Annotated in this window: 39 protein-coding genes; 16 read left to right on the forward strand and 23 right to left on the reverse strand. The window is 72.2% G+C overall.

All coding sequences use genetic code 11. The annotated features are described in order from the left end of the window. The coding region (locus MXD95_RS20985) for a helix-turn-helix domain-containing protein (RefSeq protein WP_250642395.1) at nt 1–295 on the reverse strand (295 nt) is incomplete at its 3' end. Nucleotides 296–890: 595 nt separating this feature from the next. Here MXD95_RS20985 and MXD95_RS20990 point away from each other — a divergent pair. Both MXD95_RS20990 and MXD95_RS20995 read left to right on the forward strand, forming a co-directional pair. Further along, nucleotides 891–1169, forward strand: a complete 279-nt coding sequence (locus MXD95_RS20990; RefSeq protein WP_250642396.1) for a hypothetical protein — start codon at nt 891–893, stop codon at nt 1167–1169. A 505-nt stretch (nt 1170–1674) separates the two neighbouring features. Beyond that, nucleotides 1675–2301 carry a choice-of-anchor C family protein gene (locus MXD95_RS20995; protein WP_250642397.1) on the forward strand — a complete coding sequence of 209 codons (627 nt, stop codon included), beginning with the start codon at nt 1675–1677 and terminating at the stop codon, nt 2299–2301. A 125-nt stretch (nt 2302–2426) separates the two neighbouring features. Here MXD95_RS20995 and MXD95_RS21000 read toward each other — a convergent pair whose 3' ends face one another. Both MXD95_RS21000 and MXD95_RS21005 read right to left on the reverse strand, forming a co-directional pair. Then, a complete protein-coding gene (locus tag MXD95_RS21000; RefSeq protein ID WP_250642398.1) occupies nt 2427–3689 on the reverse strand; it encodes a cytochrome P450 in 1263 nt (420 codons plus the stop codon). Between the two features lie 195 nt (nt 3690–3884). After that, nucleotides 3885–5036: a LysR family transcriptional regulator gene (locus MXD95_RS21005; RefSeq protein ID WP_285223700.1), complete on the reverse strand. Its 1152-nt coding sequence runs from the start codon at nt 5034–5036 to the stop codon at nt 3885–3887. A 118-nt stretch (nt 5037–5154) separates the two neighbouring features. Here MXD95_RS21005 and MXD95_RS21010 point away from each other — a divergent pair, with 118 nt between their 5' ends. Continuing rightward, on the forward strand, nt 5155–6099 hold the full coding sequence (locus tag MXD95_RS21010; RefSeq protein WP_250642399.1) for an NAD(P)H-binding protein: 945 nt from the start codon (nt 5155–5157) through the stop codon (nt 6097–6099). Between the two features lie 469 nt (nt 6100–6568). Here the strand turns inward: MXD95_RS21010 and MXD95_RS21015 are convergent, their stop codons facing one another. Continuing rightward, nucleotides 6569–7468, reverse strand: a complete 900-nt coding sequence (locus MXD95_RS21015) for a LysR family transcriptional regulator (protein ID WP_250642400.1) — start codon at nt 7466–7468, stop codon at nt 6569–6571. A gap of 73 nt (nt 7469–7541) precedes the next feature. Between MXD95_RS21015 and MXD95_RS21020 the strand changes: the two genes are divergently transcribed. Beyond that, the gene (locus MXD95_RS21020) at nt 7542–8204 is read left to right on the forward strand and encodes a type 1 glutamine amidotransferase domain-containing protein (protein ID WP_250642401.1); all 663 of its coding nucleotides are present in this window, start codon (nt 7542–7544) and stop codon (nt 8202–8204) included. A gap of 30 nt (nt 8205–8234) precedes the next feature. On the opposite strand, the gene MXD95_RS21025 is transcribed toward MXD95_RS21020, so the two are convergent. The 3 genes from MXD95_RS21025 to MXD95_RS21035 all read right to left on the reverse strand — a co-directional run bounded on the left by MXD95_RS21025 (nt 8235) and on the right by MXD95_RS21035 (nt 11857). Then, a complete protein-coding gene (locus MXD95_RS21025; protein ID WP_250642402.1) occupies nt 8235–9086 on the reverse strand; it encodes a TetR/AcrR family transcriptional regulator in 852 nt (283 codons plus the stop codon). Next, nucleotides 9064–10668, reverse strand: coding sequence for an MFS transporter (locus tag MXD95_RS21030; RefSeq protein ID WP_250642403.1), 1605 nt, complete (start codon nt 10666–10668; stop codon nt 9064–9066). Before MXD95_RS21030 ends, MXD95_RS21025 begins: the two co-directional genes overlap by 23 nt. A gap of 175 nt (nt 10669–10843) precedes the next feature. Further along, entirely contained in the window at nt 10844–11857 is a 1014-nt protein-coding gene (locus MXD95_RS21035; RefSeq protein ID WP_250642404.1) for a bile acid:sodium symporter, read from the reverse strand. A 168-nt stretch (nt 11858–12025) separates the two neighbouring features. Here MXD95_RS21035 and MXD95_RS21040 point away from each other — a divergent pair, with 168 nt between their 5' ends. After that, nucleotides 12026–12127 (forward strand): zinc-binding dehydrogenase, encoded by a 102-nt coding sequence (locus MXD95_RS21040; protein WP_308301542.1) that lies wholly within the window; start codon nt 12026–12028, stop codon nt 12125–12127. A gap of 163 nt (nt 12128–12290) precedes the next feature. Continuing rightward, on the forward strand, nt 12291–13832 hold the full coding sequence (locus MXD95_RS29015; RefSeq protein ID WP_250642405.1) for a PstS family phosphate ABC transporter substrate-binding protein: 1542 nt from the start codon (nt 12291–12293) through the stop codon (nt 13830–13832). On the opposite strand, the gene MXD95_RS21050 is transcribed toward MXD95_RS29015, so the two are convergent. The 3 genes from MXD95_RS21050 to htpG form a co-directional block, all read right to left on the reverse strand. Further along, a complete protein-coding gene (locus tag MXD95_RS21050; RefSeq protein ID WP_250642406.1) occupies nt 13790–14743 on the reverse strand; it encodes an alpha/beta hydrolase in 954 nt (317 codons plus the stop codon). The genes MXD95_RS29015 and MXD95_RS21050 overlap by 43 nt on opposite strands. Next, entirely contained in the window at nt 14730–16178 is a 1449-nt protein-coding gene (locus MXD95_RS21055; protein WP_250642407.1) for an aldehyde dehydrogenase, read from the reverse strand. The genes MXD95_RS21050 and MXD95_RS21055 overlap by 14 nt, the downstream gene beginning before the upstream one ends. Before the next feature lie 256 nt (nt 16179–16434). Continuing rightward, nucleotides 16435–18456, reverse strand: coding sequence for a molecular chaperone HtpG (gene htpG, locus MXD95_RS21060; protein ID WP_250642408.1), 2022 nt, complete (start codon nt 18454–18456; stop codon nt 16435–16437). Nucleotides 18457–19075: 619 nt separating this feature from the next. Here htpG and MXD95_RS21065 point away from each other — a divergent pair. From MXD95_RS21065 to MXD95_RS21080, 4 genes are all read left to right on the forward strand, one after another. After that, nucleotides 19076–20935 (forward strand): ABC-F family ATP-binding cassette domain-containing protein, encoded by a 1860-nt coding sequence (locus MXD95_RS21065; RefSeq protein ID WP_250642409.1) that lies wholly within the window; start codon nt 19076–19078, stop codon nt 20933–20935. Further along, nucleotides 20932–21507, forward strand: coding sequence for an AAA family ATPase (locus tag MXD95_RS21070; protein ID WP_250642410.1), 576 nt, complete (start codon nt 20932–20934; stop codon nt 21505–21507). Before MXD95_RS21065 ends, MXD95_RS21070 begins: the two co-directional genes overlap by 4 nt. 259 nt (nt 21508–21766) lie before the next feature. Then, a complete protein-coding gene (locus MXD95_RS21075; protein WP_250642411.1) occupies nt 21767–22942 on the forward strand; it encodes a terpene synthase family protein in 1176 nt (391 codons plus the stop codon). Between the two features lie 8 nt (nt 22943–22950). Next, the gene (locus MXD95_RS21080; protein WP_250642412.1) at nt 22951–24330 is read left to right on the forward strand and encodes a cytochrome P450; all 1380 of its coding nucleotides are present in this window, start codon (nt 22951–22953) and stop codon (nt 24328–24330) included. Between the two features lie 24 nt (nt 24331–24354). On the opposite strand, the gene MXD95_RS21085 is transcribed toward MXD95_RS21080, so the two are convergent. Continuing rightward, nucleotides 24355–24939, reverse strand: a complete 585-nt coding sequence (locus tag MXD95_RS21085; protein WP_250642413.1) for a TetR/AcrR family transcriptional regulator — start codon at nt 24937–24939, stop codon at nt 24355–24357. 137 nt (nt 24940–25076) lie between these two features. Here MXD95_RS21085 and MXD95_RS21090 point away from each other — a divergent pair, with 137 nt between their 5' ends. Continuing rightward, a complete protein-coding gene (locus MXD95_RS21090) occupies nt 25077–26054 on the forward strand; it encodes an SDR family NAD(P)-dependent oxidoreductase (protein WP_250642414.1) in 978 nt (325 codons plus the stop codon). A gap of 46 nt (nt 26055–26100) precedes the next feature. Here the strand turns inward: MXD95_RS21090 and MXD95_RS21095 are convergent, their stop codons facing one another. Both MXD95_RS21095 and MXD95_RS21100 read right to left on the reverse strand, forming a co-directional pair. Beyond that, nucleotides 26101–26592 carry a flavin reductase family protein gene (locus tag MXD95_RS21095; protein ID WP_250642415.1) on the reverse strand — a complete coding sequence of 164 codons (492 nt, stop codon included), beginning with the start codon at nt 26590–26592 and terminating at the stop codon, nt 26101–26103. Nucleotides 26593–26772: 180 nt separating this feature from the next. Further along, nucleotides 26773–28146, reverse strand: coding sequence for an LLM class flavin-dependent oxidoreductase (locus MXD95_RS21100; RefSeq protein ID WP_250642416.1), 1374 nt, complete (start codon nt 28144–28146; stop codon nt 26773–26775). Between the two features lie 334 nt (nt 28147–28480). On the opposite strand from MXD95_RS21100, the gene MXD95_RS21105 reads away from it, so the two are divergent. Together MXD95_RS21105 and MXD95_RS21110 are read left to right on the forward strand one after the other, a co-directional pair. Further along, nucleotides 28481–29386: a LysR substrate-binding domain-containing protein gene (locus MXD95_RS21105; RefSeq protein WP_308301540.1), complete on the forward strand. Its 906-nt coding sequence runs from the start codon at nt 28481–28483 to the stop codon at nt 29384–29386. A 5-nt stretch (nt 29387–29391) separates the two neighbouring features. Beyond that, nucleotides 29392–29943 carry a cupin domain-containing protein gene (locus MXD95_RS21110; RefSeq protein WP_250642417.1) on the forward strand — a complete coding sequence of 184 codons (552 nt, stop codon included), beginning with the start codon at nt 29392–29394 and terminating at the stop codon, nt 29941–29943. Between the two features lie 45 nt (nt 29944–29988). Here the strand turns inward: MXD95_RS21110 and MXD95_RS21115 are convergent, their stop codons facing one another. The 4 genes from MXD95_RS21115 to MXD95_RS21130 form a co-directional block, all read right to left on the reverse strand. Then, on the reverse strand, nt 29989–31116 hold the full coding sequence (locus MXD95_RS21115; RefSeq protein ID WP_250642418.1) for an epoxide hydrolase family protein: 1128 nt from the start codon (nt 31114–31116) through the stop codon (nt 29989–29991). A gap of 122 nt (nt 31117–31238) precedes the next feature. After that, nucleotides 31239–32072 carry an acyl-CoA thioesterase gene (locus tag MXD95_RS21120; protein ID WP_250642419.1) on the reverse strand — a complete coding sequence of 278 codons (834 nt, stop codon included), beginning with the start codon at nt 32070–32072 and terminating at the stop codon, nt 31239–31241. Nucleotides 32073–32167: 95 nt separating this feature from the next. Further along, on the reverse strand, nt 32168–32680 hold the full coding sequence (locus tag MXD95_RS21125) for a PH domain-containing protein (protein WP_250642420.1): 513 nt from the start codon (nt 32678–32680) through the stop codon (nt 32168–32170). 147 nt (nt 32681–32827) lie between these two features. Then, nucleotides 32828–33451: a TetR/AcrR family transcriptional regulator gene (locus MXD95_RS21130; protein WP_250642421.1), complete on the reverse strand. Its 624-nt coding sequence runs from the start codon at nt 33449–33451 to the stop codon at nt 32828–32830. A 135-nt stretch (nt 33452–33586) separates the two neighbouring features. On the opposite strand from MXD95_RS21130, the gene MXD95_RS21135 reads away from it, so the two are divergent. Next, nucleotides 33587–35173: an MFS transporter gene (locus tag MXD95_RS21135; RefSeq protein ID WP_308301541.1), complete on the forward strand. Its 1587-nt coding sequence runs from the start codon at nt 33587–33589 to the stop codon at nt 35171–35173. Between the two features lie 68 nt (nt 35174–35241). Here MXD95_RS21135 and MXD95_RS21140 read toward each other — a convergent pair whose 3' ends face one another. Further along, nucleotides 35242–35766 (reverse strand): enoyl-CoA hydratase-related protein, encoded by a 525-nt coding sequence (locus MXD95_RS21140; protein WP_250642422.1) that lies wholly within the window; start codon nt 35764–35766, stop codon nt 35242–35244. After that, nucleotides 35763–36737, reverse strand: a complete 975-nt coding sequence (locus MXD95_RS21145) for an alpha/beta hydrolase fold domain-containing protein (RefSeq protein ID WP_250642423.1) — start codon at nt 36735–36737, stop codon at nt 35763–35765. Before MXD95_RS21145 ends, MXD95_RS21140 begins: the two co-directional genes overlap by 4 nt. Before the next feature lie 286 nt (nt 36738–37023). Here MXD95_RS21145 and MXD95_RS21150 point away from each other — a divergent pair, with 286 nt between their 5' ends. Continuing rightward, entirely contained in the window at nt 37024–38004 is a 981-nt protein-coding gene (locus tag MXD95_RS21150; RefSeq protein ID WP_250642424.1) for a hypothetical protein, read from the forward strand. A 135-nt stretch (nt 38005–38139) separates the two neighbouring features. Continuing rightward, nucleotides 38140–38418 carry a hypothetical protein gene (locus tag MXD95_RS21155; RefSeq protein WP_250642425.1) on the forward strand — a complete coding sequence of 93 codons (279 nt, stop codon included), beginning with the start codon at nt 38140–38142 and terminating at the stop codon, nt 38416–38418. A 354-nt stretch (nt 38419–38772) separates the two neighbouring features. Here MXD95_RS21155 and MXD95_RS21160 read toward each other — a convergent pair whose 3' ends face one another. The 4 genes from MXD95_RS21160 to MXD95_RS21175 form a co-directional block, all read right to left on the reverse strand. Next, entirely contained in the window at nt 38773–39930 is a 1158-nt protein-coding gene (locus MXD95_RS21160; protein WP_250642426.1) for an acyl-CoA dehydrogenase family protein, read from the reverse strand. A gap of 10 nt (nt 39931–39940) precedes the next feature. Then, a complete protein-coding gene (locus MXD95_RS21165; protein WP_250642427.1) occupies nt 39941–40702 on the reverse strand; it encodes a 3-hydroxyacyl-CoA dehydrogenase in 762 nt (253 codons plus the stop codon). Further along, nucleotides 40699–41883, reverse strand: coding sequence for a CaiB/BaiF CoA transferase family protein (locus MXD95_RS21170; protein WP_250642428.1), 1185 nt, complete (start codon nt 41881–41883; stop codon nt 40699–40701). The genes MXD95_RS21165 and MXD95_RS21170 overlap by 4 nt, the downstream gene beginning before the upstream one ends. A 78-nt stretch (nt 41884–41961) precedes the next feature. Beyond that, on the reverse strand, nt 41962–43713 hold a 1752-nt coding region (locus MXD95_RS21175; protein ID WP_250642429.1), incomplete at its 5' end, for a DUF6537 domain-containing protein.

Raw genomic sequence — 43713 nt, forward strand, 5'->3', positions numbered from 1 at the left:
GTTTCCGGAAGCCGGGTTTCCGGTGGGAGCCACGGAAAAAGTTGGCCATGGCGGTGGAGAAATCACGGAGCGCCTGCCGCTGAACAATGATGCTACCCGCCGCAAGCCAGTCGAATGCGCGGCGCGCTTCGGTCAACTGCCGGTTCCGCTCCGCATAGCTCGGCGCCGGCCCACGGCGAGAACTCCACCACGACTGCTGTTCCACGGCCAGGTTCCACACATAGCGTGCATGCCCGCAATACTCGCCCATCACGGCCGCCTGATCGGCGGTCGGATAAAGCCGGTAGCGGGACATGGCATCTTTCTACCGAAAGGATCCGAGTATGTGTTCCAGCGTGGGGCGCCGTCTCCTCCCCGACCTAAAGGCCGGGGCATCCACGGCGCGAATCCGGTGACAGGGGTGAAGGCCGCCGCCGTCACCTGAAGGCGTCACCTGAAGGGATGTCCCGCGGAGCAGCGGGCGGGCTTCAAGCACAGCAAAGTCCGGAAGACCAGCCGGGCCGTCAGTATGGCCAGGAGGGTTCGGACGCGCGGCCCCGACAGATCGCAGAGTTCGGCCGGCCGGCCGGGTTGGACCACTTGGATGGACGGCTGAGGGCCCGCTACGAAGCAAGCCAACCCACCCGGCCGGCAGGGCGTTCTTTGAGCGAGCGGAAACTCGCTGCGTCGAGACGGCCCTGCGGGTGAAACCCGACCCCGACCCCGACTACTACTGCGTCGATCTGCACGGCGAGTCTTGCAGTAAGCACGCACAACAGGTCCACCGGTCGGATTCATGTGATGGCCGACGACATCATCCTCGGCCTTGCCGATCAGGACCGGAAACGATTGATGCGACTCGCGGAGATCCGTTAGGAGGAGGAGGTCTGGAGCCACGAACGGATAGCGAGATGGACCCGTCCACTTCCTTTGAGGGTTTTCTGCGCACCACGCGGATGCAGCCGGACGATCCGCGACGCCCGCTACTCGCTCGTCTGGTCGTCAACTGCCTGAAAGAAGACATGCCCGAGGTCGCCGACGCGATCCGGGCGCGGTTCACACCCGAGGAGACGCCGCTCCCGGCCGAGTCGCCGCCGGACGACGAGACTCGCGCCACCGGGATCGAAGAGGCGCCGGGCAGCGAAGGCCCATCTGATCGGGACGACGCCGATGACGATCGCCCGGTATAGCCGATCCGCTCACCCTTCAGCCAGGTCCACATGCAGGTGGACCTGATCGTGAATCTGGGCGGCTGGCGACCACCGTCGTCGCCCGGATCTGCCTGAAACGGCTGCGGCCCCGCCGTGCCCGGCCAGCGGATCCCGCCGGTGTGCGTCTGTCGCGCTGCCGACAGCGTTTCTCGCGGAAATTCGGTGATGTCCAGCCGGGTTCCGCTGCCGTCCGGGGGATTACCGCGCGCCGCCTTCCGGGACGGTGGCTGCCGCGGGTCCGATTGGTACTGAAACCGCCCGGGCTGGGCGACGACGGGTGCAGCGAGGATGACGGCGTGCATTCCGATTAACATTCGGGTCGGCAGAGACCGGAGATACCGGCAACCTTGAAAGACTGCCGGGCAGTCACCATGGACTCGTGCCGCGCACGGCTGCCTTCCCCATAGGTCCAGCGAAGCCTGGATCCAGAGATGACGTGCGCCGAGCCCAGCGGCGTCGGCCGTACGAGAAAGGAAGTATCGACGTGTCCATTTCGGAGAATGTGCCGACACTCACCACCGTCGAGGTACCTCCGTCCCGGCACCTGCGGCGCCGGACCGCCGCGGTGCTGACCGGCGCGGTGTCGTCCACGATGGCGGCACTGATGGTCCTAGCGGCGCCCGCGCAGGCGGCGACGGTGCTGTCCAGCAGCTTCGAGTACCCGAGGGTCCCGGGCGGGTCCTACGAGCAGCTCGATCACGGCGACTACGTGGACGGCTGGCGCGTCGACTCGGGTACGGTCGATCTGATCGGCCGTAACTACTGGCGGGCCGCGGACGGCCGGCAGTCCGTCGATCTCAATGGCACCAGCGCCGGCGCTCTTACCCGGCGGCTGCGGACCGACCCGAGGCAGCGGTACGAGCTTCAGTTCTCGCTGGCCGGGAACCCGCAGGGTGGACCCGCGATCAAACGCGTTCGGGTCACCGTCGGCGACGTGAGCCGCGTCTTCGGCTTCGACACCTCCGGTCGGACCGTCAATCGCCTGGGATGGGTGGAGCACACCCTCCGCTTCAACGCGCACGCGCGGAACACCGAGGTCACCTTCGAGAGCCTGACCCGGGGTTCGTATGGACCGGCGCTCGACGACATCCAGGTCGACTCGATTCACTGACGGCCCGGACACGTGTGAACGCGGAGCCCCGCACGGTCGGCCGGGAGGGCGGAGCCAGCCTGGCCGACCGTGCGGTGGCTGCCCGCGACGCCCGGCCCCGGATCGGCGCCGGTGAAACCCGGGTGTCAGGCAGTGAGACGGACCGGGAGCTGTTGCACTCCGCGGATGACAATTTGCCGCCGGAAAGCGACGTCACCGTTCAGCGAAAAGGAACCCACGCGATCCAGCAGTGCCCGGAACACAAGTTCGGCCTCAACCCGGGCCAACGGCGCGCCGAGGCAGTAGTGAATCCCCACCCCAAAACCCAGGTGGCGTCGGGCGCGCCCGCCACCGGCGAACCGGTCGACCTGGAACCGGTCGGGCTCGTCGAAGGCGGCGGGGTCACGGTTGACCGCGCCGACCATGACCAGCAGCCCCTCGCCGCGGGTCAGGGCCTGCCCACCGATCTCGGTATCGGTGAGCACCGTGCGGCCGATGACCTGGATCGGCGGATCGAAGCGCAGCATCTCCTCGACGGCCGGGCCGATCAGTGTCGGATCCGCCCGCAGCGCGGCGAGCGCGTCGGGGTTACGCACCAGCGCGAGAATGCCGGCGCCCAGCAGGTTCACCGTCGTCTCGTACCCGGCGACCAGCAGCAGAGTGCACAGCTCCAGCAGCTCGTCGGTGGACAGCGCGTCGCCGTCCTCGTCGTGGATCGCCACCAGCCGGCTGAGCAGGTCCTCGCGCGGTACGGCGCGCCGCTGCGCGAGCAGATCCCGGAAGTACGCCTCGAAGGCGATCGTGGCCTCGGCCCGCGCGGCGTTCTCCTGCGGGCTCAGCAGCGGGCGCGGATCGAGTCCCCGGGTCAGCGCGTCAGCCCAACCGCCGAACAGCGCCTCGTCCGCGTCGGGGACGCCGAGCAGCCGGCACATCACCCGCAGCGGCAACGGCCGGGTCAGCGCCGTGACCGCGTCGACCTCGCCGTGGCTGAGGGCCTCATCGATCAGGGTGTCCGCGGTCGCGGAGATCTCGGCGGCGAGCGTCGCGACGACCGACGGCGTGAACGCCCGGCCCACCAGCCGACGCAGCCGGCCGTGGTCGGGCGGATCGGCGCGCAGCAGCGACCCGAGGCCGTCGGTGACCTCGCCGCGAAAGGCGATGCCCTCGCGGTAGCCGTGCCCGATGGCCGGATGGGCGAGCACCGCGGAGGCCTCGGCATGCCGGGTGACCAACAGGATCCGCCCACCGACCAGCTCACCGGGAATGAAGGCGCTGATCTCCCGGACCTCGTGGTAGTGCGGGTACGGATCGGGGCGGCTGCTCACCGCCAACGCGGACAGGATTCCGGTGAATCGCCAGTCCGATGTTTCCGGCCCGGCCTGCTCAGCCTGCGCGGTCGTGGCGGTCATCAGCGCGTCTCCTTGACCTGAAGGGCGGTGCGGACCTGAAGGGCGGTGCGGACGGCCAGGGGGCTCGGCATACCGCAACCGCACCGACCGCGGCCCATTCTGACAGCACCGACGAAACAGACCGGCCAACGGGATGAACAGGTGGCGAAATTCAGGATTGGTGATGCACTAACCGGTAGGTTTCATTGTAAAGAACTATCGCCTGACGAGTCGCTCTCCGGGCGGCGGCGGTCCGGGCGGCGGCGGTCCAAGAGCGCCCGCGCAGGCTGCATCCGACGTGACGATCACCGATGTGACGCCATCCGAGCTGACGGGGACCGGTGCGCCGGCACCCGAGGCGACCGTCACCGCGGCGCGGGCGAAGGCCGCGACCGCCGGGGATCGGGACTCCTGGGGCCAGGCCACGCACAGAACGCTCGGCTTCAGGTCGCTCACGGCCCGGTAGGCGATGCCGGCCCGCGGATGCCGGCGGGCCACCGAGACCGGCGCGAACCAGACCATCGCCCCCAACTCGACCAGCGTGAAGATCTGCGCCAGGTCGCGGGGCCGCTGGGGGGACGTCGCGGCGTCAGGGACCTGGGCGCCGTACGCGGTGGCGGGTTCGATCCGCAGGCCGTCCGGCTCGATCCGCAGGCCGTCCGGCAGCAGCCGTCCATGCAGGTCGGCGAGGCAGAGATCATGCCGGGCCGCCAGGGGGTCACTCGCCGCGAGCGCCACCAACCGCGGCTCGGTCAGCAGCGGCTCGACGTCGAGGCCGCGGTGGTCGCCCGGTTCGGGCAGCATCGCGACGTCAGCCCGGCCCTCGCGCAGCGCCCGCTCCTGCTCGCCTCGCCCGCCGAGGGCCAGCTCCACCGGGACCGCCGCGGCGTCCTGGTGATACGCGGCAAGGACCGCCGGTAGCAGGCCCGCGTCATAGTCGGCCTTCAGCGCGAGCCGCAGTGGCGCGATGGGCTGGCCGGCGTGCCGCGCGCGCCGGGTCGCCGCGGTCACCGCGTCCAGGGCGATGCGGGCATCGCGCAGCAGCACCAAGCCCGCCGGGGTGAGCGCGACCCGCCGGGTGGTGCGTTCCAGCAACGGCACACCGAGCCGGCGCTCGAGCTCCCGGATCGCGCGGGACAGCGGGGGCTGCGCCATGCCGAGGCGTTCGGCCGCCCGTCCGAAGTGCAGCTCCTCGGCGACGGCCACGAAGTAGCGAAGCTCGCGGACCTCGACGTCGTCCCCCGCCGCCGAAGCCCCCACCGCCGATGGCCCGGCCGCCGCGGACCCCTCCGCCACAGGCCCGGCCGCCGCGGACCCCTCCGCCACAGGCCCGGCCGCCGCGAGCCCTGCCGCCACAGACTCACTCATACCTCCAGGGTATGAGTCCGGATCCGATCGGTCCTTCAGCTTCGCGGTCGCGGCGCCTTGACTGGCAGGTGCCCGGCGTGCTGATGCCGCCGCGTCCAAGACCTCTGGGGAGTATCTCGTGATCGTTGTCACCACACCGACCGGAAACATCGGCAGCCGGCTGCTCGAGATCCTTCTCAACGGTGCGGAGCCCGATGCCAGGGCTGGCATGGTGCCCACCGCGGCGCTCGGCGCACGGCCTGTGGCCGAGCCGGTCCGGGTGATCGCCCGCCGCCCCGAGGCGCTGCCAGAGGCGGTGCGCGAGCGCGTCGAGGTGGTGCCCGGCTCGCACGGCGACCCGGATGTCGTCGCCAAGGCGTTCGCCGGCGCCGACGCGGTGTTCTGGCTCGCGCCGCCGACTCCCGACGCTGCGAGCCTCGAGTCCGCCTATCTGGACTTCACCCGCCCGGCCTGTACCGCGATCCGCGAGCAGGGAGTACGCCACGTCGTCACCGTCTCGGCCCTGGGCCGCGGCACCCCGGCCGCCGGACGCGCCGGGCTGGTGACCGCCACACTCGCCATGGACGACCTGATCGCCGACACCGGCGTCGCGATGCGGGCGCTGGTACTGCCCGGGTTCATGGAGAACATGCTCCGCCAGGTCGCCGCCATCCGGGACCAGGGGGTCTTCTTCTCGATGGCGAGCCCCGACCTGCGCTCCCCCACCTGCGCCACCCGGGACATCGCCGCCGCCGCGGTCGGACTGCTGCGCGAGCGCACCTGGACCGGGCAGGGAAGTGTCGCCGTGCTCGGCCCGCAGGACCTCTCCTGCCCCGAGATGGCCGAGATCATGTCCGACGTGCTCGGCCGGCCCGTCCGTTACCAGCAGGTCTCCGCGGCGGCGCAGTACGAGAGCCTCACCGGCTTCGGCTGGTCGGCGACGATGGCCGCCGGCATGGTCGACATGATGACCGCCAAGAACGAGGGCCTCGACAACGCCGAGCCGCGCACCCCGCGCTCCTCCACCCCCACCAGCTTCCGCCAGTGGTGCGAGGACACGCTGCGCCCCGCCGTCCTGGCCTAGCGTTTTTGACCGACGCCCGACGCCCAACGCCCAACGCCCGACGCCCGACAGCCGATGGCCGATGGCCGACAGCCGGCTCCTGGTGGCGCAGGGCGCCCCTGCTATCACCGTCAGCTCCAAACACCACGACCGGCGAGCCCCCCTCCCCACCGCCGACCCGCCACCACCCTCCTCGCCACCGCGCGTGACGACGGATCGGCCCCGGAAAACCTTCGTGGCGCTTCTACCGGGTTACGAAGGTACAAATCGGACAGAAAACCGTTAGAAGCGCCATGCCCAATCACCAGCGCCGCCACCACCCCCGAAGCCCATCACCGACAGTGAGATTCACCGGGTGAACCCAGCCGCGAGCCGGAGATCCACGAGAAGCAAACCGGCCAGCCGACCTGACCTGGGCCGATCCGGCCTGACGCCGACATCGGAGGCGCACGCCGACATCGGAGGCGCACGCCGACGGGCGCGGCCGGACTCAGGCGGGATGGGCGGCGCTGGCGGTCTGGAAGTGGTCGAGCAGGCGGGCGTGCGCGAGCGCGACTCCGGACTGGCCGAGAGCCGCCGGGCGGTGGGCGAGGTAGAGGGTGTTCAGTGGCGGCACGGGTGGCTCGGCTAGGGTCCGAAGCCGGCCGTCGGCCAACGGCGGGCCGCACAGGTAGGCCGGCAGCACGCTGGCACCGGCACCGGCGAGAACCGCCGCGAGGACCCCGCGCAGGTCGGCCACGACGACCCCGGCCACACGGGTGAGCCGGGCATCGAACACGGTCCGCCAGTAGCGGCGCAGGATCGGTGCCTGCGGCCCGTAGGCGACCAGGGGCACGTCGTCGAGGTCCTCGGGCCGCTCGACCCGCCGAGCCCAGCGGGCGCCCGCGACGAGCAGGAACTCCTCGTCGTGCAGCGGCGTGACGGCGAGCCCGGCGCGGCGCGGTCGGGTGGAGGAGACCGCGAGGTCCAGCCTGCCGGCGAGCAGGGCCGCCACCAGGTCGTCGGGCATGCCGAAGGTGGTCCGCAGCCGCAGCCCGGCGCCGGTGAGCCCGGCCAGGGCCGGCAGCACCTGGTCGCACAGGAAGTCGGCCGGGCCGCCCAGATGGACCGTGCTGGAGGCCGCCGCGCCCGCCGGGGTCCGCGCGACCACGGCGGCCTCGAGCGCGTCGAGCGGTTCCGCGATCTGGCGGGCCAGATCGTCGCCGGCGACGGTGGGCACGACCCCGCGGGGGCGGCGCTCGAACAGCGGGCGTCCGAGCCCCGCCTCCAGCGCCTTGATCTGGGCGGTGACGGTCGGCTGGGCGAGCGCCAGCAGCTCGGCAGCGGCCGTGATGGAGCCGGTGCGGTGCACGGCGAGGAAGCTGCGCAGCAGGTCCAGCGACGGTTTCACATCAGAAATCCTATGGCACACCGGGGACTTCCATATTGGTCGTCTATGGGTCCGGTCGGCCACGATGGTCGCCATGACGCAGGTACTGATTGCTCTGACCAGCCATAGCGAGCTCGGCGACACCGGCCGGACGACCGGCTTCTACGCCGGCGAGGCGGCCGAGCCCTGGGCGGTGTTCACCGCCGCCGGCATCACGGTCGACGTCGTGTCCGTCGCGGGCGGGCGCCCGCCGGTCGACGGGCGCGACGAGGCCGACGCTGACCAGAACGCCTTCTTCGCCGCGGTGGAGCTCGCGGCGACCCCAAAGCCCTCCGAGGTGAAGGCCGCCGACTACGACGCAATCTTCTTCGCCGGCGGCCACGGCACCATGTGGGACTTCCCGGACGATGCCGATCTGAGCCATCTCGCGGCCGACGTCTACGAGCGCGGTGGCGTGGTCGCGGCCGTCTGCCACGGGCCGGCCGCCCTGGTCAACCTGCGGCTGTCCGACGGGAGCCACCTCGTCGACGGCCGGCGGGTGGCCGCGTTCACGAACGCCGAGGAGCAGGCCACCGGTCTCGCCGGGGTCGTCCCGTTCCTGCTCGCCGACGCGCTGAGCGCCCGCGGCGCCGTCCACGTTCCGGCGCCCGAATTCACCGCGCAGGTCATCGTGGACGGACGGCTGGTGACCGGCCAGAACCCGGCCTCGGCCCGCGGCGTGGCCGAGCAGGTCGTCGCGCTGCTCGCCGGACGGTGAGAGCCGGCGGACGGTGCGGGGCGCGCGGCCTCAGGCTGGCGGGGTCGGGTCGGGCCGGTCGAGGACGCCCAGCGCCGCCGTGAGGGCCGCGACCAGCGGCCCGGTGAGCTCGCCCGCGCCGGCACCGGACAGGCGGCTCAGCGTCCCGGCGTCACGGGCGACCCCGACCCCGAACAGCAGGGCCACGGCGATCTCGGCGGCGAGCCCGGGCTCCGACGCGCCCGCCGAGACGGCCACGGCGTGCAGTGAGCCCAGGACGGGCTCGAACCGTTCCCGGGTCGCCGCGCGGACGGCGTCCTCGATCTCGCGGCGGAACACGTTCTGGGCGGCGACGCTGGTCCCCGTCGTGATCCAGCGATCGAGGGCCCGGCCCACCAGGGCCTCGATCTCCGCTCGCGGCCCGTCGGGCAACGAGCGGTCCGGCTCCGAGCCGGCCAGCCCCGAGCCGGCCGACGACGAGCCGGCCGCCTCCGACGACGCCACGCCGGTCGCCGACGCCCGCGCAGTGCCCGACGCCCGCGCCGCGCTGGTGGTGGACGCCGAGGACTCCGATCGGGCCGAGGAGGCGGACGGCGCCGGGGATACCGGGGGTGCCGAGCCCGGTGCCGTCGGGGACACCTGGACCTCGCCCGGCTCGTGGCCGTCGGGTGCCGTCCCCTGCCCGTGGACCGACTCGATCAGAGGATCCGCGGCCAGCACGGCCCGGTAGAGGCCCTCCTTGCCGCCGAAGTAACGGGCGATCAGAGCTGGGTCGACCCCGGCGCGGTCCCCGACCGAACGGATCGCCGTACCCGCGTAGCCGCGCTCGGCGAACAGGCCCGCCGCCGCAGTCAGCAGGGCCTGGCGGCTGCGGGCGGCGTCACGCCGACGCCCGTCGCTCATGACCGCAATCCTCCACCAGGACGACATCCGCGACGGCGGCGGCTGTCGATTCCTCCGCGCGTGTCGTCAGATCCGGTTCCGCCTGTGGGCCGGTCCGCGGCTGCCGCGCTGTCGGGAGCGATGCCGTGGACCCGGCCGCGGACGCCGTCCCGCCCGCGGTACCGGCCGCCGAGCCCGAGCCGCGCAGTGCCAGAGCCGACAGACCGGCAAGGACGCTCACCGCGCCGGCCACGACGAAGGCGACGGTGTACCCGTGATTGGTGGGCAACGCCGAACCGGCCGGGACGTGGGCGGCCAGCAGCGCCGCGCCCAGCGCGCTGCCCAGTGCCCCGCCCGCCGTGCGCAGCACCTGGTTGAAGCTGGTCGCGCTGCCGGTCTCGTGCCGGGGGACGGCGGAGATGATGAGCGCGGGCATCGCGGCGAAGGCGAAGCCGATCCCGAATCCGAACAGGAACGTCGCGCAGCCGAGCTCCACCAGATGGTCGTGGCTCGCGGCCAGGCCGAACAGGCCGGCGCCCACGGCGAGCTGGCCGGACAGCATCAGCCCCCAGGCGCCGATGCGCGGCGCGAGCGAGCGCGCCCAGCGGCCGGCCAGCGCCGTCCCGATCGACAGCGGGACGATGACCAGGCCGAGCACCGCCGGCGAGGCGCCGAAGCCGTAGCCACTGGACGTCGGTGTCTGCGCCAGCCGGTTGATCAGGGTCATCGCGTTGTACAGGCCGAAGCCGGCCAGCACGGCGCACACGTCGGCGATCAGCACCGGTCGCGCCGCGAGATACTTCAGCTCGATCAACGGGTGTTCCGTGCGCAGTTCGAGGCGGGTCCAGGCCACCGCGCAGACGACCCCGGCCCCCAGCAGCCCGAGCACCCCCGGTGACGTCCAGCCCCAGGTCTCCGCCTCGCTGACCCCGAGCAGGAACGGTCCGAGCGCGGCGGCGAACAGCAACACACCCCACAGGTCGAGGCGACCGCGCCGGGCCGTGGCGCTTCCCCCCGCGGGCACGATCACCAGCACGGCCACCACCGCCGCGGCGGCCAGGATCGCCGCGACCCAGAAGCCCGCGTGGTAGTCCCAGGCGTCGGCGAGCAGGCCGGTCAGCGGATAGCCCAGACCCGCCCCGGTCGCGGTCGTGATCGAGAGTCCCGCGACGGCGGGCCCCAGCCGGGCGGGCGGCATCAGGTCGCGGGCGATCGCCAGGGCGAGCGGCATCAGGCCCATCCCGACGCCCATCAGCCCACGGCCGACCAGCAGTTGCGGGAAGGTACCGGCGGTGGCGGCCAGCACGGAGCCGACGGCGACGGTGCCCAGCCCCGCGACCAGCACGGTCCGCCGGTGCGCCCCGTCCCCCAGGCGCCCGAACAGGGGTGTGGTGACGGCGCCGGTGAGCAGCGTGAGGGTGAGGATCCACTGCGCGCTGGTCAGCGAGACGTGCTGGGCCCGCGCGATCGTGGGAATGAGCGGCGTTCCCAGCGTGCCGATGACCGAGACCACGAGCCCGCAGTAGACGAGCACGGCCAGCAGCAGCCCCGGTCGCGGATGCCAGCCGCCCTCCCCCACGGTGACGCGCCGTTGTACCCGCACGTCCCACCCCCATCCTTGATGTTCTCGCCGGACGCCACGACCGATGTCTTCACCTGATGACATCGTATGATGACATAGCTGGACGCCACGCGGCAGGCGCTGGGTGGCGGGGCCCGTGCGGTGTTCCGCGGAACACCCGGGCCCGCGGAACACCCTGGCCCGCGGAACACCGTGACTATCGCGACGGACGTCGGGCGGGAGCGGTTGGGAGAAGGCGGGGCACGACGCGGACGTAGGCGACCATGCCGAGGATCTCCACGAGTGTCTGGGTGACGACGGCGGCCGCCGCGAGGGCACGCTCGGCGCCGGGCAGGGCCAGCGCGAGCGGCAGGACGACCAGGGAGTTGCGCGCGGCCCCGCTGAACAGCACCCCGCGCGCCGCCGGCACGTCGAGCCGGAAAAGCCGGCTCAGCGCGACCCCGGCAAGCGCCATCACCACCAGGAACAGCACGTAGCACGGCGCGACGCGAGCGAGCGCCCCGACGTTGGCGCGCACCCGTGGCACCTGCGAGGCCACCACGGCGATGAGGGTCGCGGCCAGCAGCGGCACCATCGCGAGATCTGCCATCACCGCGGCGCCGGCCAACCGGCCGCGACGCCCAGGCGCCGCCCAGGCCTGCGCCGCCCAGGCCTGCGCCGCCCAGGCCAGCGCCAGGGGCAGGACGATCAGCAGGCCGAACGCCCGCAGGAACGGGCCGACCTGGACGACGTCGGCCAGCCCCGAGCCCAGAAACACGACGAGATACCCCGGCAGCAGCACCATCTGCGCGACGAGCAGCAGCGGCGTCACGGCCAGCAGTTGCGCCCGACGTGCCCCGGCCAGCCCACCGAACACCACCACCCAGTCGACGCACGGGCACAGCAGCACCAGCAGCACCCCGAGCCGCAGCGCCCGGTCGCCCGGCAGCAGTGGCAGCATCGCCGCCACCACCGCGGGCACCACGACGAAGTTCACCACCAGCACGGCCCCCACGAATCGCCCCGCCCGCAGCGAGCGCATCAGCTCCGCCGCGGGCACCTGTCGGAAGGTGACGAACAGCAGCGCCGCGAGCAACGGGTTCACCGCGTGCTCGAACCCCGCCCCGGCACCCGGCGCGATCCGCCCGAGCACCAGCCCGACCATCATCGCCGCGAGGTATACCGGGACCTGCCACCGTTCCAGCACCGCCCCGACCCGCACCAACGCCACCGCCCGTCCCGCTTCCGCCTGGCCTTGCCCCGAGCCGCGACCGGGCCGCGGGTGGTCGTGGAGTCCAGGAGGCCATGATCGCACCTGTCCGGTCACGCTAAGGCGTAGGTCAACCGGCACACATCAGATCGTCGATCATGGCCAGAGAGGTTACCCGGCCGGCTGCGCATCCACGTCCGGGCCGTCTTTCCCCTGGCGCAGGTCGTCCAGGCACACCACGAGATCGAGCGCGGGCACGGCCGCGGCAAGGTGGTCGTGACGATGCCCTGACCGGTGTCATGTGAACGGCCCGAGAACTGCCGGCGAAGATTCGGTGATCGACTCGGGCCCGACGGCCCATCCCTGCCTTTTCCCCATACCTTCGCGGAACACGTACCGATCTGGCTGTGTCCGGGTGGTTTTCGCCGCGCGGACGCCGGTTCTGAGGTGGGCTGTGGGGGACTGGTGGAGCACCGGCAACGCGATCGCGGTGCTCACGACGATGCTGGGGATCGGCGCGTCGATCGCAACGGTCTGGTACGAGCGGCGTCCACGCCGCCGGCTGGTCGGCTACCGAGTGCAGATGGCCATCCGGGCCGGCGGGGGCAGCCGCGGCGGGCGTGACCAGGCGGTCTTCGGGTCGCTGACGAACCTGCCAGGCATCTCCGACGCCACCCTGGTCCTGCTGCGCATCGAGAACCACGGCCGGCAGAGCATCGCCGAGTCGGACTACACCAACAACGGCCCGTACGGCCTGACCGTCGACGTCTCGGACCTGAGCGTCCAGAGCGTCGCCGTCATCCCCGATCCGGACGAGCTGCACCTGCTCGGCCATTTCGCCGATCCGGGCAGCATCCGCTACACCGACAACATCATCTATCTGCCCCGCGTACCGCTCAACCCGGACCAGCACTACAAGCTGCTGATCCTGCTGAGCGGCAGCGGCGACGGCAATGATCTGCGCGTGCGCGGCGGCATCCGCGCCGGCACCATCGTGAAGACCGAAAGCGTGTCGGTCGACGACCGGCCGCAGCGGTTCAGCCGGCCCGCCCGCCTGATCACCGTCATGCTCACGGCGTGCGTCGTGGCACTCGCCGCCATCATCCTCCTCCCGGACACCGACCGCGGGCCGATGGGATGCCTGCGGGGGAACCTCCACGTGGAGGGATCCACGTCCATCGGCTCCCTGCTCCAGGGGGCCGCGAAGCAGTACGAGTCGGACTGCCCGGGCGCCCACGTCACCGTCACCCCGGAGGGCAGCCGCGGGGCGCTGTTCAGCCTGGCCTCGTCCAGGGACCGCGACACCATCGCCTTCAGCGACGGTCGCTCGCCGGTGGGTTCGGACCCCGCCATCCGGGCACAGGCCGTCGCCGTCACCCTGTTCGGCATCGTGGTCAACACGTCCACCGGGGTGTCGAACCTGACCAGCGACCAGATCCGGGGGATCTTCAGCGGCCGGTACACCGACTGGAGCCAGATCGACCCCAGCTACCACGGGCCGGTGCAGGTCATGAGCCGCACCTCCCAGTCGGGCAGCCGCGGCGGCCTGGACTCGATCTTCGGGATCACCGAGCCGGGCGACAACGCGCCGAGCTGCCCGAGCGGACTGCCGGTCGACCCGCGGGCGGCCACCTACTGCCAGCTCCCCGGAGCACCCGACGTCGTGCGCACGGTGGCATCGCTGCCGGGCGCGGTCGGGTTCGCCGACCTGCGCGGCATCCACGGCTCGAAGAACGCCGCCCAGCTGCGGGTCGTCACCATCGACGGCCACCAGCCGGACTTTCACGACCGCGGCTACCCGTTCACCGAGATCGAGTACGCCTACAGCTACGGCTGGCCGAAGCCCGGCGGTCTCGCCGCCGCGTTCACCACCTACCTGCAGTTCGGACGGGGCGCCGACTACTTCAAGTCCGACTACAACCAGACGTGCTCCACCCCGGGCAACTCCCCGGATCAGCCGCCGACGCGCACCTTCTCCCCGCTCTGCCGCGGCTGAGCGGCACCGCCGGCCAGGCGGGCACGCAGTAGGCAGCGTTCGGCGAAGGCCAGCGCCGCCAGGTGATAGGGCCGGGCCGCCCAGCCGAGGCTGACGTTGTGGCTGGCGTCCGGGAGCAGGCAGGTCTCGACGAGCGGCGCCGCGGTGAACAGCGCCCCCAGGGCGGCCAGCTCATCCTCGTCGACGACCCACCACTGCTCGTGCGCGGCGAGCGTCGCCCGCACCGGGATCCGGATCCGGCTCGCGAGTCCCGGAAACGCGGGCGACCAGGCCGCCAGTTGTGCCGCCTCGCCCTTGGCCGAGATCGAGATGAACGCGCGGCGGCCACGCAGGGTGTCCGGTGGATACAGGTCGGCCGGCCCCCAGAACACCTCGAACACCTGGGCCACCGTCGCGGGCGGCGGCACGTCCGGGTCGATGCCGTAGCGGCGCGGAAGGTACCGCAGGCCGACCCCGGAGCCGTCCAGCCCGAGCAGCTCCACACCGCGGGGAAGTGCCGCGACCTGGATCGCGAGTTTGAACCCGTTGGAATGACCGACCAGGACGAATCCCGCGCCGACGTCGTGGGTGGCGGCGAAGCCGTCCAGGGCGGCGAGGACGATCTCGGCCTGGGCGGACAGGAGCCGGTCGGCCTCCGCCAGCTCCGCGCTCGCCCCGTAGCCGGGCCGGTCCAGCGCCAGCACGTTCCATCCGGCGGCGGCGCCGATCGCCAACAGCGACAGCTCCGGCGCCGCCCCGCCGTGGAAGTAGCCGGCGTTCACCCCGCCGCCGTGCAGCGCGACGACCGTTCCCCGCGGCGCGTCCACCTGCGCCAGCAGCCCCGACAGCGAGTACCGCCCGGCCTCGACCAGCACCCGCCGCACCGTTGCCGGTGATGCGTCGCCAGGCGGCGGCGCCTCAGCCTCCGGCACGGGCGGGAGTCGTGATCGTCTTGGGTTCCAGGTAGGCGTGCAGGCCCTCCGGGCCCAGCTCACGGCCAAGACCGGACTGTTTCACGCCACCGAAGGGCGCCGCCGGGTCCAACGAGATGCCGTTGACCCCGAACGTGCCGGTGCGGATGCGTCGCCCGACCTCGACGCCACGGTCGATGTCCGGGGTCCACACCGTGCCGTACAGGCCGAACTCGGTGGAGTTCGCGATCGCCACCGCCTCGTCCACGTCCTGGTACGGGAGGAAGGTGACCACCGGGCCGAAGATCTCCTCCTGGGCGATCCGCATGTCCGGGGCGACATCGCGGAACACCGTCGGCTCGACGTACCAGCCGCGATCGAGACCGGCCGGCCGGCCACCGCCGGTGACCACGGTCGCACCCTCCTTGCGGCCGATGTCGATGTAGCCGAGCACCCGCTCGCGCTGGCGGGCGCTGATCACCGGGCCGAGGAACGTGCCCGGGTCGGCCGGGTCGCCGATCGGCAGGCCGCGCACGGTCTCGGCGAAGGACTCCACCGCCTCGTCGTAGCGGTCGGCGGAGATCAGCACACGCGACTGGGCGATGCAGAACTGCCCGCTCTGGAACAGGCTGAGCATGACCAGGTTGCCCAGCGTCGCGGGCAGGTCCGCGTCCGGCAGCACGATCGCCGCCGACTTCCCGCCGAGTTCGAGGGTGACCCGCTTGAGCTGGGCGCCGGCCAGCGACGCGATCCGCCGGCCGACCGCCGTGCTGCCGGTGAACGCCACCTTGTCGATGCCCGGATGGGTGACCAGCAGCTCACTGGACTCGGGCCCCGCGGCGAGCACGTTCAGCACCCCCGGCGGAAGACCGGCGGCGGACCCGGCCTCGGCGAGGAGATAGGCGTTGAGCGGCGTCTCGGGCGCCGCCTTCAGCACGAGCGTGCAGCCCGCGGCCAGCGCCGGCCCGAGCTTCAGCACGCTCAAAAAGAACGGGACGTTCCAGGGGACGATCGCGGCGACCGGGCCGACCGGCTCATGGCGGACGAGCGCGGGCGAGTAGCGGCCGGCCCGCGCCGTCTCCTCCTCGAACGTGCCGGCCAGCTCCGTGTAGTAGCGCAGCACGTCCAGGCCGTTGTCGACCTGCGCCATCCGGGCGAATGCCGCGGGCACACCGTTCTCGGTGGTGATGGTGCGCGCCAGCTCGTCCGCCCGGCTGGTCAGCTCCGCCAGCAGCCGACCCATGATCTCGGCCCGCTGCGCCGGGCTCATCCTCGGCCACGGCCCGGAGTCGAACGCGCGGCGCGCCGCCGCCACCGCCGCGTCGACGTCCTCGGCGCTCGCGTCCGGGACCCGCCCGACCACCTCCTCGGTGCTGGGCGAACGGACGTCGAGAGAACGCCGCGACGTCGACGGAACCCAACGGCCATCGACGAAGACATCACCGCTCACCTGCATCGCCGGCACCTCCCCTTGCGGTCGGCGTGCCCACCGGCACGGCTGGCACAAAAGCTAGCCGATGCAACACGCGGGGGCGATTGTTCACTCCGCCTCCCGCTTCCCGAGCCCCACCTCCCGACCGCGATCCGACCCCTGCGGCGATCCCGCCCCCGCGGCGATCCGACGGTGCCCCGCGCGACCGTTGCCGCCGTCGCGCGGAGCCGTCCTGTCACCGCCCGAGCAGGACTGCCGGGCGGGCGGGTGCCTGTGCTGCTTACAGCGCGCTGGCCAGGCGGCCGGCGAGCAGGCGGGTGAACCGGGCGGGGTCGCGCAGGTCCCCACCCTCGGCGAGCAGAGCCAGGTCGTAGAGCAGGTCGACGGTCTCGGTAAGCGCGGCGGACTCGGCGTCCTGCTCGTGGGCGCGCCGCAGCCCGGCGACCAGCGGATGGGTGGGGTTGAGCTCGAGGATGCGCTTGGCGTGCGGCACGGGCTGGCCCATCGAGCGGTACATCCGCTCCAGTGCCGGCGTCATGTCGAACGTGTCGCCGACGACGCAGGCGGGCGAGGTCGTCAGCCGGGAGGAGAGCCGGACCTCCTTGACCTCGTCGCCGAGCCGCTCGCCCATCCACGAGAGCAGCGCGGCGAAGTCGGAGCGCTGCTGTTCCCGCTCGGCCTCGGCGGTCTTCTTCTCCTCGTCGGTGTCGAGGTCGACCTGGCCCTTGGCGATGGACTGCAGCTGCCTGCCGTCGAACTGACCGACCCGCTCGACCCAGACCTCGTCGACCGGGTCGGTCAGGATCAGCACCTCGTAGCCGCGGGCCGCGAACGCCTCCATGTGCGGCGAGTTCTCGACGGTCGCCCGCGAGTCGCCGGTCATGTAGTAGATCTCGTTCTGGCCCTCCTTCATCCGCTCGACGTAGCCGCGCAGCGTTGTCGTCCGCTCCGGGTCGTGCGTGGACGCGGCCGAGACGATCTCGAGGATCGCCTCGCTGTCCTCCGCGACCTCGAGCAGGCCCTCCTTGACCGCGGCGCCGAACTCCGACCAGAAGGTGTGGTACTTCTCGGCCTCGTCCGTGAGCAGCGTCCGCACCGTCGCCAGCACCTTGCGAACCAGCCGGCGGCGGACCTGCTGGATCCGCCGGTCCTGCTGCAGGATCTCCCGGGAGATGTTCAGCGACAGGTCCCGCGCGTCGACGACACCCTTGACGAAGCGCAGGTAGTTCGGGAGCAGCGCCTCACAGTCGTCCATGATGAACACCCGCTTGACGTACAGCTGGACGCCCCGGCGGGCGTCGCGCGTGTAGAGGTCCAGGGGCGCCCGGGACGGGATGAACAGCAGCGCCTCGTATTCGAACGTGCCCTCGCCCTTCATCTGGACGATCTCGAGCGGGTCGCTCCAGTCGTGGCTGAGGTGCCGGTAGAGCTCGTTGTACTCGGCCGGCTCGACCTCGTCCTTCGGCCGCGCCCACAGCGCTTTCATCGAGTTCAGTGTCTCGACCTCGACGATGGTCGCGGCCGGTGCCGCGCCCGCCGCGCCGCTCTCACCAGCGACCTGCGGATCGCCGACGCCCTGCGCATCGGTGGCGCCCTGCGGATCGGTGGCGGCGTCGGCCTCGATCGGCGCGGGACGCTCCACCGCCATCCGGATCGGCCAGGCGATGAAGTCAGAGTAGCGCTTGACGATCTCGCGGATCTTGCGCCCGTCGGTGTAGTCGAACAGCCGGTCCTCGGCGTCCTCGGGCTTGAGGTGCACCGTGACAGCGGTTCCCCGCGGCGCGTCGGCCGCCTCCTCGATCGTGTAGCTACCCTCACCGCTGGATTCCCAGCGGGTACCGGCGTCCTGCCCGGCACGCCGGGTCACCAGCGTGACCCGGTCCGCCACCATGAACGTCGCGTAGAACCCGACGCCGAACTGGCCGATCAGCTCGGCGGAGGCGCTCGTGTCCCCGGCCGCCCGCGCCTCGGAGATCTTCTGCAGCAGCTCGGCCGTGCCGGACCGGGCGATCGTGCCGATCAGGCTGACGACATCCTCGCGGGACATGCCGATGCCGTTGTCACGCACCGTGAGAGTGCGCGCGGCCCGGTCGACCTCAAGCTCGATGTGCAGGTCGGACGTGTCCACCCGCAGCTCCTGCTCGACGAGCGACGTCAGGCGCAGCTTGTCCAACGCATCGGACGCGTTGGAGATCAGCTCCCGGAGGAACACATCCTTGTCGGAATAGATCGAGTGCACCATCAGCCGCAGCAGCTGACGCGCCTCGGCCTGGAATTCCAGCGTCTCGACCCGGGTCGTCACGGGGCTCTCCTCCACATACGGATATCCACACGAACAGGACGGCGAGGGGGCGAGGTGGGCGGCGACAGCCGGACCCCCACCAGCCACACCACGTCAGCGGCAAAAATCATACCTATCCGGACTGATCCCGCGCCGCCACCCCGACCACGGACGCTCCCGCCCAGCACGAAGAAACCCCCCCTGAAACCCATGGTCGCTACACCGGGCAATGAGTCGCCAAGCAAGATCTGCCTACACAGGTCGCCGTGGGGGGCATATCGGACATGAATGCCCCCTTAACGACCTACTTGGATCTTGCCCCTGCCATCGCCATCACACAGGGTGGCTTTGGCGCGGAGGTCCCCTCGGTGGCCTCGGGCCAGGCGGGTAAGCGGGCGGGCGGGTGGGTGGGCGGGCGGGCGGGTGAGGGGGCGGATGAGCGGGCGGGCGGATGAGCGGGTGGGCGGATGAGCGGGTGGGTGGGTGTCGTGGCGAAAAACGGGTTGCTGGCCGTCGGGGGGTGTGGCAGGTTCGGTGGCAGTCCGATCCCCGAGCCAAGTGAGCTGCCGATGCTCCTCTGAGGCGCCGACCTGACGGCCCATCCTGGCCGTCCCGCCTGGTATCGCCTCGGAGGACGCGTATGTCCACCCAGCTCACGCTGGATGGCGTCAGCAAGTCATATGATCATCGGCCCGTGCTGCGGGACGCCTCCTGTTCGCTGCCACCCGGCGGCCGCACGGGAATCATCGGCGAGAACGGGGCCGGCAAGAGCACCGTGCTCCGGCTGCTCGCCGGAGGGGAACGACCCGACGAGGGTCGGGTCATCGTCCAGGCGGACGCCGGTGTCGGCTACCTGCCGCAGGAGACCCCGTTCCCGCCGGGCTGGATGGTCGGCGACGCCATCGACGACGCGCTCGCGGATCTGCGCGCGATCGAGTCCCGGCTTCGCCAGCTCGAGGCCGCCATGGCCACGCCGGACGACGAGCTCCTGGCCGAGTACGGGACGCTGCTGACCGCGTTCGACCTGCGCGGCGGGTACGACGCCGACGCACGCGTCGAACGGGTGCTGCACGGGGTGGGGCTCGCGGGACTGGCCCGCCACCGGGCCGTCGCGACGCTTTCCGGCGGGCAGGCCGCACGCCTGCGCCTGGCGTGTGTGCTCAGCGGTGGACGGGAGGTGCTGCTGCTCGACGAGCCGACGAACCATCTCGACGACGACGCGCTCGGCTGGCTCGCCGCGTATCTACGCACCCGGGCCGGGACCACCGCCGTGGTCTCGCATGACCGGATGTTCCTGGAAGCGGTCGCCGACACGCTCGTCGAGGTGGACGCGGCAAGCCACGGGCTGACCCGCTACGGCAACGGCTACGCCGGGTACCTCGCGGCTCGGTCCGCCGCCCGGGCCCGCCAGGCCCAGGCGCACGCCGACTGGCAGGCAGCCGTCGACCGTCAACGGGACGCGGCGACCACCACGGCACGCCGCGTCTCCCACCAGCGGGCCCCGACCGACCGCAACAAGATGGCCTACGGCCTGGCCGGCGACCGGGTCCAGCAGGCGGTCGCCAGCCGGGTACGCAACGCCGAGCAGCGCCTGCACCGCCTGCTCGCCCACCCGGTCGCGCCGCCCCCCGAACCGCTGCGCTTCACCCTGCCGACCGCGCGCACCCGACCGGCCCCATCCACCCCGCACACCCGACCGGCTCCGCACACCCCGCAGGCCCGACCGGCCCCGCAGGCCCAACCCGCCCTCCGCGGTGACGCGGAACACCGCGAGCCGGTGCCGTGCGCGACATCCACGCCCGGCGGTCGCGTGGAACACCGTCCTGCGTCCTGGACATCGTCGTCGCCGCACCCGCTGGTCAGCGCGGCGGACGTGGCGGTCACCGGACGGCTGGCGGCCGTCGGTCTGAGCGTGGGCGCCGGGGACCGGCTGCTGGTCGACGGCCCGAACGGGGCCGGCAAGACGACGCTGCTGCGCGTTCTCGCCGGTGAGATCGTCCCCGACGAGGGTCAGGTCATCCGTCGTGGCCGACTCGCCCACCTGCCACAGCAGGTCCGGGTGACCCGGCCCGAGCGCACCCTGCTGGCCGCCTTCGCCCATGGCCGGGCCGCTGCGCGGCAAGCCGAGGCACGGGAAACCGAAGCACGGCAAGCCGAGGCGCGGGTCCAAGTCCGGCGGGAGGACGCGCAGGCGCTGCTCGCGTTCGGGCTGTTCACGCGCGACCAGCTCGCCGTGCCACTCGGCCGGGCCTCCGCGGGCCAGCGCCAACGGCTCGCCCTCGCGCTGGTGCTGGCCGCGGGCGCCGACGTCCTGCTGCTCGACGAGCCGACCAACCATCTTTCCCTCGCCCTCGTCGACGAGCTCGAGGCCGCCTTCGACGACTTTCCCGGCGCGATCGTCCTGGTCAGCCACGATCGCTGGATCCGCCGTCGCTGGCGCGGCGACCGCCTCGGCCTCGCCGTCGCCGTGGCGGCCGACGAGCGGGACACCGCCCGATGAGCCTGCCGGGGCAGCCGGCGGGGCAGGTCATTGTGCTGACCGGACCGCCGGGTGCGGGGAAGTCGACCGTGGCCCGGCGGATCACCGAGTACGATTCGCCCAGCCCGACTCCCTGTGTGCACCTGCCGGCGGACGACTTCTGGCGGCACATACGCCGGGGCGGCATCTCCCCCTATCGGCCCGAGGCCCACCGGCAGAACACCGTCGTCATCGACGTCGTCGCGCAGGCGACCTTCGGGTATGCCGCCGGTGGATACGACGTCGTGTGTGACGGCATTGTCGGGCCCTGGTTCCTTGGCCCTTTCCGTCGCCGTAGCGCCGGCAGCGGCATCGCGCTGCACTACGTCGTGCTGCGCCCGGACGAGGCGACGACCGTGCGTCGCGCCACCGCGCGCACCGGCGCCGATGCGCTGGTCGACCCGGTACCGCTACGGGCACTGCACCGCCAGTTCCGCGGCCTCGGACCGTTCGAGCCGCATGTCCTGGACTCCGGCCGCATGCGCCCCGAGGCGACGGCCACCGCTGTCCTGACCGGAATCGCCGACGGCCGCTACCGCATCCGGACGTCGTGACGGACATCGTGACGGACGTCGTGGCCGCGAGCCCACCGGACCGCGGAACCTACATATGATCCAGATATATGATCCAGATCACAGTATGCGCGAACCGGTCCTGAAACAGCGCCGCCATGCATTGCACCGCCGGACGCGAACGGCACCCCATTTCCGTCATTCCGGTTGACAGTCGACAGCTACCTACCTAGCATTTTTCTTGTTCCACCCCCCGGCCAGGCGCCCACCGATCCGCGGATTCCAGGGAGACACCGACGAGATGGAAGCGCCGTCGTCCGGTCCGGTGCGCGAGTTCTTCCTTCCCGAGCTTCCGCGGACGCTGCCCTTTCGATACCATCCAAAGGCGGCGCAGATCGAGTTCGCGTCCAACGGGTGGGTGCGGGAATACCTCGCCGACTGCTTTGCCAGCGAATCCGAGCTGCTTTTCTTTCTCCGCCAGCGCAACGGGCTCTACGGCCCGCTCACGATCCCGGATGCCGGCGCGGGCCGCGCCCGCGACGTTGCCGACTGGTATCAGTTCGTCACGGTGATCGACACCTTCGTCTCCGACCGGACCGGGCTCGGAGCGGATCTCGACGACGCGCTCGCCGTCTTCGGCTCGATCGTCAGCGATTTCATCCCCGACCAGATCCCCGGCCAGATCCGCGGCCGGCCGCGCGCCACCGCGGCCGACGAGCCGCGGGTGGACCAGGTCGCCTACGGGCGGGCCGCGCGCGACCTGTGGCGGCGGATCAGTGCGGGGCTCAGCCGGGCCCAGACGCAGCGCCTGGTCACCGCCCTGGCCGACTTCCTGCGCGGCTGCGCGACCGAGATCGACACGAAGCTCGCCGGCGCCGTGCCCGACTACGAGACGTGCCTGGCCGTACGGCTGGACAGTTTCGGCTGCGACTTCATCGAGCTGATGACCGAGTACGGCGCCGAGGTCGACCTCAGCGACCTGCGCACCGAACTCGCCGAGGTCCACGACCACTGCCGCCGCCAGATGATCATCGTCAACGACCTGCTGTCCTGGCGCAAGGAGCACGCCCAGGACGACCCGATGACCGTCGTGCGGGTCCTGGTCGAACACGACGGCCTGCCGCTACAGGCAGCGGTCGACCGGCTGTGCGAACTGGTCGCCTGGCACGAGCGGGAGTACACCCGCACCCGGGACGCGCTGCTCGCCGGCCCGCTCGGCGCACGCGCGGACGTCCGCGCCTACCTCGGCGCCGTCGACCTGCTCATGGGCGGCAGCCAGGAGTTCGAGTACCTCACTCCGCGCTACTTCGGCGACGGCGCGGTCTGGGACGGCTCGACCTCGGGCTGGATCGACCTGCACGCCCCGGTCACCCGTTTCCGCCCGACGCCTCTTACGACCGACGAGCGGGCCCCCCTGATCCCCCTTCCGACTGACGAGCGCCTGCCGGCTGGCGACCACCCGCCGGGTGGGTCTTAGGTGGTGCGATGAGGACCAGCCCGCGGACCACGGGTTCCTACACGTTCGCCGTGGCCGACGGCCGGCTGCCGGGGCTCGGGCACACCGGGCAACTCTGGCGCCGGCCGCTGGCGTTCCTCGCGTCCCTGCCGGCGCAGGGGGATCTCGTCCAGATCGATCTCGGCCCGCGTCCGGCGTATCTCGCCTGCCATCCTGATCTTGTCAACGAGGTGCTGGTCCGGGCGCGGATCTACGACAAGGGCGGTCCGCTGTTCGACAAGGTGCGGCTGCTCATCGGTGACGGGTTGGTCAGCGCCCCCTGGGAGCTGCACCGCCGGCTGCGCCGGATGATGCAGCCCGCCTTCCACTCCGGCCGCCTCGGCGGTTACCTGCAGCTCATGCAGGAGGAGATCACCAGCGTGCTCGACGAGTGGCGCGAGGGCGTGCCGATCGACATCAGCGAGGCGCTGCACACCCTGACCCTTCGGATCACCGCGCGCACGATGTTCGCCACCGACGTCGCCGGCAAGCCCATCGTCGCCGAGGTCGCCGAGTGCATGCCGATCATCATGCGCGGGGTCTACCAGCGCACGGTCGCGCCGTTCGACTGGTGGGAGAAGATCCCGCTGCCCGCCAACCGCCGGTTCGACGAGGTTCGCCAGCGGATACTCACGATCATCGGCGAGACCGTCGAGACGCAGCGGCGCGACGCGACCGACCACGGTGACCTGCTCTCGATCCTGATCTCCGCCCGCGACGATGAGGCCGCCCCCGGCGCCACCGCCCCGCCCCGGCTCACCGATGCGGAGGTGTTCGACCAGGTCATGACGCTGCTCATCGGCGGCACCGAGACCACGGCGAACGCGATCGCCTGGGTGCTGCACGTGCTGGCCGAGAACCCCCGGGTGGAGGCCGGCGTGCACGCGGAGCTGGCGGGCGTCGTCGGCGACCGGCCCCCGCGGGTCGCCGACATTCCCGCGCTGCAGTACACCGCCCGGGTCCTGCACGAAACCCTGCGGCTTTACCCGCCGGCCTGGGTGCTGACCCGGCTGACCACCGAGGACACCGAGCTTGGCGGACACGCCCTTCCGAAGGGCTCGATCGTGCTCTACAGCCCATACGCGATGGGGCACAGCGCCGCCCTGTTCGACGACCCGGAGCGCTTCGACCCCGACCGCTGGCTGCCCGAGCGGGCCCGGGCGATCCCCGCCGGCGCGTTCACCGCGTTCGGCGGGGGCAGCCGCAAATGCATCGGGGACACGTTCGGCCTGGCCGAGGCGACCCTCACGATCGCGAGCATCGCGCACCGGTTCTGGCTGCGCCCGGTGGCCGGCGCCCGCCCGCACACCGCGGTCCCCCGGGCGGCCCTGGGTACCGGCCCCTACCCGATGCTTGCCTGGCGGCGCTGAGCCGGCCTGGCGGCGGGGGGCCTGCTACGAACGGATGGGCCGCAGGCCGTCCATCAGCAGGTCAAGCAGGCGTCCGGCCTGGTCACGGTCCGCCCGGTCGAGAGCGATCAGGCAGATGCCGCTGAGGCTGACCAGCACGTCATCCGGTTCGACATCGTCGCGCAGCTCGCCGGTGGCCGCGCCGGCTCGCAGCAGGGTCGCCGTCGCCGTTGTCAGCCGCGACCGGCTGCGGGCGAACGGATCCCCCCCGGAGGCGATCAGCGCGCGCAGCGCGTCGCCCATGCCACGCTTGGTCGTCATGTAGTCGAAGAACCGGTCCATCCAGGCCCGCAGCGCTGCCCGCGGCGGCGCAGCGGCGAGCAGCTCGTCGACGCCACCGCAGAGCCGGTCGAGCTCACCCTGGTAAGCGGCGTAGACGAGGGCCTCGCGGGTCGGATAGTGGCGGTAGAGGGTGCCGATGCCGACCCCCGCCTCCCGGGCGATCGCCTCGAGCGAGACGTCCGGGCCGCCCTGGGACAGCACCCGCACCGCGACCTCGAGCAGCCGCTCCCGGTTACGCCGCGCGTCGGCACGCAGCGGACGCGGTCCCGCGTCCGGACTCCCTGCCATGCGCACCATCCCTCGTGCCCGCCGTCACCGCGCCGACGGACGGAATGTTCCGGAGGACCCTCCGGTTAGACTGGACATCACACCAAAGCGATAGATCCTCCGCCTGATTCTACTGATCTTCCCGGAAGGGACGCCCGATGAGTGACCTGATCACGACCCCCTTTGGTGCCGAGTCGACCGCCGCGGAGGTGATGGAGGGCGTCGACCTCACCGGGCGTCGCGTGGTGGTGACCGGCGGCGCCTCGGGCATCGGCATCGAGACGGCCCGGGCCCTCGCCGACGCCGGAGCCGAGGTGACGCTGGCCGTGCGCGACGTCGCCGCCGGCGAGCGGGTCGCCGCCGAGATCAGTGCGTCGACCGGGGCGAAGAGCGTGCCCGTCGGCCGGCTCGACCTCGCCGACCCGGCCAGCGTGGCCGCGTTCGTCGCCGGTTGGGACGGTCCCCTGGACATCCTGGTCAACAACGCCGGCGTCATGGCCACGCCGTTGACGCGCACCGCGCGGGGCTACGAGCTGCAGTTCGCCACCAACCATCTCGGCCACTTCGCCCTGGCCACCGGCCTGCGTCCCGCCCTCGCCGCGGCCGCGGCCAGCTCACCCAGCCAGCAGGCCCGCGTGGTCTCGGTGAGCTCGAGTGCCCACCATCGCTCCCCCGTCGTCTTCGACGACATCCACTTCGAGCGCCGCGCGTACGACCCGTGGTTGGCATACGGGCAGTCCAAGACGGCCAACGTGCTGTTCGCCGTCGAGGCCACCAGGCGGTGGGCGGCCGACGGCATCACCGTCAACGCGCTGATGCCCGGTGGCATCCGCACCAACCTGCAGCGCCACATCACCGAGGAGGAGCTCGAGCGGCTGCGCGCCACCGCGAGCACGGCCCCGGGTTTGCAACCAGCCCCGGCACTGCGCTGGAAGACCCCCGAGCAGGGCGCGGCCACCACGGTGCTGCTCGCCACGTCACCGTTGCTGACCGGGGTGGGTGGCCGGTACTTCGAGGACTGCCACGAGGCCGAGGTCGGCGCGCTGACCGCCCGCAACGGCGTCGCCCCCTACGCCCTTGACCCCGAGGCCGCCGCCCGCCTCTGGGACGTCTCCGTCGCCAGTCTCGAAGGCTGATCGCCCGGCAACCAGCCACCTCGGCGCTGGTCACCTGAGGCGCTGGTCAGCGCTCCAGGCGGTGGAAGCGGCTGGCGTGGAAGACGAGCGGGCTCACGTCGTGGTCGGCGTCGAGGTCGTGCACGCGCAGCAAGACGATGTCGTGGTCACCGGCGCGGACCTGCTGCTCGACGCTCGTCTCCAGCCAGCCGCCGGCGCCGTCGAGCAGGACGGCTCCGTCGCCGGTCGTCCGCCAGGCAAGCTCGGCGAACCGGTCGACCCCCCGCCCGGCGAGCTGCCGACCGGCCCGTTCCTGGGCGGCGCTGAGGATGCTCACCCCGAGCCGCGGCGCGGTCCGCAGCACCGGCCAGGTGTTCGAGCTGTGCGCGACGCACACCGAGACCAGCGGCGGGTCCAGGGAGACCGAGGTGAACGAGCTCACCGCCATCCCCACCGGGGCACCGTCGACGACCGCGGCCACCGCCGCCACCCCGGATGGAAATGCCCCGAACACGTGCCGCAACCGAAGGGGATCGAAGACCTGCGGGGGACTCACCATCTGCCTGCCTCCACCGTTCGGGTCGTGATGTTGGGCCGGTCGTGCAGCCGTGCCGGTCTCGTGCCGGATTCGAGAGTCGTACAGATCGGGACTCGTATCGACACGAATTTGTTCCCGCTTCAACCTGATACCAGGTCGCAGGAAGCCGCGTCGGAAGTAGCCGCTTCGGAAGTAGCCGCGTCAGGAGACAGCCGCGACCACGGGCGTCTCGGCCGACCGCTGACTCTCACGGGCCGCGGTGTGGCGGTTCTCGGGAACAGGCAGGCCGAGGTTGCCACGCAACGTGGTGGCGTCGTATTCCGTGCGCACGATCCCGCGTTCCCGCAGGATCGGCAGCACGCCGTCGGTGAACAGGGCGAATTCCCGCGCCGAGTTGACCATGACGTTGATGCCGTCGAAGCCGTCCGCCTCGAACCAGCGCTGGATCTCGTTCGCGACGGTCAGCGGCGTGCCGACGAACGGTGAGCGGCGGGCGTCAATCTGGTGCTGGACGACCTGGCGCAGAGTGAGATTGTTCTCCCGGGCCAGCTTCGTGATCGCCTCGGCGTGCGTGCGGAAGCTCAGCGCACCGGCGTCGCTCACCTCGGGGAACGGTGCGTCCAGGTCGTAGCGGGAGAAGTCGTGCCAGCCGAAGGGGCGGCCAAGCTCGGCCAGGGCACGGTCGAAGCCGAGCTCGCCGCGGATCGCCCGCTCCTTCTCCCTGGCCTCGGCGTCGGTGTCGGCGATGATCGGGGAGATGCCGGGGACGATGAGCAGATGCTCGGGATCACGGCCCTTGCCGGCCACCCTGGCCCGCATCTCGCGGCGGAAGACCTGCGCCTGCTCCAGGCTCACCGCGTGGGTGAAGATCGCCTCGGCGATACTCGCGCCCAGGTCACGGCCCTCCTCGGAGTCGCCGGCCTGGAAGATGACCGGCTGGCCCTGCGGGGTGCGCTCCAGGTTGAGCGGGCCGACGACGGAGAAGTAGTCGCCGCGGTGGTCAAGCGGGTGCTGCCGCGTCCGGTCGAAGAACACGCCACGGTCCCGGTCCCGGGGGAAGGCGTCGGCCTCATAGGAGTCCCACAGGCCCTGCGCGATCCGCACATGCTCCAGGGCGCGGCCGTAGCGGGTGGCGTAGTCGAAGTGCGCGTCCCGGCTGTAGTTGCCGGCGGTGCCCGCATCGCCGCTGGTCACGACGTTCCAGCCGGCGCGTCCGCCGCTGATGTGGTCCAGCGAGGCAAGCCGGCGGGCCACGTTGAACGGCTCGTTGTAGGACGTGGTGATCGTGCCGACCAGGCCGATGTGGCTGGTGTGCACGGCGACGGCGGACAGCAGCGTCAGCGGCTCGAGCCGGCTGAGGTAGTGATGCGGGGAGTCCGGCGTGATGAACTGGCTGTCGACGATGAAGACGTGGTCGAACTTCGCCGCCTCGGCCTGCTGTGCCCGGGCGATGTACCACCGCACGTCGACGCTCGCGTTGGTCGGGATGTCGGGGTCCAGCCAGGTGGTGTGCTGGCCGGGGCCGCCGACGCCGAACAGGACGGCGCCGAGTTTCAGGGTGCGACGGGACGACATGGGCGTGAGGACCTTCCTGGACGGACGCGCGCCGACGGGGCGCCCACCCGGGAGGCGGACGCTCGCAGAGTGATGGCCGAGGGTGGGCGGGGCGGAGGCAGCGGAGACAGGAAGTCAGCGGGACAGCGGGGACGGCAGCCGGGTGAGCACCCGGCCCATCGGGCCCGCCGGTCAGCTCAGCAACAGAGCGCTGCCTGGCCGCGAGCGAGATCAAGCCAGCGACAACGCGTGAGCAACACGCAGGTCGACTGGGTCATGGCGCCAAGCATGCGGCGTTGGGCGCGCAATGTCCAACGACGCTTCGCGATGACGATTCATCGCGGATCGTGATGCATTGTCGAGTAATCTGGTCGACATGCGCCGGATCCTGGACATCGCCCCGCTGCGCAGCCTCGTCGCTGTCGCGGACTGTGGCGGCTTCCAGCGGGCGGCGACGTCGCTGCACCTGAGCCAGGCCGCCGTCAGCCAGCACGTGCGCCGCCTGGAGACGGCCACCGGCCGGCTGCTCGTCGAGCGCCAGGGCCGCGGCTCCCGGCTGACCACCGACGGGGAGAAGCTGCTCGCCCAGGCCAGGCGCATCCTCGCCCTGCACGACGAGGCGATCGAGGAGTTCGGCCTCGTCGACGAGCGGACGATCATCATCGGGTCGACGGAGCACGCCGCGGCCCAGCTGCTGCCCTACCTGAGCGCGGCCCTGGAGCGCACGCTGCCCCACCAGCAGATCCGCTTCCGGATCGACCGGGGCAGCAACCTGCGCGACCGGCTCGACGGCGGTGGCCTCGACCTCGCCCTGCTGCTCGGCCCGGCCGACGACCCGCGCGCGGAGCCGGTCGGTGAGTTGGAGCTGACCTGGTATGCCGCCCCCGGCTGGCGCCGTCCCGCCGCATCCGGGCCGATCCCGGTCGTGGCCTTCGACCATCCGTGCGCGCTGCGCACCCGCGCGCTCGAGACACTGTCCCGGCACGACCTGTCCGCGGTGATCGGCGCGGAGGCCCTGCAGCTCGCGGGCGTGCAGGCGGCGGTCGGAGCCGGCCTCGGCGTTGCGCTGATGGCCACGCTGCGCCAGACTCCGCCAGGGCTCGTCCCGCTCGACGACCTGCCCACCCCCGGCGCGCTGCCGCTCGCGGTCTGGTCGCGCAGCGGACTCGCCGAACCGGTCACCCGCGAGGTGACCGGTGCTCTGCGTGACCTGCTCGCGAGACCCGCGGGCAGGGGTCTCGCCCTCGTCAAGGGAGCCTGAGTCTGATGCCCGCCGTTCACGTGCCCGCTGGCAGCGCCGACGGGCCGTACGTCCGCACCCCCAGCGGCGTCCTGCTGCCCGCCGACATCGACCCGTTCCACCGCCGCCTGCACCGCGTCGCCCCCACCGCCCTGATCGGCGACACCACCCAGACCACCGGAATGCGCCGCCGCGAGGCGATCAGCGGCAAGACCGTCGGCGCCCGCAACCTGTGGATGGGCCAGACCCACGTCCCCGCGGCCACGTCGTCGGCCAACCACCACCACGGCGCATCCGAGACCGCGATCTACGTCGTGGCCGGCAACCCCGCCTTCGTCTTCCTCGACGTCGATGGCGACGAGCCGGTCGAGACCCGCATCGAGACCGCCCCCGGCGACTACGTCTTCGTCCCGCCCTACGTCCCGCACCGCGAGGAGAATCCCGACCCCTCGGTCGAGGCCGTGGTCGTGATCGCCCGCACCACCCAGGAGGCGATCGTCGTCAACCTCGAGGGCCTCGACTGGTCCGAGGTCCGCCCCGACGAGCACGGCGCCGCCGGCTCCGAGTGCGCTCCCTGACGTCTCCGCCACGCCGGGCTAGCAGGTGGGCCGCGCCGCCGCCGGTCAGCGGACGAGGCGGAAGAAGCGGCGGACCTCGTCGACGAACAGCGCCGGCTGCTCGAAGGCGGCGAAGTGGCCGCCGCGGGCCGGTTCACCGAACCAGCGCAGGTCGGTGAAGCGCCGCTCGGCCCAGCGCCGCGAGGTCTGGAAGATCTCGCCGGGGAACACCGAGATGCCGGACGGTACCGCCACCTCGTCGAAGTCGACCGTGCGCAGGCTTTCCCAGTAGAGCCGGGAGGAGGAGGTCGCCGTCCCGGTGAACCAGTAGACGGAGATGTCGTCGAGGATCTGGTCGCGGGACAGCGCCTTCTCCGGGTGGCCGTCGCAGTCGGTCCAGGCATGGAACTTCTCGACGATCCATGCGCACTGCCCGGCCGGTGAATCGGCCAGACCGTAACCGAGGGTCTGCGGGCGGGTGGACTGCTGGGTCGAATAGCCCATCCCCCAGGTGGTGTGCTCGGTGAGCCGGTCGAGGGCCGCCTGCTCGCGGGCGGTGAGCTCCTCCCCGGGCGCCGGTCCGAACGGGACGAGCGGCATGTTGATGTGCACGCCGGCCAGCCGGTCGGGGCGCTGCTGGGCGAGGCTCGTCGTGACCATCGCGCCCCAGTCGCCGCCCTGCGCGCCGTACCGCTCGTAGCCCAGCCGGGCCATGAGGTCATCCCAGGCGCGGGCGATGCGCCGCGTGCCCCAACCGGGGGAGGTCGGCTTGTCGCTCCAGCCGTAGCCAGGCAGCGACGGGATCACCAGGTGGAACGCGTCCGCCGGGTCCGGTGGGTTGGTCAGCGCGTCGATCACGCCGAGGAACTCCACCACCGACCCGGGCCAGCCATGGGTGAGCAGCAGCGGCAGCGCGCCGGGATGGGGCGAGGGCACATGCAGGAAGTGGATGCCCAGCCCGTCGAGGGAGGTACGCCAGTGCGGGAACGCGCGCAGCCGTCCCTGGGCGGCGGCGAAGTCATAGCCGTCGGCCCAGTACTCGCATAGCTCCCGCAGATACCCGAGGGGAACGCCCTGGGACCAGTCGTCGACCGGCTCACGCTCGGTCCAACGGGTGTGGCGCAGCCGATCCCGCAGATCGGCGACGTCGGCGGGAGCGTACTCGGGCTGGACCGGCGTGATCGCGTCGCTCATGGCCAGCACGCTAGCGGGACCGTCTCCCCCCGGCGACACCGACGTGACGGCCAGCGGCACAGCCCAGCCACTCCAGCGGCACAGCCACTCCAGCGGCACAGCCGTTCAGCGCCACGGGCACCTCAGCGGCGCAGCACACCGGCTTCCTGGACGACGGAGGCGACGAGCTGGCCGTCGCGGGTGAAGAACGTGCCTCGGGACAGCCCCCGGGTGCCGGACAGGATGGGGCTGTCCTGCTCGAACAGCAGCCAGTCGTCCACCCGGAACGGGCGGTGGAACCAGACCGCGTGATCGAGTGAGACCAGATCGACCTTGCCGGGCCGGTCCGCGTGGGGCCGCAGCGCGGTGGCGGCCAGGGTGACGTCGGAGAGGTAGGTCAGCGCGCAGACGTGCAGCAGCGGGTCGTCCGACAGCACCTGGTTGACCTGGACCCAGACACTCTGCCGCGGCATTCCGTCCCCGGAGGGGCCACCCTCGGCGAAGTCCCGCGCGACGCGGATGTCGAGCGACTGGAACGGTACGAACTCGGAGGACTTCTCCATCCGCTCCCATCGCGACGGGGCGTCGCGCGGGAGGCGAACGTCCGGCGCCCGCATCTGGTGCGCGTCCTGGGCGTCGCGGGGAACCTGGAAGGACGCCGACATCGAAAAGATGGTCTCGCCATCCTGGACCGCGTCCACGCGGCGAGTCGTGAACGAGCGGCCGTCCCGCAGCCGGTCGACCAGATAGACGATGGGCATGTCGGTGCGGCCGGGGCGCAGGAAGTAGCCGTGCAGCGAGTGCATCCGGCGATCGGCCTCGACCGTGCGGCCGGCCGCGGTCTGGGCCTGGGCCGCGACCTGCCCGCCGAAGGCGCGCATCGGTGCGCCCTCGTGGCAGCGGCCGCGGAAGATGTCGCGGTCCACGCTCTCGAGCGCCAGCAGGTCCGCGAAGTCAAGCTTCTGCTCCAGAGCCACCATGTGAGGCTACGCGGCCCGGCCTGGCCCGACGTCGGCCGGGCACGGACCGAGCGAGGGCCACCCTCAGCCTGCGGGAGGTCCTGGCACGCAGGCTAGTCGTCCACGGCCGGCTCGGGAGCGCCCCCGAAGATGCTGTCGCACAGCCGCAGGTAGAACCGGTCCGGATGGGGAACGTGCTCGACCTTCTCCAGCGCGTGTTTGTGATCGCCCTCGGTCTCCATGGCAAAGGTGCCGTAGCCGAGAAGGCGTCCGTTGGGATCCAGGGTGTAGGACAGGTCGGTGATCTTCGACAGGGGCATGCTCTGCACCCGCCGCGAGACGATTCCCGACACCCGCATTATGCGCGAGCTCGTGATGAGCAGAACCGTCAGATGCCAGTCGAGCAGCCGCCACAGCAGCCGGACGACCGCGGCCACCGCCACCCACCAGAGCAGCGTGACCAACAGGTGCGCGCCGGCATGCCGCACCGTCGTGTAGACGGAGATGGCCGCGGCGGCCGCGAGGACGCCGACCGTCTCCAGCACCACCCTGGCGAAGACCACCCAATGCAGTCGGATCTGGAAGGACAGGTCCTCGTTCGTGGCCAGATAACTGTCATAACGCATGGAGGAATCGCCCCCGATTTTTCCGGCTTTACCGGTCACTCCCACCATGGTCCCATGTGGAAAGGCCGGTCGGCCAGACCGCGGCCCCGTCGTCCGCACGACCGCGGATGACGGAAACACGAAAACGGGGCCGTACACAGCGCCCGATTACCGCCTTTCGCCCCCGAAGGCGTGCAGGAAGGTATCGACGGCGGCCCGCGCGACCGCGCGCATCTCGTCCTCGGGGATCCGGCGGGTGCCGAACCGGCCACGGGATTCCAACGAGCCGGTGAGCAGGGCGGAGAGCTGCTCGGCGGCGGCGGACGGATCGGTGAGCCGCAGCTGTCCGGCAAGGGCCAGGCGGGCGAGCCGGTCGGCCAGGGCCTCGGTGACCGGGCTCGCAGCGCGACCCTCGATGATGTCGAGCAGGTCGGGGAACTGGGGAAGCTCGGCATAGAACAGGCGGCGCAGCGCCCAACCGCCGTCGTCGCAGAAACACTGGATGACGCGCAGCCCGACGGCTTCCAGCGCGGGCCGCGGGTCGCCGACGCAGTCACGCAGCAGGTCGACGGCGGCCATGTTCTTCGCCCGCGCCAGGTCCGCCTCGGCGGTAAGAGCCGCGCGCAGCAAGGTCTGCTTGTCGCCGAAGTGGTTGTAGATCGTGTGCTTGGCCACCCGCGCCTCGGCCGCGATGGCGTCCAGTGTGGCCTGGGCGTAACCCTCCCGCGCGAAGACGGTGAACGCGGTGCGCAGGATCGCCTCTCGCTTGTCGGGACGGCCTCGCGGGCTCACCCGGCCCTCCGACGACCTCGCGTCATCCGTGATCGCGCCCACCGCATCACGGTACCGCCCCGCCCCCCAGGGAACCCGATCGAGCACTATGATGCACTCGCCAGTGCAAAAAGGAATCCATCGGGAGGCACTTCAGTGACGATCATCGAGGACACGAACGGCGCCGAGATCGCCGAGAGTGCCCGACGGCTCGACCGCCCGCTGCGACGCCTGATCACCGTGGTGCTCCTCGGCGGGATCATGGGGATCCTGGACGGGTCCGTCGTCGCCGTCGGCGTCGGCACCCTCGCCGACCGGTTCGACACCTCGCTGAGCACGATCGGCTGGGTCTCCACCGGCTACCTGCTCGCGCTCACGGTCGCGATCCCCGTCACCACCTGGGCGGTCGGCCGAGTGGGCGCGCGGCGGCTGTGGTTGTCCGCGCTGGCCGCGTTCCTGTGCGCGTCGCTGGCCTCCGGCCTCGCCTGGAACGTCGCCAGCCTGATCGTGTTCCGGGTCCTGCAGGGGCTGGCCGCCGGGGTGCTCGACCCGCTGGTGCTCACGCTGCTGGCCCGCGCCGCCGGGCCGCGCCGCGCCGGGCGGGTGATGGGGCTGATGGGCATGGTGCTCTCGTCCGGTCCGGTGCTCGGCCTGATCGTCGGCGGGCTCGTCCTGGAGACCGTCTCCTGGCGCTGGATGTTTCTGATCAACCTGCCGATCGGGGTGGTGGCACTGCTCGGCGCGATCCGCGTGGTGCCGCGCGACGCACCGCCCAGCCTGGCCGCCCCCGCCCCCGCCGCCCGCACGTCTGACTCCCCCGCGTCCGGCTCCCCCGCATCCGCGCAGGCCGCGGGCGCGGCCAGGCTCGATGTCGTGGGGGTCGCGCTGCTCGGGCCCGGATTCGCCGGCGTGGTGCTGGCGCTGACCCAGACCGCCGAGCGCACCACGGCGGCCGCGTGGCAGGTGCTCGTCCCGCTGGTGGCGGCGGTCGTGCTGCTCGGTGGGTACGGATCGCACGCGCGGCGGGCGGCCCGGCGGCCGGGCCCGCCGCCGCTGATCGACCTGCGGCTGTTCGGCCGCGGTGGGTTCAGCGCGAGTGTGGCGATCATGATGCTGGTGGGGCTCGCGATGTTCGCGAACCTGTTCGTGCTGCCGCTGTACTACCAGCAGCAGCACGGCGAGGGAACGCTCGCCTCCGGCCTGCTGGTGGCGCCGTTCGCGGTGGCCGCCGTCCTGTGCATGCCGCTGTCGGGTCGGCTCTCCGACCGGATCGGGCCGCGCCGGCTGGTGCGCGGCGGTGCGGTGGTCGCCGCGCTCGGCGAGTTCGGCTTCGTCCTGGTCGGCGCCCACACCAGCGAGGTGTGGCCGGCGCTGGCCGCGTTCGTGGTCGGCGCCGGGCTCAGCTTCGTCGGCGCCCCGACGATGGGCTCGCTGTACCGGACGCTGCCGCCCGCCGACGTGCCGCAGGGCAGCTCCGTGCTCTACATCCTCAACCAGCTCGGCGCGGCCATCGGCATCGCCGTGGTCACGCTGATCCTCGCCACCGCCAGTTCCGCGATGGCGGGCTTCCACGGTGTGCACGGGTTCGCCCTCGGCGCTGCGGCCGTCATCCTGGCCGCGAGCGGCCTGCTGCCACCCGCCTCGGTGGCCCCGTCTCCCGAGGCGCCGTCCCCCGAGGTCGAGGTGCCCACCAGCCGGTCCGGCCCGGACGCAGCCGAGGCCGCGCCCGCGGGGCAGGTCTGAGGTCGCCGGTGGCCGGTCCGCCGTCACGTGCGGCGACGAGGACGGTCGGGGCGGGCAGCGGGGGCGGGTCAGGGGTCGAGCTGGGTGCGGCCCCGGCGGATGACGTCGGCGCGACGGTCGGCGACCTGGCTGGTGCCGGGCCGCCATGTCGCGGACAGCAGGCCTTCGAGGGCGTGTGCCTCGTCGACAGCACCGATGACCGGCTTGTCGATCACCGGCAGGAACCGGTGCAGGCCGACCGGGTCCTGGACAGGCGTCACACTCGCACCGTTGCCCAGGCGGCCACTGTCCGTGCCAGTACCACCCTGGCCAGCATCGGTCGCACGGCGCTCGGCGTCCGAAGGCGTCTCGCCGGAGATCTCACGCAGGTCGATGCCGGCGCAGAACGCCGGGTCCGCGCCGGTGAGCACGACGGCGTCGACCTCGTCATCGGCGCCCAAGGCGACCATCGCGTCCCACAGGCCGGCCATCAGGGCCCGGCTGAGCACGTTGCGCACCGCGGGCCGGTTCAGCGTGACCGTCGCGACCCGATCCGCCACCTCCACCAGGACAAGCGACGGCGCCCCGCTCCCGGCGCCCCCATCGCCGCTCACGCGTCGGCGCCTTCGCGCGCGAGGCCGAGCGCTCTGGCCAGGACGGTCGTGGCCTCGGCGCGTTCACGTCGGCTGACGGCGGCACGCGCCACGATCCCGCCGGAGCCATGGAACGTGCCAGGGAACAGGTGGAGTTCGGTCGGAACCCCGGCGGCGAGCAGCCCCTGCGCGTAGGCGATGCCCTCGTCGCGCAGCGGGTCGAACTCCATCACCGAGAGATAGGCGGCCGGCAGGCCGGCCAGGTCGGCCGCCCGGGCGGGCGCCGCGTAGGGCGAGACGTCCGGCGTTCCGGGCAGGCCCTCGCCGAGGTAGGCGTTCCAGCTCAGGACCGCGCTCGCGCGGTCGAGCACCGGGGTGTCGACGAACTGGCGCATGCTGGGGGTGTCGAGCCGGTCGTCGATCTCGGGCATGCTGAGGAACTGGAAACACAGCGGCGGCCCACCGCGGTCGCGGGCGAGCAGGGCCAGCCCGGCCGCCAGTCCGGCGCCGGCGCTGGCTCCGCGCACGGCGATGCGGGCCGGGTCGACGCCGAGACCGGCGGCGTTGGCCGAAAGCCACGTCAACGCGGCGTAGCAGTCCTCCAGCGCGGCGGGGAACGGGTGCTCCGGGGCGAGACGGTAGTCGACCGCCACGACGACGACATCCAGCGCTCGCACCAGGTCGAGGCAGGCCCCCTCGATGCCGCGGTCGCCGACGATGAACGCGCCGCCATGCATGTGCAGGACTCCGGCGGTGGCACCGGCCCGCTCGGCGGTGCGCGCCGGTTCGGACCGGTAGACCCGGACCGCGACCGCCGGGGCGTCCGGCGGCCCGGGAACGTGGACGACCCGGACGTCGACTCCGGTGGTGTCCCGGTGCTGGCCGCGCCGGGCCTCGCCGAGCGACGCCCGCACCGCGCCCACGTCGGCGAAGTCCAGCGCCGGCAGGGTCGGGGTCACCGCGGCCAACTCCGGATCGAACCGATACGTCACCGTGAGACTCTCTTCTGCGCCGAAAGGACACCAGGACGACGAAGGCCAGGGAACCGACCATAGCGAATCTCCTCCGTCAAACCGGCGCGACGCGCGTCGGCGTGACTACGGTGGTCGTCGGTGCAGTGGGCTCGGGCGCCTGGGCGTCGAGCGTGGCGACGCGCGCCACCACCCTGCCCCGTGTTCGCGTGAAGGAGGCTCCACGGCCGACGACCAGAGCGAGGACGCGCAGGTCCGCAGGGCGCGCCAGCGACGGGACACGCCCTGGCGGGAGGATCCCGAGGCGGTGGTCGCCGAGGCGCGCCGGCTCATCGCACTCGGGCCGCCGCACGTCGCGCAGGCCGTCGACCAGATCAGGCTCCGTGTCCTCACCAATTACCACCTCAGCATGGACATCCGCATCGAGGGCGCACTACTGCTGGCGGGGCTGGGCGGGGAGCACGTCACGTACGCCGCGTACGGCCTGCGGTCGGTGATCGGTGAGTATCGGGGCGACGTCGAGCTGTCCGACGCCATGGACGCCTCCCGCGAGCTCGCGGGGCTGGGCCCCGCCTACGTCGGCGAGGCCGCGTGGCACCTGCGGCGACAGATCCAGACACCTGACGCGGACGCGGACGAATGGCAGCGGGCGCTCGGGGCGCTCTACCTGGCCGACCTGCGGGGTCCCGGGGTGATGCCCGAACCGCCGCGACAGTGGGATTTCCCGGTCTTCGGCGCGTTCCCGACCGCCCCCGCCGGGACGCGGGTGTTCGAACAGCGGTGGGTCGAGGGATGGGGCACCGTGCGAGGGGCGCCCGAGCAGCCGATGTGGCACCTGAGCTTCGGCCACCGTGCGCGGGGTGGGAGCACCCTCGTCGTGTCGACCTGGCGCGGGCTCGGCAGCTCGTGGCATGGGACCACCGGCCCCCTGGAGGCCAAGCGCGACGCCGCGATCGACAGCCAGGTCGGTGCGCTGAGTCTGGCGTTCCCCCGCGACGGCGGCACGGGTCGGGCCGAAGCGGACTTCCGGCGCGCGGCGGCGCCGCTGAACGATGGGACGCGGTCGTGGCCAACAGTGCCGGTCACGGTGCACGAGGACCGGGTCGAGTTCCGCGTCCGACGGCTGGGCGACGCCTGGGCGGCCGTCGCCCAGCACGGCCCACTGGCGATCGGCGCCTACGGGCGCGGCTGCGAACTCGCCGACCACAGCCTGCGCAGCGTCTCCGAGACCTACACCCAGCCGATCGGCGGGCACGGCGGCCCGCGGCCCCCGCGTCGCGCACACTGAGCCCGGCGCACACTCAGCCCGGCGCGCTGAGCCCACCGCGCGCCGATGCCCAGCCCGCGCGCCGACAGCGCGCCCTACCCGGCTCGATCATCTTGACCTAAGCGGAACTTTAGTCCGAGTGCCAATCATCGAGCCATGGTCCACGGCACGCAGCGCCTTCGGGCGGCAGTGAGATGGGTGTTGCGGGCCGTCGTCCGCGAGCTGAGAATCCTCGCGGAGACGGCGGCGTTCGCCGAGACGGGCATCCGGCCCCGGCCACCCATCCCCCGGCCTCAGCGCCAGCCCCAGCCCCAGCCACTGGTTCCGCCGGACCTTCTCGATCGGCTCCCGTCCATCCGGCCGCCATCCCGGGTGGAACGCGAGCTGTGGCGTCAGCTCTCGGACATCACCGCGTTCGACGCGGGGACGACCTGAGCGGCCACCTGGTCTCCGCACCGACCGCACCGCACCTCGACCGCCAGACGACCAGAAATCACGCTCTGCAATCGAAAGCGTCGGGGCGCGGTGGGGAAAGATCCAAGCAGGTCGTTGCGGGGGCGTTCATGTCCGATATGCCCCCCACAACGACCTGTGTTGGCGGATCTTGCTCCGGGGAGCGCCGCAGAAGGTAGCGATCTTCGTTCCGGGGGGCAGTGGGCGGTGGATGGCAGGTGGGCAGGTGGGCAGGTGGGCAGATGGACGGTGGGTGGCTGGGTGGCTGGGTGGCCGAGTGGGTGGGTGGGTGGGTGGGTGGGTGGGGCCGGGGTGCGGCGCCGAGAGGACGTCGGTCTAGAGGCCGAGGTCGCGGCCGATGATCTCCTTCATGATCTCGGTGGTGCCGCCGTAGATGGTCTGGACGCGGGCGTCGGCGAAGGCGCGGCAGATCGCGTACTCGCGCATGTAGCCGTATCCGCCGTGCAGCTGCAGGCAGCGGTCAGCGACACGGACCTGTAGTTCGGTGGTCCAGTACTTGGCCTTCGCGGCGCGGGCGGCGGTCAGCTCCCGGCGGCTGTGCAGCTCGACGCAGTGGTCGATGAACACCCGGGCGATGTCGACCTCGGTGTGCAGCTCGGCGAGCAGGAACTTGCTGTGCTGGAACGAGCCGACGGTCTTGCCGAACGCGCGCCGGGTCGTGACGTACTCCAGCGTGCGGGCGAGGATGCCCTCGGCCGCCGCGACCGCGCCCACCGCCAGTGAGAGCCGCTCCTGCGGAAGGTTACGCATGAGCTGGTAGAAGCCCTCGCCCTCCTCCCCCAGCCGGTTGGCGACCGGCACCCGCACGTCGGCGAAGGACAGCTCGCTGGTGTCCTGGCCGTGCAGGCCGAGCTTGTCCAGGTTGCGGCCGCGTTCGAACCCGGGCATGCCGCGTTCGACGACGAGCAGGGTCAGGCCGCGATGGCGGTCCGGGCCGGTGCGCGCGGCGACGACCACGAGGTCGGCGTTCTGCCCGGTGGAGATGAACGTCTTCGCGCCGTTGAGCACATAGTGATCGCCGTCGCGGACGGCGGACGCCGCGATGCCGGACAGGTCGCTGCCGGCGCCGGGCTCGGTCATGGCGATGGCGCCGATCAGCTCACCCGAGGTGAAACCGGGCAGCCAGCGCTGCTTCTGCTCGTCGTTCGTCAGCTCCAGGATGTACGGCCCGACGATGTCGTTCTGCAGGGCGAGGGAGAGCGTCGCCGCGGCGTAGCCGGCCCGGCCGAGTTCCTCGCTGACGATGGCGCTGAACCGCCAGTCGTCGATGCCGGCCCCGCCGTAGCGTTCGGGGGTGGACTGCATCAGCAGGCCGGCCTCGCCGGCCCGCAGGTACAGGGAGCGGTCGATGAGGCCCGCCTGTTCCCAGCGGGCGTCGTGCGGCGCCACCTCGGTCTTGATGAACGACGCCACCGAGCCCCGGAACAGCTCGTGGTCGTGGGTGTAGACGGTGCGCGGGGTCGAGTCCGGCATCTGCGATCTCCTACCGGGGGGCCATGCGGATGGCGCCGTCGAGACGGATGGTCTCGCCGTTGAGCATCGGGTTCTCGACGATGTGCGCGACCAGCGCCGCGTACTCCGACGGATCACCGAGCCGGCTCGGGTGCGGGGTCTGCTGGCCGAGTGACCGGCGGGCCTCCTCCGGCAGGCTCGCCAGTAGCGGGGTGTCGAACAGGCCGGGGGCGATGGTGTTCACCCGGATGAGCTTGTCGGCCAGGTCACGGGCGATCGGCAGGGTCATGCCGACGACGCCGCCCTTGGACGCCGAGTAGGCCGCCTGGCCGATCTGGCCGTCGAACGCGGCCACCGACGCGGTGTTGACGATCACGCCGCGTTCGCCGTCGACGGGCTCGTGGCGCACGATCCGCTCGGCGGCGAGGCGGATCACGTTGAACGTGCCGATCAGGTTGATGGTGACGACCCGAGTGAACGCGTCGAGCGGGAACACGCCCTTCTTGCCGAGCACCCGGACCGCGCTGGCGGTGCCGGCACAGTTGACGGCGACGCGAAGCGTACCGAGCCCGTCGGCGATGTCGAGGGCCGCGGCGACGGCGGCCTCGTCGGTCACGTCCGCCGGGGCGAACACCGCCGCGTCGCCCAGTTCCTTGGCCGACTGCTCCCCGGGGGAGCTGGGCAGGTCGACCAGGACCACCTTCGCCCCGCCGGCGACCAGCCGCCGGGCGGTGGCCAGGCCCAGCCCGGACGCGCTGCCGGTCACCAGCGCGACACTGTTCTCGATCTTCATGTGCCAGGTTCTCCTGTTCCGGTGGGGCCTGTACGGGTGGCACCCGCGCCGATGGTGCCTGTGGTGGTGGCGGTGCCGGCGGCGGTCGGGCTGGGGAGGCGGGGCCGCTCCCAGTCGGCGAGCACGGTGGCGGTGTCGACCTGGATCGGGCCCGGCGGCGTCGGCGTGGCCGAGCGGGAAAAGCGGGGCGCGGGGGCCGCCTGCGGAACACCGTGGACGCTGGTGACGGAGCCGCGGGCGGCGATGTGCGGGTGCTGGGGCACCTCGGTGAACGAGAGCACGGGGGTGACGCAGGCATCCGTGCCCGCGAAGGTCTCGGCCCAGGCATCCCGGGTCCTCGTGGCGAAGACCTCGGTGAACCGCTGACGCACGGCGGGCCAGCCGGACTCGTCCATCTGGTCCGGTAGTGCGCCGGGATCGATCCCCAGGCCGGCGAGCAGCGCGGCGTAGAACGGGGCCTCGATCGCGCCGACCGCGACATGGCCGCCGTCGGCGCACCGGTAGGTGTCGTAGAAGGGCGCACCGCCGTCGAGCAGGTTGACGCCGCGCTCGTCGCGCCATTCCCCGGTGTCCAGGAACGACCACATCATCTGGGTCAGGACGCTCGCGCCGTCCACCATGGCGGCGTCGACGACCTGGCCGCGCCCGCAGCGCTGCCGTTCCCACAGTGCCGCGAGCAGGCCGACCAGCAGGAACATCGAGCCGCCACCGAAGTCCCCGACCAGGTTCAGCGGCGGCACGGGACGCTCGCCGGCCCGGCCGACGGCATGCAGCGCGCCGGTCAGCGAGATGTAGTTGATGTCATGCCCGGCCCGTTGGGCCAGCGGGCCCTGCTGCCCCCAGCCGGTCATCCGGCCGTAGATCAGCGCGGGGTTGCGGGCGAGGCACTCGTCCGGCCCGAGGCCCAGGCGCTCGGTGACGCCGGGCCGGAATCCCTCCACCAGGATGTCGGCGGCATCGACGAGCCGCAGCACGCCGTCCAGGTCGACGGGATCACGCAGGTCGGCACCGACCACCCGGCGGCCGCGCAGCAGCACGTCACCGGTGAGTTTCGGCGCGGCGCCGGGACGCTGCACCCGCACGACATCCGCGCCGAGGTCGGCGAGCACCATGCAGGCGTGCGGCCCGGGACCGATGCCAGCGAGCTCGATGACCCGCAGGTCCGCAAGCGGGCCCGTCATGAACAGTCTCCCAGCGAGGTCGAGAACGTCGATGGAGTTACGGTGTCGGCGCCCACAATGTCAGCCACAGCGTCCGTTCTACTGGCCTTGGGTGAGCTCCGCCACGTGGACCCGCCAGCGGTCGATGGCGGCCTCCTTGATCGGGCCGTAGCCCTTGACGGCCATCGCGGACTCGGCCAGGCGCACCAGGTCCGCGTAGGAGGTGCCCACACCCACACCCTCGCCCTCGCCGGTGCCAGGGCCGGAGTGCGCCGCCCGGCGGACGGCCTCGGTGATCAGCTGCTCGTACTCGGTGATGAGGACGCGTTCGGTGCGCCGGTCCGGATCCAGGCCGAACAGGTCGAACGGGGTGCCCCGCAGCCCGCGCATCGCCCGCAGCACGTGGAAACCGGCCGCGTAGGGCCGGCCCATCGGCAGTTTGCGGGACAGGCCGAGCCGGCGCAGCGTCGGCGGGTGCAGGTGGTAGGTGACGGAGTAGGGCCCCTCGATGCCGAGGTCACGGGCGGTCCGCTCGTGATCGGCCCGCAGGTGCAGGCGGGCCACCTCGTACTCGTCCTTGTAGGTGAGCAGCTTGAACCAGGATTCGGCGACGGCCCGGGTCAGCGCGAAGCCCTGGGCGGCCCCGCCCGAGATGTCGTCGTGCGCGAGCGCGATCCCGACCAGGTCCAGGAACCGGCCGGCACGGGCGGCGTTCTGGTAGTCGACCACCTGGGCGGCCCGGCGGAGCAGCAGCTCGCGCAGCTCGCCCGGCAGCATGGCCGGCCAGACCCGGCCGGCGGCCAGCCGCCCGGCGGCGGTGAGCGCGCCCAGGGTCGGCTCGAACAACCCGCCCGCGCCATCACGGGTGCCGCTGCCGCGCCCGGTCGCCGACGGACCGGACGAGCCCGCGGAACCAGCCGAACCCGCGGAACCGGGCGTACCCACCGCCGCGGCCGCACCCGTCGAAGCGGTGGACGTGCCGGCGGCGCCGGGATGGCCGCCGGCCAGCGCCGCGTCGACGGCCGCCGGGTCGTGAGCCGCCCAGCGGCCCCACTCGAAGGCCGCCCGGTTGTCGGCGGCGGCCTTGCCCTGCCGGCGGATGGCCCCGTCGATGTCGGCCAGGCCCATTGGCAGGCCGCCGAGCTGACAGGCGGCGCCGAGCAGCACGATGTTGGCGAGCAGCTGGTTGGCGAAGACGTCCTCGGCGATCCGCTTCGAGTCGAGGAAGGCGACCTGACCGGTGCCGATCCGCTCGGCGATCGCCTGGCGCAGCAGGGCCGGGTCGGGCGCGGTGACGCCGCTCTGCAGCATCGCCGACGTCGGCGTCACGTCGATGTCCACCACGGCGACGGTGCGATCCGGGCTGATCCGGTCGAGATGTCTGGCCGCCGCGGCCTGGAGGATGTCGCCGGACAGGTAAAGGTCGGCGCCCGCGGTGCCGACCGTCGCCGAACCCAGCGCGCCACGATCGGCGGCCAGGTGCAGGTGAGAGACGACCGCGCCCGCCTTCTGGGACAGGCCGGTCTGGTCCATCCCGCCGACGACGAAGCCGGCGGCCTCGGCCGCGGTCGCGATGATCCGGTTGGCGGTGACCACCCCGGTGCCGCCGACCCCGGTGAAGTAGACGCCGAACTGGCCGTCGACGGGTGCCGTGGGCGGGACGGGCAGCGTCCCCGCCGGCAGAACCGGCCGGGTGCTGGCCGCCGTCGGCGCGGCCGGATCGGTACCGGCCGAGGGGGCGCCGGCCGAGGGGGCGCCGGCCGAAGCGGCGGTGCCAACCGCGCCACTCGTACCAGCGGCGGTGTCTGTGGCCGCGGCAGGCCCCGCACCAGCGCCGGAGCGGCGGCCGGC

The sequence above is a fragment of the Frankia sp. AiPa1 genome, assembly GCF_023243075.1.
In the GTDB taxonomy this organism is placed as follows: Bacteria; Actinomycetota; Actinomycetes; order Frankiales; family Frankiaceae; genus Frankia.

What these genes read in the sequence shown, in the direction of transcription:
- MXD95_RS21005 (WP_285223700.1), bottom strand. Translation starts at nt 5,036, where the DNA reads ATGAGTGAGTCTGTGGCGGCAGGGCTCGCGGCGGCCGGGCCTGTGGCG.
- MXD95_RS21055 (WP_250642407.1), bottom strand. Translation starts at nt 16,178, where the DNA reads ATGCAGGTGAGCGGTGATGTCTTCGTCGATGGCCGTTGGGTTCCGTCG.
- MXD95_RS21025 (WP_250642402.1), bottom strand. Translation starts at nt 9,086, where the DNA reads ATGAGCGACGGGCGTCGGCGTGACGCCGCCCGCAGCCGCCAGGCCCTG.
- MXD95_RS21090 (WP_250642414.1), top strand. Translation starts at nt 25,077, where the DNA reads ATGAGTGACCTGATCACGACCCCCTTTGGTGCCGAGTCGACCGCCGCG.
- MXD95_RS21165 (WP_250642427.1), bottom strand. Translation starts at nt 40,702, where the DNA reads ATGAAGATCGAGAACAGTGTCGCGCTGGTGACCGGCAGCGCGTCCGGG.
- MXD95_RS21095 (WP_250642415.1), bottom strand. Translation starts at nt 26,592, where the DNA reads ATGGTGAGTCCCCCGCAGGTCTTCGATCCCCTTCGGTTGCGGCACGTG.
- MXD95_RS21100 (WP_250642416.1), bottom strand. Translation starts at nt 28,146, where the DNA reads ATGTCGTCCCGTCGCACCCTGAAACTCGGCGCCGTCCTGTTCGGCGTC.
- MXD95_RS21065 (WP_250642409.1), top strand. Translation starts at nt 19,076, where the DNA reads ATGTCCACCCAGCTCACGCTGGATGGCGTCAGCAAGTCATATGATCAT.
- MXD95_RS21020 (WP_250642401.1), top strand. Translation starts at nt 7,542, where the DNA reads ATGACGCAGGTACTGATTGCTCTGACCAGCCATAGCGAGCTCGGCGAC.
- MXD95_RS21000 (WP_250642398.1), bottom strand. Translation starts at nt 3,689, where the DNA reads ATGACCGCCACGACCGCGCAGGCTGAGCAGGCCGGGCCGGAAACATCG.
- MXD95_RS20990 (WP_250642396.1), top strand. Translation starts at nt 891, where the DNA reads ATGGACCCGTCCACTTCCTTTGAGGGTTTTCTGCGCACCACGCGGATG.
- MXD95_RS21070 (WP_250642410.1), top strand. Translation starts at nt 20,932, where the DNA reads ATGAGCCTGCCGGGGCAGCCGGCGGGGCAGGTCATTGTGCTGACCGGA.
- MXD95_RS21075 (WP_250642411.1), top strand. Translation starts at nt 21,767, where the DNA reads ATGGAAGCGCCGTCGTCCGGTCCGGTGCGCGAGTTCTTCCTTCCCGAG.
- MXD95_RS21115 (WP_250642418.1), bottom strand. Translation starts at nt 31,116, where the DNA reads ATGAGCGACGCGATCACGCCGGTCCAGCCCGAGTACGCTCCCGCCGAC.
- MXD95_RS21080 (WP_250642412.1), top strand. Translation starts at nt 22,951, where the DNA reads ATGAGGACCAGCCCGCGGACCACGGGTTCCTACACGTTCGCCGTGGCC.
- MXD95_RS21160 (WP_250642426.1), bottom strand. Translation starts at nt 39,930, where the DNA reads ATGCCGGACTCGACCCCGCGCACCGTCTACACCCACGACCACGAGCTG.
- MXD95_RS21155 (WP_250642425.1), top strand. Translation starts at nt 38,140, where the DNA reads ATGGTCCACGGCACGCAGCGCCTTCGGGCGGCAGTGAGATGGGTGTTG.
- MXD95_RS21110 (WP_250642417.1), top strand. Translation starts at nt 29,392, where the DNA reads ATGCCCGCCGTTCACGTGCCCGCTGGCAGCGCCGACGGGCCGTACGTC.
- MXD95_RS21170 (WP_250642428.1), bottom strand. Translation starts at nt 41,883, where the DNA reads ATGACGGGCCCGCTTGCGGACCTGCGGGTCATCGAGCTCGCTGGCATC.
- MXD95_RS21085 (WP_250642413.1), bottom strand. Translation starts at nt 24,939, where the DNA reads ATGGCAGGGAGTCCGGACGCGGGACCGCGTCCGCTGCGTGCCGACGCG.
- MXD95_RS21125 (WP_250642420.1), bottom strand. Translation starts at nt 32,680, where the DNA reads ATGCGTTATGACAGTTATCTGGCCACGAACGAGGACCTGTCCTTCCAG.